General features: G+C 45.3%; 44 protein-coding genes. 27 read left to right on the top strand and 17 right to left on the bottom strand.

Going from position 1 to position 57,671, the window contains the following annotated elements:
• Positions 1-285: 285 nt before the first annotated feature.
• The 5 genes from IQ457_RS08825 to leuS form a co-directional block, all read right to left on the bottom strand.
• Complete coding sequence (locus IQ457_RS08825; protein WP_200662865.1) at positions 286-2,280, bottom strand: MacB family efflux pump subunit; 1,995 nt, start codon at positions 2,278-2,280, stop codon at positions 286-288.
• Between the two features lie 100 nt (positions 2,281-2,380).
• The gene (locus IQ457_RS08820; RefSeq protein ID WP_200662864.1) at positions 2,381-3,796 is read right to left on the bottom strand and encodes an efflux RND transporter periplasmic adaptor subunit; all 1,416 of its coding nucleotides are present in this window, start codon (positions 3,794-3,796) and stop codon (positions 2,381-2,383) included.
• Positions 3,797-4,044: 248 nt separating this feature from the next.
• A complete protein-coding gene (locus tag IQ457_RS08815; protein ID WP_200662863.1) occupies positions 4,045-5,124 on the bottom strand; it encodes a DNA polymerase III subunit delta in 1,080 nt (359 codons plus the stop codon).
• A gap of 151 nt (positions 5,125-5,275) precedes the next feature.
• Positions 5,276-5,995 (bottom strand): LPS-assembly lipoprotein LptE, encoded by a 720-nt coding sequence (locus IQ457_RS08810; protein WP_242465396.1) that lies wholly within the window; start codon positions 5,993-5,995, stop codon positions 5,276-5,278.
• Between the two features lie 97 nt (positions 5,996-6,092).
• Entirely contained in the window at positions 6,093-8,810 is a 2,718-nt protein-coding gene (gene leuS / locus IQ457_RS08805; protein ID WP_446737538.1) for a leucine--tRNA ligase, read from the bottom strand.
• 227 nt (positions 8,811-9,037) lie between these two features.
• On the opposite strand from leuS, the gene IQ457_RS08800 reads away from it, so the two are divergent.
• Both IQ457_RS08800 and IQ457_RS08795 read left to right on the top strand, forming a co-directional pair.
• Entirely contained in the window at positions 9,038-9,415 is a 378-nt protein-coding gene (locus tag IQ457_RS08800; RefSeq protein WP_200662862.1) for a Spx/MgsR family RNA polymerase-binding regulatory protein, read from the top strand.
• Between the two features lie 96 nt (positions 9,416-9,511).
• On the top strand, positions 9,512-9,871 hold the full coding sequence (locus IQ457_RS08795) for a hypothetical protein (RefSeq protein ID WP_200662861.1): 360 nt from the start codon (positions 9,512-9,514) through the stop codon (positions 9,869-9,871).
• 89 nt (positions 9,872-9,960) lie between these two features.
• Here the strand turns inward: IQ457_RS08795 and argB are convergent, their stop codons facing one another.
• The 5 genes from argB to IQ457_RS08770 form a co-directional block, all read right to left on the bottom strand.
• On the bottom strand, positions 9,961-10,872 hold the full coding sequence (gene argB / locus IQ457_RS08790) for an acetylglutamate kinase (RefSeq protein ID WP_102077404.1): 912 nt from the start codon (positions 10,870-10,872) through the stop codon (positions 9,961-9,963).
• A 94-nt stretch (positions 10,873-10,966) separates the two neighbouring features.
• Positions 10,967-12,727 (bottom strand): phosphomannomutase, encoded by a 1,761-nt coding sequence (locus tag IQ457_RS08785; protein ID WP_200662860.1) that lies wholly within the window; start codon positions 12,725-12,727, stop codon positions 10,967-10,969.
• Positions 12,728-12,856: 129 nt separating this feature from the next.
• On the bottom strand, positions 12,857-13,321 hold the full coding sequence (dut, locus tag IQ457_RS08780) for a dUTP diphosphatase (protein WP_068406547.1): 465 nt from the start codon (positions 13,319-13,321) through the stop codon (positions 12,857-12,859).
• A gap of 146 nt (positions 13,322-13,467) precedes the next feature.
• The gene (gene mgtE / locus IQ457_RS08775) at positions 13,468-14,871 is read right to left on the bottom strand and encodes a magnesium transporter (protein WP_200662859.1); all 1,404 of its coding nucleotides are present in this window, start codon (positions 14,869-14,871) and stop codon (positions 13,468-13,470) included.
• A gap of 102 nt (positions 14,872-14,973) precedes the next feature.
• Entirely contained in the window at positions 14,974-17,007 is a 2,034-nt protein-coding gene (locus tag IQ457_RS08770; protein ID WP_068406542.1) for a UvrD-helicase domain-containing protein, read from the bottom strand.
• 942 nt (positions 17,008-17,949) lie between these two features.
• Here IQ457_RS08770 and ndhC point away from each other — a divergent pair.
• From ndhC to IQ457_RS08700, 14 genes are all read left to right on the top strand, one after another.
• Complete coding sequence (ndhC, locus tag IQ457_RS08765) at positions 17,950-18,561, top strand: NADH-quinone oxidoreductase subunit A (protein ID WP_200662858.1); 612 nt, start codon at positions 17,950-17,952, stop codon at positions 18,559-18,561.
• A gap of 124 nt (positions 18,562-18,685) precedes the next feature.
• Positions 18,686-19,354, top strand: coding sequence for a NuoB/complex I 20 kDa subunit family protein (locus tag IQ457_RS08760; protein WP_068406534.1), 669 nt, complete (start codon positions 18,686-18,688; stop codon positions 19,352-19,354).
• A 106-nt stretch (positions 19,355-19,460) separates the two neighbouring features.
• Positions 19,461-21,263, top strand: a complete 1,803-nt coding sequence (gene nuoC / locus IQ457_RS08755) for an NADH-quinone oxidoreductase subunit C/D (protein WP_446737537.1) — start codon at positions 19,461-19,463, stop codon at positions 21,261-21,263.
• Between the two features lie 130 nt (positions 21,264-21,393).
• Positions 21,394-21,903, top strand: a complete 510-nt coding sequence (nuoE, locus tag IQ457_RS08750; protein WP_068406529.1) for an NADH-quinone oxidoreductase subunit NuoE — start codon at positions 21,394-21,396, stop codon at positions 21,901-21,903.
• Entirely contained in the window at positions 21,900-23,324 is a 1,425-nt protein-coding gene (nuoF, locus tag IQ457_RS08745) for an NADH-quinone oxidoreductase subunit NuoF (RefSeq protein WP_200662857.1), read from the top strand. The genes nuoE and nuoF overlap by 4 nt, the downstream gene beginning before the upstream one ends.
• 10 nt (positions 23,325-23,334) lie before the next feature.
• On the top strand, positions 23,335-26,421 hold the full coding sequence (gene nuoG / locus IQ457_RS08740) for an NADH-quinone oxidoreductase subunit NuoG (protein ID WP_200662856.1): 3,087 nt from the start codon (positions 23,335-23,337) through the stop codon (positions 26,419-26,421).
• 49 nt (positions 26,422-26,470) lie between these two features.
• Positions 26,471-27,466, top strand: a complete 996-nt coding sequence (gene nuoH / locus IQ457_RS08735) for an NADH-quinone oxidoreductase subunit NuoH (RefSeq protein ID WP_144297284.1) — start codon at positions 26,471-26,473, stop codon at positions 27,464-27,466.
• 68 nt (positions 27,467-27,534) lie between these two features.
• Positions 27,535-28,083, top strand: a complete 549-nt coding sequence (nuoI, locus tag IQ457_RS08730) for an NADH-quinone oxidoreductase subunit NuoI (RefSeq protein ID WP_068406521.1) — start codon at positions 27,535-27,537, stop codon at positions 28,081-28,083.
• Positions 28,080-28,847 carry an NADH-quinone oxidoreductase subunit J gene (nuoJ, locus tag IQ457_RS08725; protein ID WP_200662855.1) on the top strand — a complete coding sequence of 256 codons (768 nt, stop codon included), beginning with the start codon at positions 28,080-28,082 and terminating at the stop codon, positions 28,845-28,847. Before nuoI ends, nuoJ begins: the two co-directional genes overlap by 4 nt.
• Before the next feature lie 98 nt (positions 28,848-28,945).
• Complete coding sequence (nuoK, locus tag IQ457_RS08720) at positions 28,946-29,254, top strand: NADH-quinone oxidoreductase subunit NuoK (RefSeq protein WP_045445153.1); 309 nt, start codon at positions 28,946-28,948, stop codon at positions 29,252-29,254.
• A gap of 4 nt (positions 29,255-29,258) precedes the next feature.
• Positions 29,259-31,133 carry an NADH-quinone oxidoreductase subunit L gene (nuoL, locus tag IQ457_RS08715; protein ID WP_200662854.1) on the top strand — a complete coding sequence of 625 codons (1,875 nt, stop codon included), beginning with the start codon at positions 29,259-29,261 and terminating at the stop codon, positions 31,131-31,133.
• Between the two features lies 1 nt (position 31,134).
• Complete coding sequence (gene nuoM, locus IQ457_RS08710; RefSeq protein ID WP_200662853.1) at positions 31,135-32,763, top strand: NADH-quinone oxidoreductase subunit M; 1,629 nt, start codon at positions 31,135-31,137, stop codon at positions 32,761-32,763.
• 3 nt (positions 32,764-32,766) lie between these two features.
• Positions 32,767-34,245 (top strand): NADH-quinone oxidoreductase subunit N, encoded by a 1,479-nt coding sequence (locus IQ457_RS08705; protein WP_102077392.1) that lies wholly within the window; start codon positions 32,767-32,769, stop codon positions 34,243-34,245.
• 209 nt (positions 34,246-34,454) lie between these two features.
• The gene (locus tag IQ457_RS08700; RefSeq protein ID WP_200662852.1) at positions 34,455-35,297 is read left to right on the top strand and encodes a ferredoxin--NADP reductase; all 843 of its coding nucleotides are present in this window, start codon (positions 34,455-34,457) and stop codon (positions 35,295-35,297) included.
• Between the two features lie 135 nt (positions 35,298-35,432).
• Here the strand turns inward: IQ457_RS08700 and IQ457_RS08695 are convergent, their stop codons facing one another.
• Positions 35,433-36,212, bottom strand: coding sequence for a hypothetical protein (locus IQ457_RS08695; RefSeq protein WP_200662869.1), 780 nt, complete (start codon positions 36,210-36,212; stop codon positions 35,433-35,435).
• 550 nt (positions 36,213-36,762) lie between these two features.
• Here IQ457_RS08695 and IQ457_RS08690 point away from each other — a divergent pair.
• Positions 36,763-37,650: an energy transducer TonB gene (locus IQ457_RS08690; RefSeq protein WP_223808549.1), complete on the top strand. Its 888-nt coding sequence runs from the start codon at positions 36,763-36,765 to the stop codon at positions 37,648-37,650.
• A 122-nt stretch (positions 37,651-37,772) separates the two neighbouring features.
• Positions 37,773-38,648: a mechanosensitive ion channel family protein gene (locus IQ457_RS08685; RefSeq protein WP_200662851.1), complete on the top strand. Its 876-nt coding sequence runs from the start codon at positions 37,773-37,775 to the stop codon at positions 38,646-38,648.
• A gap of 15 nt (positions 38,649-38,663) precedes the next feature.
• Here the strand turns inward: IQ457_RS08685 and ybeY are convergent, their stop codons facing one another.
• Both ybeY and IQ457_RS08675 read right to left on the bottom strand, forming a co-directional pair.
• Positions 38,664-39,320 carry an rRNA maturation RNase YbeY gene (gene ybeY / locus IQ457_RS08680; RefSeq protein WP_200662850.1) on the bottom strand — a complete coding sequence of 219 codons (657 nt, stop codon included), beginning with the start codon at positions 39,318-39,320 and terminating at the stop codon, positions 38,664-38,666.
• Between the two features lie 114 nt (positions 39,321-39,434).
• Positions 39,435-40,535 carry a PhoH family protein gene (locus tag IQ457_RS08675; protein WP_193031816.1) on the bottom strand — a complete coding sequence of 367 codons (1,101 nt, stop codon included), beginning with the start codon at positions 40,533-40,535 and terminating at the stop codon, positions 39,435-39,437.
• Between the two features lie 629 nt (positions 40,536-41,164).
• Here IQ457_RS08675 and IQ457_RS08670 point away from each other — a divergent pair.
• The 4 genes from IQ457_RS08670 (at position 41,165) to IQ457_RS08655 (ending at position 45,199) form a co-directional block, all read left to right on the top strand.
• Positions 41,165-42,412 (top strand): FAD-dependent monooxygenase, encoded by a 1,248-nt coding sequence (locus IQ457_RS08670; RefSeq protein WP_200662867.1) that lies wholly within the window; start codon positions 41,165-41,167, stop codon positions 42,410-42,412.
• A gap of 106 nt (positions 42,413-42,518) precedes the next feature.
• Entirely contained in the window at positions 42,519-43,811 is a 1,293-nt protein-coding gene (locus IQ457_RS08665) for an FAD-dependent monooxygenase (RefSeq protein ID WP_200662849.1), read from the top strand.
• A 27-nt stretch (positions 43,812-43,838) separates the two neighbouring features.
• Positions 43,839-44,435 carry an OmpA family protein gene (locus tag IQ457_RS08660; protein WP_200662848.1) on the top strand — a complete coding sequence of 199 codons (597 nt, stop codon included), beginning with the start codon at positions 43,839-43,841 and terminating at the stop codon, positions 44,433-44,435.
• 71 nt (positions 44,436-44,506) lie between these two features.
• Positions 44,507-45,199, top strand: coding sequence for an OmpA family protein (locus IQ457_RS08655; RefSeq protein WP_200662847.1), 693 nt, complete (start codon positions 44,507-44,509; stop codon positions 45,197-45,199).
• Between the two features lie 25 nt (positions 45,200-45,224).
• Here IQ457_RS08655 and IQ457_RS08650 read toward each other — a convergent pair whose 3' ends face one another.
• Positions 45,225-46,133 (bottom strand): lysine exporter LysO family protein, encoded by a 909-nt coding sequence (locus IQ457_RS08650; RefSeq protein WP_200662866.1) that lies wholly within the window; start codon positions 46,131-46,133, stop codon positions 45,225-45,227.
• Between the two features lie 223 nt (positions 46,134-46,356).
• Between IQ457_RS08650 and IQ457_RS08645 the strand changes: the two genes are divergently transcribed.
• From IQ457_RS08645 to IQ457_RS08635, 3 genes are read left to right on the top strand one after another with little or no spacing between them, the layout of a single operon-like run.
• A complete protein-coding gene (locus tag IQ457_RS08645; protein WP_200662846.1) occupies positions 46,357-49,098 on the top strand; it encodes an alpha/beta fold hydrolase in 2,742 nt (913 codons plus the stop codon).
• Entirely contained in the window at positions 49,091-50,293 is a 1,203-nt protein-coding gene (locus IQ457_RS08640; RefSeq protein WP_200662845.1) for a patatin-like phospholipase family protein, read from the top strand. Before IQ457_RS08645 ends, IQ457_RS08640 begins: the two co-directional genes overlap by 8 nt.
• An 8-nt stretch (positions 50,294-50,301) precedes the next feature.
• The gene (locus tag IQ457_RS08635) at positions 50,302-51,117 is read left to right on the top strand and encodes an SDR family NAD(P)-dependent oxidoreductase (protein ID WP_200662844.1); all 816 of its coding nucleotides are present in this window, start codon (positions 50,302-50,304) and stop codon (positions 51,115-51,117) included.
• Between the two features lie 7 nt (positions 51,118-51,124).
• On the opposite strand, the gene IQ457_RS08630 is transcribed toward IQ457_RS08635, so the two are convergent.
• The 3 genes from IQ457_RS08630 to nadA form a co-directional block, all read right to left on the bottom strand.
• Complete coding sequence (locus IQ457_RS08630) at positions 51,125-52,018, bottom strand: phosphatidate cytidylyltransferase (protein ID WP_068404146.1); 894 nt, start codon at positions 52,016-52,018, stop codon at positions 51,125-51,127.
• A 79-nt stretch (positions 52,019-52,097) separates the two neighbouring features.
• On the bottom strand, positions 52,098-53,999 hold the full coding sequence (gene nadB / locus IQ457_RS08625) for an L-aspartate oxidase (RefSeq protein WP_200662843.1): 1,902 nt from the start codon (positions 53,997-53,999) through the stop codon (positions 52,098-52,100).
• Between the two features lies 1 nt (position 54,000).
• Positions 54,001-55,140 carry a quinolinate synthase NadA gene (gene nadA, locus IQ457_RS08620; RefSeq protein WP_200662842.1) on the bottom strand — a complete coding sequence of 380 codons (1,140 nt, stop codon included), beginning with the start codon at positions 55,138-55,140 and terminating at the stop codon, positions 54,001-54,003.
• A gap of 320 nt (positions 55,141-55,460) precedes the next feature.
• Between nadA and IQ457_RS08615 the strand changes: the two genes are divergently transcribed.
• Positions 55,461-56,495 (top strand): NUDIX hydrolase, encoded by a 1,035-nt coding sequence (locus IQ457_RS08615; RefSeq protein ID WP_200662841.1) that lies wholly within the window; start codon positions 55,461-55,463, stop codon positions 56,493-56,495.
• A gap of 202 nt (positions 56,496-56,697) precedes the next feature.
• Positions 56,698-57,558 carry a carboxylating nicotinate-nucleotide diphosphorylase gene (gene nadC / locus IQ457_RS08610; protein ID WP_200662840.1) on the top strand — a complete coding sequence of 287 codons (861 nt, stop codon included), beginning with the start codon at positions 56,698-56,700 and terminating at the stop codon, positions 57,556-57,558.
• The last annotated feature ends 113 nt before the right edge of the window (positions 57,559-57,671 follow it).

Below are 57,671 nucleotides of genomic sequence, written 5' to 3'. Positions count from 1 at the left end.
TTTCTTTATTTATGGATTAACCAATAACAAAAGAGGCAATAAGCTTGTTTACCCGTTTAGATTATTTGTATCTCTAAACGTGAGAGCACATTATATATATAATTATGACAATTACAACCCCGAATGTTAAAAAAAGTGCAAATCTGTGTAAATTAATCCTATTTTTTTAAATTTAAGCGTTAATTGACTTTTAGAGACCTTAGGATTTTATAATAATTACGTTTTGAGAGCCATTTTCACCCTCGTTTTTTAACGCTACCCGTTAACTTTAATCATAAAATTATTCTAATCTCTAGATAGTGCTTCTACGGGATCTAATTTGGCAGCGTTACGAGCGGGCAAAAAGCCGAAAACAACCCCAATCAGCGTCGAGCAAATAAAGGCGGCAATAATAGATGTTGGTGAATAAATGACTTGGAAGCTGTCACCACCGACACGATTGATGATTTCACCGATGGCAAACGCCAGCCCAATCCCCAATAGCCCGCCTAAAATACAGACCAAAACGGCTTCAATGAGAAACTGCTGCATGATATCGCTTTGACGCGCTCCAACGGCCATCCGTACGCCAATCTCATTGGTGCGTTCGGTCACTGATACCAGCATGATGTTCATGACGCCAATACCGCCGACGATTAGCGAGATAATAGCGATAGAAGATATCAGCAAGGTCATTGTTGCGGTGGTCGCTTCAATGGTTTGGCGAATCGAGTCTGAGTTACGGATGCGAAAATCATCGGTGCCATGCCGACCTATCATAAGCTCAGAGATAGCAGCTTCAGCGGCGGCAGAGGAGATATTGTTATCAATCAGCGCGACAAAGCTTTCAATATAAGCGCTGCCTATCAGCCGCGACATCATAGTAGTGTAGGGCATATAGAGTGTGGGCGAATCGACACTACGACGAAAGCCGCCATCGTTTGGCTCTAAGACGCCAATAACGCGCCCAGGAACGCTGCCTATGAGTAAAACTTCGCCAATCGGATTGGCATTGTCGGGGAAAAAGGTTTTATTGGCATTATCATCGATAATAATATCTTGGGTACGACGCAGGATACTTTGTTCATCGAAACCTTGACCTAGAGCTAGCTTTTCACCGCTGACATCAAGATAGTCTTTACCAACACCGCTGATACTAGCAGCTTCTTGGATATTACGATAGCGGACGTTCATATTACTATTGAGCTGCGGGCTGACACTGACCACATACGGCTGGTCAGCGACCGCTTGGGCGTCTTGCGGGGTTAGATTGTCATCGTTGTACTGCCGCCTAGGGTCGCCGTAGGGGTAGCCATCGGTGACGGTGATGGTATTGGTACCTAAGGAGCTGATATTGGACAATATCTGCTCTTGTGAGCCCTTACCGAGACCGACGACTGATACCACCGACGCAATACCAATGATAATTCCTAACATCGTCAATAAGGTGCGCATTTTATGGGCGCGCATGGCCAGCAAGGACATTTTAAACGCTTCAAATAAGCGGTCGATAAAGCTGCTAAAGACGCTTTTACGGTGCTTATCTATGACAGCCGCTGGCTGTGGTTCTGCATGTTGATAATCGTCATTTTTATAATCAGCGATGATATAACCGTCTTTGATTTCGATAACACGCTCAGCTTGGGCGGCAAGGCTAGGGTCGTGGGTGACCATGATGATGGTATGACCTTGGGCGTTTAAATCTTTGAGGATTTGGACGACATCTTCGCCCGATTTACTATCAAGCGCACCCGTTGGCTCATCGGCTAAGATGATATCGCCGCCATTCATTAGTGCCCTTGCGATAGAGACACGCTGCTGCTGCCCACCTGAAAGCTGACTTGGACGATTATTTACCTTGTCGCCCAGTCCTAAGTCTGACAATAGCTTTTCGGCACGCTCGCTGCGTGCTTGCCCATCCATCCCCGCATAGACTGCTGGTACAGAAACATTGTCGCGGGCGTTGATATCACCCAACAGATGATAGCGCTGAAAAATAAAACCAAAGTGCTCACGGCGTAGTTTTGCCAGCTCATCGGCATCTAGGCGACTGACCGATTGACCAAATATTTTATAGTCGCCCGCCGTCGCTTGATCTAAGCATCCCAAGATATTCATCAAGGTGGATTTGCCTGAGCCCGATTGACCAATGATAGCGACCATCTCACCTTGATTGATGGTCAAATTGATATCATGTAAGACGCGAATGGTCTGCTCGCCAGCTGGAAATTCTCTAATCAAGCCTTTGACTTCCATCAAAGGCTGATCAGTGGCATTAAGCGTCGGGTGTTGATTACTCATTTGCTATCCTGCTTATCTCAAATCTTAAGTCATTATCAAAGGCAAAGCTAATGTACTGTTGGCATCGATTTATTTAAATATTCTTAGCAAACTTTAAATACTAGAAGGGTCGACCGCCTCTGCCACCTTTACTGCCTTTGCCTTTATCAGCACCTTCTTCGCTTAATATGACTTCATCACCTTCTTTTAGACCGCTTAATATTTCCGCATTAACCCGGTTATTGATACCGACTTTGACTGTTTGCTCAACGACTTCGCCATCGGCTTTAAGGACACGTACCATTGCCGTTGTTGCACCAGAGTCATTGTCCGAAGGTGATTCACTATCTGAACGGGAGTTCTTATCAGCATTTGCGGCAGTATTAGCAGTAGCTGCGCCCTTCTTAGCATTGCCAGACTTGCGAGATTTACCGGCAGGCTGCAGGGCAGCAGAAGGAATAAGTAGCGCGTCTTTTGCTTGGTTGATGACGATATAGACTTGTGCAGTCATATCAATACGAAAGCGGCGCTCGGTATTAGGGACTTCAATATAGCCGACGTAGTAGATGGCGGCATCGGTCGAGCTGGTGTCGCTGATTTTCTCAGGAGCTGGTTCAATCGCTTTGAGGGTCGCGTCGTATTTTTGGTCGGGATTGCCGATGATATTAAAATAAACGGGCAAGCCTGCTTTGACGTTAATAACGTCGGCTTCAGAGATTTGCGCATTGATACGCACGGTGGATAAATCCGCTAAGGTAACGATGGTTGGCGCAGTCTGATTGGCGTTGACCGTCGTCCCTTGCTCAGTGGTCACCGATACCACTGTTCCTGACATCGGCGCACGGATGGTGGTATAGCTTAAATCTTCCTGCGCAGTGCTAACGTTGGTTTGAGATTTACGTAATGCAGCTTGTTGGCTATTGATATTGGCCTCAGTTGTTGCAATCGCTGCTTTTGCGGTATCGATAGCAGCGCGGGCATTGGCGACTGATGCTTGTGCGGTGGCAACTTTGGTCGCTTGCGTATCGTAATCTTGCTGTGATATGGCATCGATAGCCAGTAAACCTTGCAAGCGTGAGAAATCTGCTTGTGCTTGCTTTAATTCAGCTTGACGGCTGGCAAGATCCGCTTGCGCACTTTTTAGACTCGCTTGACGGCTTAGCGACTCGGCACGCGCGCTTTGTAACGCCGCTTCACTTTGCTCGAGGCTCGCTTGCTCATTACTTAAATTATTCTTTTGCGTCACCTGATCAATCTGCGCAATTAAATCGCCTTTTTTGACTTCATCGCCGACGTCGACAAACAGCCGCGTCACTTCACCAGATACCTGCGCACCCACATCGACGGTATTTAACGCCTTTACTTTACCCGATGCCATGACGTTATTTTCGATATCGCCAATCTCAGCGGTCGCCGTTAGATAGTTGGGTGTGGTGTCTTTTGGTTTAAAGGTTTTGTAGGCTAAAGCCCCTAAAGCTACGATGACAAGGGCAATGACGCCCCATTTAATAGCAGACTTTTTGCTCATTTTGCGCATGACAACAATCCAATCACAGTTAAATCAAGTGTAGCTATAGTAGAGGCTTGCTGGACAAAAGGGAATGGCAATTAGTTTGCGAAACGTTAAGAGGAGAAATAGTGGTAGTAATAATGCGACAAATTGCAGACAAAAAATAACCCTACATAGAGGGTTAAATAAGAAAAAGTGATGAGTTGTTTAATATTAGATTTTTTAGATGATGACGCGGGACAGGAATACGTTTTTTTGCTTGCTTGCCTGATAGTTTAATGGGCTTTAAACAGACGTTGCCCTGAAAGCTCAAGCGCTGCTTGCAGTAATAACTCCCACGCTGGCTGGCGCACCAAACCCTTAATCGCTTGGTCACATTTATAAAGCAATGCTGGCCAAGTGGCTGTTTGAGATTTTGAGTGGCGGCGGCACGCTTGCTGATATAGGCCTTGTTTGCTACGCCAAATGCCAAGTGCTTGCGGGTCTTGTCCATCCATTAGTTGTATAATCTGGCGCATGTCTTTACTAATTGCCCATAAAACCAAAGTGGTTGGTTCATCAGTGGCTTTAAGTTGAAAGATAATTTTGGCAACTTGGGCGCTATTGCCAGCAAGCATGGCATCGGATAAATCGAACACACTAAACTGCGCATCACTGACCAATGCCGCTTGTAAATCATTAATATCTAATGCCACGTTTGTCAGAGGCTGGCTAGAAGGGTTTTCATGACTAGTATTTTTACTATCAACCTCTGCCATCAATTGCGGCGCAAATAAATACGATAGCCGCCACAAGGTTTGATAGGCACTAAGCAGATGATGTTCGGTATGTGACATCAAGAGTTGCCAAGCTTCTTGCGATAAGGTTAAGCCAAACTGCTGGGCTTGTATCTGCAATAACTGCTGGCGCTGCTGCTCATTATATAAATTGCAGTCGATAATATGACCATATTGCGCAAACGGTGCAAACCATTTGCTGGTCTGCGCGCGTTTGTCTTGCTTTGGTGTGAGCCATAACAAGCTATGACTATGCGTCCCTGTCTGCGCATCGACGGCAAAACGTTCAAGCTCGGCAATAACGGCTTTATCAGGTTTATGGTTGCCTGTTACGATAAGCGCGCTTGCATCATCGAATAAAGACTGACTACCAAGCTCTGATAATACTTCTTGCCAGCTCTTTACCGACACCAGCTCGATACGCTTAATAGCATAGTTTTGCGCGCGCCAATGCGGACGCAGCGCATCGATAAGCCATTGACTGAGTAACGGCTCATCACCGTGCGCCAGCCACAAGCCCGCTACTGCAACGGATGGTTGTAGTAGTTTTGGATAAGCTTGTATAAAGGTATCTTGCATAGAGAGAATGACACAAGGTTATGAATAGGGAAGTAAAGCTGGTTATATTTAAACGCTTTAAACAAAAAAGCGTTTAAATCAAAGCGTCTAAATATAGGCAGTTTTAATAAGGATATTTTTAAAAATTAATTTTAAAAATAAAAAACTAACATTAAGATTTTGGTGCTATCACGGCAGTAGATACTGAGCCTTTACCATTTTGCATAGCGGGTTTGCTACTGTTAGGAGCAATCTTAGGCAGCGCAATCGCCACATATTGGTCAGTAATTCGGCGTGCTAAACTATCGTAAAGCCAATCACGAATTTGGTCGCCTTGCTGATCATCTGTACTTACCGATGCTTCGTTATACTGGTAGCTACGCTCAACTTGGATAGGGTTGGTCAGTGTCACAGGTTTGCCATTCTCGATGCTTTGATAGCTAACATCAGCTGACATTACCAAGCGAATCTCTGTTAAGACGCCAACTAACTCGTAACGCTTAAAGCGGACATTGTTCACGGTGATTGCCGCGATAGGTTCAGCGCCCGCTTTTTGGTTATTGTTAGCCACATCTGCCAAGGTCATATTATCAATAACTTCGACCCCTAACGCTTTTAAGCGACTAACAAGCGGCAGTTTTAATGGAAATGAGGTGCGATCGTCTTCGATAATTACCGCAGTTTTGTTGACGTCAAACAACATCGGCGCATCATAGCCGCGTAGCTGAAAGCCGCAACCACTAAGACTAGCACCTGCGCCCAAAACTGCAAACATTGGCAAGGCGGTCAGTAGCATCGTTGCCAGTTTTTGCGCGCTTGATTTATAAGTCATGGTGCTTTGTCCGTCTGATTTTGCTTGCTGTGCCTGCAAAGCTCGGTGCTTATACGACATAATCGCTATCCTTATTTTGATAAGAAGACCCAAGAAAGAGAGTTTGAAAACGCCATGATTGAAGTCGCAGCGTTTAAAAACTTAATTCTTAAAAGGTCTAGCCTGCCACCACGATATTAACCAGTTTATTCGGTACGACGATTTCTTTTTTGATCTCACCAGTAAGGAATTTTGCCACGCCTTCAAGCGCTTTTGCTTGCGTTTTTAGCTGCTCAGGATCGCTATTAGGGGCGACATCCATTTTGCCTCGCATTTTACCATTCACCTGCACCACCATGGTGATCATATCTTGCACGAGAGCGCTTGTATCGACTTCTGGATAGCTTAGGGTGACGGTGTCCATACCTAATTGCTCAAGCAAATGCTCACCGATGTGCGGCGCGTATACCGAGAGGATAATCAATAAATCAATCAAAGCTTCATGCTGTACTTGCAAGTCTTGCTCGCCGTTTGCTTTAAAGTTAGCAAGCTCATTGGCAAGCTCCATTAAGCTAGAAACTGGCGTATTAAGTGCCAAGCGTTTACCCAAATCACTATCAATCTTGCCAATGGTTTCATGGGTTTTACGGCGTAGGGCTTTGGCTTCTTTGCTTAAGCTATCGGTATTGAGTGCTGCATTATTAAGCTGCTCAAGGGTTAAATTGGCATCAGAAAGCGCTTGCATGTGCTCGGTCGCAATGCGCCAAACTTTTTTAACAAAGTTATAAGGGCCTTTTAGCGCGTCGTCTGACCATTCAAGGGTCTGGTCGGCAGGCGCAGTAAATAGCGTATATAAACGAACGGTATCCGCGCCATATTTATCAATGGTAAGTTGTGGGTCGACGCCGTTGTTTTTCGACTTCGACATTTTTTCGATTTTACCAATCGTCACTGGCTGACCGTCAGATTTCAAAGTCGCTTTAATCGGCTGACCGCGTTCGTTATAGTCGATATCGATGTCTTCGGTGAAGTAATAAGTGGTACTGCCATCGGCATTGACGCGGTAGAAAGTACCAGCAAGTACCATACCTTGGGTCATCAGATTGGCAAATGGCTCATCGCCTGATACCAAGTTTTCATCGCGCATGAGCTTATGGAAGAATCGCGCATAAAGCAAATGCATAACCGCATGCTCGACACCGCCAATATATTGGTCGACCGGCAACCATTTATTGGCAGCAGATTTGTTGACCATGTTGGTTGTATCGTGCGGACTGGCAAAGCGCGCATAGTACCAGCTTGATTCGACAAAGGTGTCAAAGGTATCGGTTTCGCGCTCAGCAGGATTGCCACATTTAGGACAAGTGGTATTGACAAATTCTGGGATATTTTTTAGTGGATTACCACGACCGTCGGGGACGACGTCCGTTGGTAGCACCACTGGCAAATCTTGCTCTTCAACCGGCACCGTACCGCAATGCTCACAGTTCACCATTGGGATAGGGCAGCCCCAATAGCGCTGGCGAGAGACACCCCAATCACGTAGACGGTATTGGATTTTTTTCTTGGCAAGCTGTTGCGGTTCAAGCTTCGCTAGCATAGCTTCAAACGCCTGCTCAAAATCCATACCATCAAATTCGCCTGAATTGACTAAGGTATTGCGCTCGGTATAAGCACGATTGCTCTCAGTATTATTCGCTTTAGCGTCAGCTTCTACTTGATCTAAAAAGCCAGCAGGGATATCAATCACTTGTTTAATGGGCAAGTTATACTTAGTCGCAAACTCGTAATCGCGCTCGTCATGGGCAGGAACCGCCATCACCGCACCCGAGCCATAGCTCATCAGTACATAGTTGGCAACCCATACAGGTACTTCTTCGCCAGTTAAGGGATGAGTCACCGTCAGCCCGGTATCCATACCGATTTTTTCCGCTTTAGCCAAATCTGCTTCAGCAACCGAGCCTTTTTTACACAGCGCATTAAACTGGGCAATCGCCTCATCTTGTTCAGCGGCATATTGTGCCAATGGATGCTCGGCTGCGACCGCGACATAAGTGACGCCCATCAAGGTATCAGGACGCGTCGTGAACACATCTAAGGTATTGCTTTCGCCAGCAAGCTCATAAGGGAAATGCACTTCCATACCGGCACTACGACCAATCCAGTTACGCTGCATGGTCAATACTTCAGATGGCCAGTGACCTTCTAACTGGTCTAAATCATCAAGCAGCTCATCGGCATAATCAGTGATGTTAAAGTAATACATCGGAATATCGCGCTTTTCGACTGGTGCGCCACTACGCCAGCCTTTACCGTCAATGACTTGCTCATTGGCTAATACGGTATTGTCGACCGGATCCCAGTTGACGGTGGCAAGCTTTTTATAAACCAAGCCTTTTTTGTATAACTGTAAGAACAACCACTGCTCCCACTGATAATATTCAGGGCTACAAGTGGCAAATTCGCGTGACCAATCAATAGACAAGCCAAGCAATTTAAGCTGCGCGCGCATGCTATCGATATTGGCAAATGTCCATTTAGCAGGCGGCGTCTGATTGGCAATCGCCGCGTTTTCTGCTGGCAGACCAAAACCGTCCCAGCCCATTGGCTGCATGACCTCATAGCCTTTTAGGCGATAATAACGGCTCAGTACATCAGAGATAGTATAGTTACGCACGTGACCCATATGCAGCTTACCGCTTGGGTAAGGAAACATCGACAGCATATAGCGACTTGGTTTGTCGCTTGGCTCATTACTGACTTCAAAGCGCTTGTCAGTGGCCCATTTGGCTTGCTGCGCCGCTTCAATCAGTTGCGGCTGATACTGGGCGTTATCGATAGAAGTATTATTGGTATGGGTAGTATTAGCAGTTTCTGCTGTCACGGCGTTGCTCATAGTTGGCTCGGAATAGGTTATTACAGATAAATTGGGTAAAATTTTACAATGCCATAGCATAGCGTAATTTGGCAAAAATTGCGACGATATGATAGAGCGTTTGCTCACCGTAAAGGCGATAAATCTGCAAAGTGAATACGCTTATGACTGTTTTCGTCGTCATAAACCACATGCTCATCGCTGTTAGGTATAATAAACAAAATAATGATTATTGATTTGGAGTTTTTATGACCCTCACTATTTACGGTATCAAATCTTGTAGCACCATGAAAAAAGTCTTTACCAAACTTGATGAGCTGGGCGTTAGCTACGACTTTCACGATTATAAAAAACAAGGGATTGATAAAGAAAGCGTACAGCGTTGGGTAGATGAGCTGGGTATTGATAAAGTGCTAAATAAACGCGGCACCACATGGCGTAAGCTGACTGATGAGCAAAAACAAGCCGCTGATGATAATGTCAATAACGCCATCGATTTGCTGATAGAAAATACCAGTATGATTAAACGTCCGATCGTTGAAGGTCAGCTGGCAGATAAAAATAATGGTCAGCCGATACTGTTATGCGGTTTTGATGCAGCTGAGTTTGAGGCGGCTTTTTTATAAATAAGTGTTCATAAAAAGCTATCAGTTTGGCAAATTATAAATTATTATTAGAATTAAGTTTGCTGGCTCATCATGTTCACGGACGAGGATAGGATTATGAGAAAATTAATATTGATAGCAGCGTTTGCGTTAGCGCCTTTATTAACGGTTACGGCGCAAGCTGCTGATACGTCAACCAAAATTACCTTTGCTAAAGACAGCTATTGCGGTAATTTTAGTGGCAACCTCAAAAACGGCAAAGTATTTCGTTTATGGTTACTGCCTGATCAAAACTTAGTGATTCGTAACGTCGGTGACGACCAAATCAGTGTCGCTTATGTCTCAGGGCCAGATGGGCGTTTGAGCGGCGATCGCTACGAAAATGAAAACTCTTATATCACCCAGCGCAAAGGCAATCACCACATGAAGGTGTATGGCAACAGTAGCCATAGTAACGTGGAGTTTTGCGCTTATTAAACGATTCTAAGTCAACAAGCTTCGCATAAAAAAGCCCGAACTTAAATGTTAAGCTCGGGCTTTTGTATACTAAAAATTACCACAGCTCACTAGCTCATTGATGAATCTAAATCACGGCTAATCAAGGTGCCGACGCCTTCGTTGGTAAAAATCTCCAACAGCGTGGCATGTGGCACACGACCATCGACAATAACCGCGCTTTTTACGCCGCTACGTACCGCGTCAAGCGCACATTGAATCTTAGGAATCATACCACCTGAGATAATACCATCTTCAATAAGACCATCGACTTTCTTTGGGGTCAAGCCAGTGACCACTTCGCCATCACGGCCCAACACGCCTTTAATGTTGGTCAGTAGCATCAGCTTTTCTGCTTGCAAGAATTCTGCGACTTTACCAGCGACCAAATCGGCATTGATATTATAAGTATTGCCCTCAGAATCAACCCCAAGCGGCGCGATAACAGGGATAAAATCAGAGGCAATCAGCATATTAATCACGTCTTTATTAACGCTGACCACATCACCGACGAAGCCCAAATCAACGGGTGCCGCTACACCATCTGCGCCAATTTTTTCCATCATTAGTTTTTTGGCTAGGATTAAATTGGCGTCTTTACCCGTCAGACCAATCGCGCGCCCACCATGCTTGTTGATTAAGCTAACAATCGATTTATTGACGCTACCGCCGAGCACCATCTCAACGATATCCATCGTGCTTTTGTCAGTCACGCGCATGCCGTCGATACGATCAGATTGACGACCAAGCTCTTTTAACAAATTATCGACTTGTGGACCACCGCCGTGTACGACCACAGGATGCATACCAACTGTTTTTAACAGGACGATATCACGGGCAAAGGAGCTTTCAAGCGCAGGGTCGGTCATGGCATTGCCGCCGTATTTGACGACGATGAGCTTATCAACAAAGCGTTGAATATAAGGCAGCGCCGTGGTTAATACTTCAGCGGTAATTTTGGCTTCATCCAAATTAAGCGTCATGACAAGCTCCTAAAAGATAGGGTTAAGCGGTGGATTGATTGAAAGTTTTTGTTTCTCTTTGGCGTTTTCTAATAAAGTTAAGGTTAAATAATACCTATTCAGCAACAATAGCCAAGATTTGCATCGCTAGCGTCTTGTTAAAGGGGCGGCATAAGGCGGCAAATCTCGTTTGAATGTCGATAAGGTCGTCGATGCTATCACCAGCAAAGCGCACGGTCAGATTTTGACTGGTATTTGATTGGCGCAATACGCCAAACCCGCGCGCAAAATCTAAGCGCACGCCATCGATACAGCTAAGCTTGGTGCCCACTGGCAATAGCGTTTGCGCCTGCTCTAAAGTAGTAGATTGGCTTTGCTGCGAGCACGTACAAAGTGACGGCGCACAAGCAACGACAGTTTGCGGGTCTAGTTGCTCAATAATGGCAGTTGATGTCGCATGAACCAATTGTTGTAAATACTGACAAAATCTTGCCAGTTGCTGCACAATAGAGCAGTCGTTAGCTATGGTTTTTGGTAGCGGTAAATAATGGTCCGCTGTACTAACGATAACGGGTAAACCTTTAACAATATTGGCTAGGCTTTTTGTACGAGTTGACTGAGTACCTTGAGATTTTCCCAACCAATGGAGCAATCGTAACGCCGCATACATGGCGTCATCGTAAAGTATAAAGCGGCTATCATTAAAAATAAAATGCCCAGATAGCTCACCAGCAAAAATTATTTGACCCTCAGAATCTTGCATTTGTTGGCGCATGAGGCTGCTGCCAGTTTTGCTCAGCACAGGTGTGGCGCCAATTTCACTGATGAGCTTTGGCAGATGATGACAGCATTTAATATCAAAGAGCACGTGCGCGTTTGGTGACGATGTCTTTAAGATTTGTGGACGCTCAATAACCGCTATTTTTGCTAATAGATAAAGCAGGTGGTCGGGCGTGACGACTTTGCCCCGATTATCGACCACCATTAACCGATCGCCATCACCATCAAAGGCGATACCGATATCTGCTTGATGCAGAAGTACGCTTTGCTGTAATTGCTTAAGGCGCTGCGGCTCAGTCGGGTCCGGATTGCCAGTAGGAAAATCACCGTCTGGCGTATCGTTGAGCATGATGATATTTTGGCAAAAATGGGCAAATAAAGGCTTGGCAATGTGACTGGTGGCGCCGTGCATACAATCAATCACCACCACTAAATCAAGTTTAGAGGAGGGTAGTTGACTATCTTTTGCGTTCTGGCTATTTGACTGATTGCCATTCTGATAGATTTGCTTAAAAACTTGTGTAATAGCGTCGCTATAAGCGCTTGCGACTTGCTTAGCAGGTAACTGCTGCTGTTTATAACGCACAGGCTGGTCATTGGTTCTTACAGACGAATTTTGCGCATTATTAATACCTAGCTGATGATATAGCGCCTGAATGTCTGTGCTACTAGGCGAGATATGATTGACTAACCATTTCACCCCTAAAATATCTTTAGCAGAGTGACTGGCAGTGACGATAATGCCATGCCCCTGATATTGCTCCGCCCAAAAAATCATCATTGGCGTGGTCACTAAGCCCAGTTGGATGACTTTTATGCCTTGCTCGGACAACATATTGGCAAGTGTCTGCGCAATGGTATCGCTATCACAGCGCACATCATAGCCAATGACGACGATGGTTTTTTTGTTAGCAGTTTGGCAATTGTTTTCACTATTTTTTGCGCTATGTTTTTTACTATCAATATTTGGCTGAACTTGATAAAGATACGCAAAAGCGTGCCCCAATGCATGAATAAAATCATCGGTAAAATGCTGGCGCGACCCACGAATATCATAAGCACGAAATAAGGAGTGCTGCGCAGCAAAAGACGGCATCGCTTACTCTCCTTATAGTCGTGATAAATGGGCTAGTGGTGAATGAAAAATCGCTGATTATTGTTATTGCTGCGATTGATGCTAAATGAAAATCCAATGATGCTTAATGTTTAATGCTTATATTCAATGCTACTGACGACCAGAATGGCCAAAACCGCCCGCACCGCGCGCACTGGTATCACTAAATTCTGCCACCACTTCAAACTCCGGACGGGCGACTGGTACAACCACATATTGCGCCATACGTTCGGCAGGATTTAGCACAAAATCTTCATTGCTGCGATTCCAAATACTAACCATCAGCTCACCTTGATAATCAGCATCAATCAAGCCGACCAAATTACCCAAGACGATACCATGCTTATGACCGAGACCTGAGCGCGGTAAAATCATGCCCGCAAAATTGGGGTCTTGGATATACACCGCAAGGCCAGTGCCAATCAAATGCGTGGCTCCCGCTTTAATGGTCAAAGGTTCGTCAATGCAAGCGCGTAAGTCGATACCTGCGCTGCCATCGGTAGCACGCGTCGGTAGCGAGAACGCTTTATCTTCAATAATTTTAGGGTTTAAAACTTTAACTTGTACAGCTTGCATAACGCACTCACTTAACGATGTAATGGTTTTTTAAACAGAATGAATCACATTTTTAACGGTTAGGTTTTAAATGCTTAACAACAACTATCTTTATAAATAGCTGATGATTGTTAACTTTTAGCTTTCAGATTTTCATGGGCGGTTGACTAAAGAATCAACACGCTCGCCAAGCCCAAAAACGACATAAAGCCGACAATATCGGTCACGGTGGTCAAAATAACCGAGGCGGATAGCGCAGGGTCGATATTCATACGTTTGAGCATCAGCGGAATACTAATGCCCGAAACGTTGGCGGCGGTCATGTTAATCGCAATGGCAAGCCCGATGACGGCGCTGATTTTAACATCATGAAACCACAATTGCGCAATAATCGCCATGATTATCGCCCATATGATACCGTTTATCGCCCCAACCCACAGCTCTTTATTTAATAACCATAGGCGATTCGACCCACCGATTTGACCCATTGCCATCCCGCGAATGACCACCGTCAGCGTTTGCGAGCCTGCAATTCCGCCCATACTGGCAACCACCGGCATCAATATCGCCAGTGCCACAACCTTTGCTAATACCGCTTCAAACTGCCCAATCACAGCGGCCGCCAATAGCGCGGTACATAAATTAATACCAAGCCAAATACTACGGCTTTTGGCACTGGTTAAAATAGGCGCAAACAGCTCTTCATCTTGGCTCACGCCTGCTAAGTTTTTCATGGTGCTATCGACATCATCTTGGATAATCTCCATGATATCTTCGCCGTTTAACTGTCCGACCAGCTCGCCGTGGCTGTTAATCACTGGGGCAAAGCGAATATCTTCTGAGCGGAAAATCGACGCCGCATCTTGAATATCTATGCGATCATTGACAGTGATAGCACTATGAATCAAGTCGGCGACTAAGGTGCTTTGCTGGTGTTTAATCAGATCCGCTAGACTTAACAGGCCAAGCAGCTGCTGGCTTTGGTCGACGACTAATAGCTCTTGGCTTTCATCATCGAGCAAATCAGCATTCTCTCGCAGCCAGCTTTGCACTTCTGCAAGGGTGATGTCGTCCCTGACTTGAATGAGGTCAGGATCCATATAACTGCCGACTTCCCAGTCTTCATAAGTATCGAGCTTATTGACCTGCACTCGGATGTCTTCATCCAAGGTTGCCATCACCGAGGTGCGCACACTTTCGGTAACGGTATCTAAAATCTCAGAAATGTCCTGCGCATCAAGGTCTTGGGTAAACAGGGATATCTCTTTTGAAGAAACATTTTCAAGCAGCGGCTGGCGGGTATCAAACTCCAGCTCTGCCAGTACTTCACCTTTGATATTTTCTGGTACTTGCGCCCAAATCAGTAAGCGATTTTGGCTCGGGAAAGACTCTAATAGGCTGGCAATCTCATATTCTGATTGCTTTTCTAAAAACTCAGTAATCGCCGCATACGCTTTTTCTGCTACCAATTCTTGCAAATATAATAACTTATATTCGCCGCTTGCTTCTGCCGGATTATAGTCAGCCTGTCGGGTCAATGGTCGTTCAGGATTCGTCGTCGAGGTCGGCATAAAGGTTCCAAATTTTTAAAAGATATTCGTATAAAAATTGAGTTTACCGCTCATGTAAAGAGCGGTAAGCATAAGTCTAAGCGGCTTTTCTAAGAGCTAGGCTTAACGATTACCTAGTAAAGCACGAATATTGGCCAAGTATTCATCAGCGACTTTTTCAGGGTCTTTGCTGGCTTTTTTCTTTTTCGCCTTCGCTGGCCAGTCGATATGATCTTCTGGCAATTCATCCAAAAAACGTGATTCAGAGGTCACGCGCATTTGCCCGCCTGCACGGCGCTGGGTCGCAAGCGTTAATGTCAGCTCACGGCGAGCGCGGGTAATACCCACGTACATTAAGCGGCGTTCTTCCTCAATGGTTTCACTGAGGATAGAGTTGCGGTGCGGTAGCATTTCTTCCTCAAGTCCCATGATATAGACAAAATCAAACTCCAAGCCTTTTGCCGCATGTAAGGTCATCAGGTTCACTTTATTGGTATTCTCTTCTTCTTGCTGCTGCTCGAGCATGTCAAGGAGCACCAATTTGCGAATAATAGTATCAATGGTACGGTCTTCATCTTCTTCAGCGCGATTAATCAATGACTGAATACTGGTATAGAGCATGTCGATATTATCGATGCGGTTTTTTTCTTGTTGCGGTGTTTTGGCGTCGCTACGGACAAAGTCGATATAGCCGGTTTCGTCAATCATTTGACGGACGATAGGCACGGGGTCGGGGTGCTGATCGAGCTCACGGGTATAATGCTCGATGAAATCGCCAAACTCTTTTAAGGTACCATAGGCTTTTGACGGCAACACATGAGCAAGTCCAGCGTGGGTACAAGAGGCAAGTAGCGAAATGCTATGCTCTTGCGAAAATAGACCAAGCTTTTCGAGAGTTGCCGGTCCCATGCCGCGCTTGGGCGTATTGATAATACGTAAAAACGCGCTGTCGTCTTCGGGGTTTAAAATCAGACGCAGATAGCCCATGATATCTTTGATTTCGCTACGGGCAAAAAACGACTGACCGCCCGATAATTTATACGGCACTTGCAATTGGCGTAATTGCGCCTCGAGCATGCGCGCTTGAAAGTTACTACGGTAAAGAACGGCGTATTGCTCCCATTCATTACCAAAGCGCAGTTTATGGGTGACGATTTCTTTTGCCACCCGCTCTGATTCATCATCGTCATTACGGCAATTAATGATGCGGATTTTTTCGCCCTGACCTTTATCTGACCACAGTTTCTTTTCAAATAAATGCTCGTTATTGGTAATAACAGCGTTAGCAGAGGTCAAAATACGCGTGGTTGAACGATAATTTTGTTCAAGCATGACGATTTTTAATTTGGGGAAATCTTCTTTTAGCAAGGCCATGTTTTCAGGCTTGGCGCCGCGCCACGCATAGATAGATTGGTCGTCGTCGCCCACGACAGTAAAGCGACCTTGCGGTCCGACCAGATATTTAATCATCTCATACTGGGCGGTATTGGTATCTTGATATTCATCGACCAATAAATAACGAATACGGTTTTGCCATTTATCGCGCAGCTCAGCATTTTCACGTAAGATTTTGGTTGGCAATACAATCAAATCATCAAAATCTACGGCGTTATAAGCGCGCAAATTACGCTCGTATAAAGCATAAAGCGTTGCAAAAATCATATCTTCTGGGTCGTCTAAGGTTTCCATCGCCTTATCCGGCTCAATCAGATCGTTTTTCCAATCAGAAATCATTTTTATCGCTTTGCCAACCAGCTCACGGCTTTCGGCGCCGCTTAGATTGTCACGCATCATCAGCTCCATTAAGAGCCGCTTGCTGTCATCGCTGTCCATGATGGAAAAGTTGCCTTTCAATGGCGTATGAATCAGCTCGTAACGCAAAAACTGCAAGCCAAATTGGTGAAAGGTCGATACCGTCAGACCGCGAGTTTTTTCACTTGGCAGCAATTTACTGACCCGCGCTTTCATCTCACGCGCCGCTTTATTGGTAAAGGTCACTGCAGTGATACGCTCGGCTGGCATGTTGCATTCTTCAATGAGGTAGGCGATTTTACGGGTAATCACCGAGGTTTTACCGGAGCCTGCCCCAGCCAATACCAATAAAGGTCCTGAGACATAAAGCATGGCTTCTTGTTGTTTGGGATTAAGTTGACTCATAAAATGACCTGTAAGACAAAAGCAAAAAAGAAGATAAAACGGATAACGGATAGTAGCATCGTTGACGAAAGGCGTTATTAAGCAAAATATGATAAAAGGCTGCGATGCTTGGGCTACAACGATGATTTCAATCAAACGCTGATTTTATTAAGATGATAATAATAAAAATCATAACGTCAATAAGGATGGTATTTTTAATAAAGACGATATTTTCGGTAAAGTACACCCAATAATAAAGGGTAACAAAATGTGTGTTCAAATAACGCCAAAGCGTCAAAATGAGGTGGGCTATTATAAAGCAAAAATCCTGTCTTTGGGCGAGGAGTTGGCAGCGGGTTTTGAGTTAAAAAAGTGTTTGCTTTGCGCAGCTTACACTATATATAGCAGCGCCCACATAAAAATTCAGATTCGCACGTAATATAAGGTAACGTCTATAACATAGTTTATGGTAAAAAAAACATATTTTTTTTGCAGATAAAATGACCATGCAATGCAGTTAAAAACTAGCTTTTGATTGCCGATATGCGTATAGTACGTAAATAATTTATGCCAGTTGTCACGTCATTGTTGACCACGTGTATGAGCTATTAAATCAATTAAGTACGCCAATAAATACGATATTGATTTAATACGTTGATCTTACGTTGTTAAAAGATGCGTTGGGCGACCAGCCTTTTATCCGCGTGCATGCCGGAATATCTATAGTTGGTCATGTCTGACATCGTCGTCAATAAGCTTGATAATTGGTTATTACCAGCACAGTAGCTATAATAGTCATGGGTTTATCACAGTCCTTGATTGTTTAAATATATTTGCTCAAAAATGAATCAATGACAGCTACTTTGTGTTTTCGTCTGCGTTATGCTTATCGCCATTACCACCATTATTCGTGAGTATTCGCGGTGCGCTTGACACTCGATTGGGTGAGGAGCACGTATTATCATGTCTGCTTTTAATTGGTCAGCAATTGCTTTTATTTTAGCCGCCATTGGGCTAGTTGTCTTTATGCTGGTCGTTCCGCGCTTGCTTGGCGGTCGCTCTCAGGGCACACAAAAAGAAGAGATATTTGAAGCGGGTGTTGTCGGAGCTGGCAATGCCCGCATTCGTTTGTCTGCAAAATTCTATTTGGTCGCAATTTTCTTTGTCATTTTCGATTTAGAAGCGCTGTATTTATACGCTTATGCCGTGTCAGTGCGTGAGACAGGCTGGCTTGGTTATGCGACCGCAGCGACCTTTATCGTCGATCTATTGATTGGTTTGGTATATGCCTTGAGCTTGGGCGCACTAAGCTGGGCACCAGCGGACAAACGCCGTAAACAAGCGCGTCTATATGCGGCGCCAGCCGGTTTTAATTTGGCCGACATCACCAAGTTTGATGGCGTTGATGAGCTGATGGTTGACCCAACAGGCAAGATACCGGCGCAGTCTTCAGGGCAAATTAATGTCTCAAACAATATCGAGACCAATCGTCGCCATTTAAAAAATATCGATCATATTAATACCACGGGTAATGTGACGTCAGTGGATTTTGCCACTGCTGCACAACAAGACTAGCTTTAAGTTCATTGCTTATAACAGTCTTGTTTATACCTAAATGGTCATTTATTAATAATAGAAGTTATGGCGCTAGTGATGATAAATACTTGTCACGCAGCGCTTAAAATAAAGGTTGTATGTTATGAAATACACATTAACAAAAGCCAACCCTGATGCAGACATCTATCCTGCACAGACCAGTCAAACGGTCAATGACCCTATCGAAGAAGAAGTCAATAAAAACGTCTTTATGGGTCGTCTCGAAGACCTTGTCCATTCAACAGCAAACTGGGGGCGCAAGCACTCACTGTGGCCATTTAACTTTGGTACCTCTTGCTGTTATGTCGAATATGCCACCACCTTAACCGCGGTTCACGATTTGTCACGTTTTGGTGCCGAAGTCATTCGCGCCTCGCCCCGACAGGCAGACGTAATGATTGTTGCTGGTACTTGCTTTGTGAAAATGGCACCGGTTATTCAGCGCCTTTATGAGCAAATGCTTGAGCCAAAATGGGTCATCTCGATGGGCGCGTGTGCCAACTCGGGCGGTATGTATGATATCTATTCAGTGGTGCAAGGCGTCGATAAAATCATTCCTGTCGATGTCTATGTGCCTGGTTGCCCGCCGCGTCCAGAAGCATTGATTCAAGGTTTGATGCTCCTGCAAGAGTCGATTACTAAAGAGCGTCGTCCGCTGGGTATTCATGTTAATGAGCAGGGCATTTATCAGCCGCAAATGACGCCTGAGCGTGACCGTAAGCAAGCGGACCGTATTGCGGTGAAAAACTTGCGTAGCCCAGACAGTATTTAGTTTATTAGCTCAGTTGTTCATAATTCTTAGAAGTGCGCGTACGCTTATCACAGCTCGGTTATGATTGACATAGCTGGGTTATGATTAATGAAGGAAGACATCATTCATGGTCACGGTAGTTGAAAACACAGATCCTAATAACATGGATCCTAACAACAGAGATAAGATCAAACCTGTCCCAGCAGTTATCAAAGAGCTGGAAGAAAAGTATGCTGGTAAGTTTGTTGTGCAGCACACGGTGGATGAGATTCCAACGGTGTGGGTGGCGCGTGCCGACTTATTAGACGTCTTATTATACCTGCGTAAATTGCCAAAACCTTACGTTATGCTCTTTGACTTATCCGCGATAGATGAGCGCTTGCGTCAGCATCGTCAAGGTTTGCCAGACAGTGATTTTACAGTGTTTTACCACTTAATGTCGCTTGAGCGTAATAGCGATGTGCGTATCAAAGTCGCCCTCAGTGAGGACGATCTCAACGTACCAAGCGCGACTAAAATTTGGCCAAATGCTAACTGGTATGAGCGTGAAGTCTGGGATATGTTCGGCATTGTCTTTAGTGGTCATCCGCATTTAACCCGTATTTTATTGCCAAAATATTGGGAAGGTCATCCGTTGCGTAAAGAATATCATGCGCGGGCGACGGAATTTACCCCGTATTTCTTAAATAACGCCAAGCAACAATATGAGCAAGAAAACCTGCGCTTTGTCCCTGAAGAATGGGGCATGAAGCGCTCGGGCCGTGATGAAGACTTTATGTTTTTGAACATCGGTCCTAACCATCCATCGGCGCATGGTGCATTCCGTTTAGTGCTACAGCTTGACGGTGAAGAAGTTGTCGACTGTATTCCTGATATCGGCTATCACCATCGCGGCGCCGAAAAAATGGCTGAGCGTCAAACGTGGCATTCTTATATTCCTTATACCGATCGTATTGATTACCTCGGCGGTGTGATGAACGAGCTACCGTATATCATGTCGGTTGAAAAGCTTGCTGGTATTACGGTGCCGCCTCGCGCTGAAACCATCCGTGTGATGATGAGTGAGTTTTTCCGTATTACCAATAACTTGCTGTTTGTCGGTACCTTTATTCAGGATGCTGGCGGTATGACGCCGGTATTCTATATGTTTACCGATCGCCAAAAAGCTTATGACGTCATCGAAGCGGTGACCGGCTACCGTATGCATCCTGCTTGGTTCCGTATCGGCGGTACGGCACACGACTTACCGCGCGGTTGGCAGCGTTTGGTTCGTGAGTTCCTAGATTGGATGCCAAAACGTTTAGATGAATACGTAAAAGCAGCATTGCAAAATAGTGTGTTAAAAGGTCGTACCCAAGGCGTTGCCCAGTACAATACCAAGCAAGCATTGGCTTGGGGCGTGACTGGCGCAGGTTTACGTGCCACAGGTTTAGATTTTGATTTGCGTAAAGCGCGTCCGTATATGGGCTACGAGAATTACGACTTTGAGATTCCAGTCGGTTATAACGGCGATGCTTATGATCGCTGTATGGTAAAAATCGAAGAGATGCGCCAGTCGCTACGTATCATCCGCCAATGTATGGATAATATGCCGCAAGGTCCTTATAAAGCGGACCATCCATTGGCTGTACCACCGCCGAAAGACCGTACTTTAAACGATATCGAGACTTTGATTAACCACTTTATCTCCGTTTCTTGGGGTCCTGTGATGCCAGCGGGTGAGTGCACCACGATTGTGGAAGCAACCAAAGGTCTGAACAGCTATTACATTACTTCTGATAAAGCGACGATGAGCTATCGTACTCGTATTCGTACGCCGACATTTGCGCATTTGCAGCAAATGCCATCGGTGATTAATGGCTCGTTGGTCTCTGATGCCATTATGTATTTGGCCTCGATTGATATTGTGATGGCCGATTGTGACCGTTAAGTGCTAGATGTTAAATATTAAAAGTAAGCCAAGTTTTATTAATATGTTATCGCCAGACTGGCACACCAAAACGCTGTTGCTGCGCCAAGCACTATATACACAGTGGGCTGAGTGAGGAAAGAAGAAGATTATGAGAATTGTTTCCGATAAAATGCCAAAAGTAGATGTGGCAAGTATCTTAACCGCAGAAGAGATTGCGGCTATCCATGAGTTTATGCATCATTATCCCCATCCGCGAGCAGCGTCTTTAGATGCCCTAAAAATCGTGCAAAAGCGTAACGGCTGGGTCGATGATGCGCAAGTTAATGCCATCGCCAATATTCTAAATATCCCTGTGACCGACATGGATGGGGTGGCAACTTTCTTTAACCGTATCTATCGTCAGCCGGTCGGTCGCAATGTCATCCTTATTTGTGATTCGGTCGCTTGTTATTTAACGGGCTACGAAGCGCTGGCGGCTGAATTAAAAGCGCAGCTGGGCATCGACTATGGTCAAACCACTGCTGACAACCGCTTTACGCTATTGCCGATTTGCTGTTTGGGCAACTGTGACAAAGGTCCTTCTGTGTTAATCAATGAAGACACCTATGGTCCTGTGCAGCCCACCGAAGTCGCTCAATTGTTGGAGCTATACGCATGAGTTTAACCATTTCAGAGCAGATTGCTCGTCGCGGTCAAGGCAAAGCGCCAAGCCAATTAAATGACCAGCGCATTCCTGTTTATGGCGATAAAGCAACCGCTACCAGTGAAACCAAACCGCTAACATGGCGCCTTGCCCATCACGATGCGGTATTGGACTTAGCCACTTATGAGTCGCTACGCGGTTTTGAAGCCTTAAAAATAGCTTTAAACCAATCACCAGACGATACTTTGAATACCATTAAAGAAGCAGTGGTCAAAGGTCGCGGCGGTGCAGGTTTCCCAGCTGGTATCAAATGGTCGCTGATGGCGCCACCTGATGGCGGTCCACGTTATCTCGTCTGTAATGCCGATGAGATGGAACCGGGTACTTTTAAAGACCGTTTGCTCATGGAGCGTCTACCGCTACAGCTTATCGAAGGTATGCTGATTTCTGCCTACGCGATTGGGGCAACGGCCGGTTATATCTTTATTCGCGGTGAATATATTTTAGCAGCAGAGCGTCTAACGGCAGCGCTCGAAGAATTGCGTGCCAATAACTTGGTTGGCGATAATATCTTAGGCTCAGACTTTAGCTTTGATTTGCACGTCCATACCGGTGCGGGCCGTTATATTTGCGGCGAAGAAACCGCTTTGATTAACTGCCTAGAAGGTCGCCGAGCCAATCCGCGTACCAAACCGCCATTTCCACAAGTGGCAGGTGCATGGGGTCGTCCGACCGTCGTTAATAACGTTGAAACTTTGCATAATGTTTCAGCGATTATTTTGCATGGTAGTAAATGGTATCAAGATTTGCCAAAAGCCAAAGGCGTGGTCGAAACTCCGGGCACCAAGCTATTTGGTTGTTCAGGTCTGGTCAATGACCCAGGTCTATGGGAGCTACCATTCGGTTATACAGCACGTGAGATTATCGAAGATTTTGCTGGCGGTATGCAGGAAGGTAAAAAGCTTAAAGCATGGTTGCCGGGCGGCGCATCAACCGACTTTTTAACCGCTGAGCATTTAGATACCGTTGTCGATTTTGACACCATTCAAAAAGCCGGTAGCCGTATGGGTACGGGGCTAATCATGGTCGTCGATGAAGAACAAGACATGGTGCCATTACTGCGCAACCTTGAGATTTTCTTCCAGCGTGAGTCGTGCGGTTGGTGTACACCATGCCGTGATGGTCTACCGTGGGGCGTTAAATTGCTCACCGCTATTAACGATGGTCAAGGTCAAATCGGTGACGTTGAGAAGTTAGAAGGCTTAACCCGTGACTTGTGGATCGGTAAAACCTTCTGCGCCCATGCGCCGGGTGCGATGGAGCCACTGATGAGTGCAATTAAATATTTCCGTCCTGAGTTTGATCAAAAAATTGCGCAGGCGGTTGGCGAAGATGTCATTGAGGCTGCAGCTCATCAACAGCCAGAAGTGAAATAAGGAGAGCGGCATGGCAGTCATACATATTGATGGAACCACTGTCGAAGTAGATAGCAGCGACAACTTGCTTCAAGCGTGTTTGTCACTCGGCATCGATGTGCCGTATTTTTGTTATCACCCAGCCCTTGGCTCAGCAGGTGCTTGTCGTCAATGCGCGGTTAAGCAATATCAAAATAAAGAAGATATGGAAGCGGGTCGCGGGCGCTTGGTGATGTCCTGTATGGTCGCCCCAAGCGATGACATGTACATCTCAGTGACCGACGATGAAGCCAAAGCCTTTCGTAAGTCGATGGTTGAGCTATTGATGGTCAACCACCCACATGATTGTCCAACTTGTGAAGAAGGCGGACATTGTCATCTGCAAGACATGACCTATATGTCAGGTCATAGCCGTCGTCGCTATCGTTTTACCAAGCGCACCCATCACAATCAAGAGCTTGGACCATTTATCGCTCATGAAATGAACCGCTGTATCGCTTGTTATCGCTGCGTACGTTTTTATAAAGACTACGCGGGCGGCGAAGATTTGGGCGTCTATGGCTCAAGCGAACGCGTGTATTTTGGTCGTGATAAAGATGGTCAGTTCGAAAGCGAGTTTTCAGGTAACCTAACCGAAGTCTGCCCAACGGGTGTATTTACCGATAAAACTCACTCTGAGCGCTATAACCGTAAATGGGACATGCAATACGCGCCAAGTATTTGTCATGGCTGCTCAGCGGGCTGTAACATCTCAGCGGGCGAGCGTTATGGCGAATTGCGCCGTATTGAAAACCGTTATAACGGTGAAGTAAACCGTTACTTCTTATGTGACCGCGGTCGCTTTGGTTACGGTTATGTCAATCGCGCAGACCGCCCAACGCAGGCGCTTGAGCGTATCAATGATAAGCACGTTAAAATTAATATCGATTATGCGCTTGATGAAACCATCAAACGTATCAAAGACAAAAAAGTTATCGGTATTGGCTCACCACGTGCCAGTCTTGAGACCAACTTTGCGCTAAAAAATATGGTTGGCTTTGATAGCTTTTCAACCGGTCTAAACCATCAGCAGCAAGCACTGGTCAATAAATGTATTGAAGTATTAAGCACTGAAGGCATTTATAACCCCGGTATGGCTGATATTGAAAGTCATGATGTGGTATTGGTATTGGGTGAAGATATTACCCAAACCTCATCACGTGTGGCACTATCGATTCGTCAAGCGGCAAAAAACGAAGCCATTAAAATGGCTGCTGCGACCAAAACCCAATCTTGGCTGGCTGAGCCCGTCAAACGTATTGGTCAAGGCGTGCAAAGTCCGGTCTATATCATCGACGTTATCCAAACCAAACTAGAAGATATCAGTAAAGTTAGCGTCGTTGCGACACCAGAAGATATTACCAAGCTTGGTTTTAAAGTGGCCGATGCGATTGCTAATCTTGCGGATGATTTAGCGCAGATAGCAGACGCGCAACGTGCCCAACAAGATGCTGATGAAGCGTCTGACCCAATGCAAGCGCTAGCCCAGCAAATCGCTTATGACTTAATTCAAGCTGATAAGCCGTTGGTGGTCTCGGGAACTAGTTTAGCATCGATTGCTTTGATAGAAGCAGCGGCGCAAATCACTCAGGCACTGACCCAGAAACGTGCGGCTATTAAAGCCACTGAACAGCAGCAGGTCGAAGCGCATAACGCTAAGGTCGAAGCTGCTGAAGCACAAGCAGCAACGGCGCAGCAAAGCGAAGACAAAGACTTGTCTGCTAAACCAAATAAACCAGAAACTGGCGTTGATACCGAGGCGCAAGACGATGTCGAGCGCGAGCCTGCAACCAAGCTTGAGCTCAAAGAGGTCAATAAAAATTATCACGCGCAAGCCGGTATTTATTTAGCGGTTCCTGATGCCAATAGTATTGGCGTTTGTATGCTTGGTGGTCAATCGGTTGAAGAATTATTGGCGACCGATTTTGATGTGGTTATCGTGGCTGAAAACCAGTTAACTGATGCCATTGATGCGCATAAGTTAACTCAGTTGTTGGCGGATAAAACCGTCATCGCCCTTGACCATCAATTGCTTGATTGGCATAAAGATGTCGATATCGTGCTGCCAGCTGCAAGCTTCGCAGAAGCAGATGGTACGCTTATCTCTGCTGAAGGTCGTGCGCAGCGCTTCTTCCAAGTTTATGATAACGAATATTATCATCCAATGAGCAGTATCAAAGAAGGCTGGCGTTGGTTGCATGCCGTGCATAGCAGCTTAGAAGGTCGCGATGTCGACTGGACGCTGCTTGATGACGTCATCAACGCTCTAATCGCTACCCATCCTAAGCTTGCAGGTATTAAAGACGCCGCTCCTGACGCCGATTACCGCATGACTGGTTTAAAAATTGCTCGTCAGCCGCGTCGTTATTCAGGTCGTACCTCAATGCGTGCGCCCGTATCTGTGCATGAACCGATGCAGCCAAAAGATTTGGATACCGGCTTAACCTTCTCAATGGAAGGTTATAGCGGTAAGCAGACGCCAAGCTCGATGATTCCTTTTGCCAGTGCGGCCGGTTGGAACTCACCGCAAGCGTGGAATAAATACCAAGATAAAGTTGGTGGTAGCCTGAGAAATGGCGATCCGGGCGTCCGTTTATTTGATCGCTTAGAGCGCCTTGCCACGCGTCAATATGTCGCGCCAGAAGCTACTTCAGCAACAACGACAGATATGCAGCAAGGACAAGCCAAACTGGTACCGGTTTATAACCTGTATGCCAGCTCGATGATGGCCTCGCGTAGCGCAGTGGTTGCTGAGCAATTGCCGCTCGCTACATGGCGCGTCGGTATCGATGATGCCAAAGCATGGGGTCTTGCAGCGGGTGATTACCTAGCGATTGAGATTGATAAAAAGCAAATCACCTTACCTGTTGAGCTCGTTGATTACTTAGCAGAAGGCTGTATCGGCTATCCGGTTGGGCAAGTGAGTATTATCCATCCGTCCATGCCAGCGTCAGTACGCAAAGTCGATGCGCCAGTGACGATGATGGGTAGTATGGCCACTGATAATGCTACAACAGCCAATAACAATAATCGCGCTACGCCAGTAAACAGCGCGCCGACCACCACACAGGAGGTGTAATTTGCAAGTTACCCGTATTATCCCTGATGTGCCAAGCTTTTTGGCTGGTATGATGACTTTTGATACCTGGTCGATACTTTTTATGGTCGTGCAGGCGCTGGTTATCTTTTTAGTGGTGGTGATTGTTGCGGCATTGATGATTGTTTATGAGCGCCGCATGCTAGCGCTTTGGCAAGACCGTTATGGTCCGAACCGTGTCGGTCCGTTTGGCTCATTGCAACTGGTTGCCGATATGCTCAAAATCTTCTTTAAAGAAGATTGGACGCCAAACTTTACTGATAAGTTTATGTTTACTTTGGCGCCAGCGGTTGCCATGTTTACTGCGCTGGCATCCTTTGCCATTATTCCTATTTCGCCAACCCTTGGGGTTGCTGATTGGGATATCGGCATTTTGTTTTTCTTTGCCATGGCAGGTATCGCTGTCTATGCGGTGATGTTCGGTGGTTGGGCGTCTGCCAATAAATTCTCACTACTTGGCGGCTTACGTTCAGCAGCACAAACCATCAGTTATGAAGTTTTCTTAGGCTTATCATTGATGGGTGTTGTTGCCTTAACAGGCTCATTTAACCTACGTGAAATCGTTGAATCGCAAATTGACGGTTGGTATATCATCCCGCAGTTTTTTGGCTTTTTAACCTTTGTCGTGGCTGGTGTTGCCGTCACCCATAGACATCCGTTTGATCAGCCAGAAGCCGAGCAAGAGCTTGCCGAAGGGTATCATGTCGAATATTCTGGCATGAAGTTTGGTATGTTTTTCATCGGCGAGTATGTCAACGTCGTGCTGATTTCTGCGCTGATGACCTGTTTGTTTTTTGGCGGTTGGCTTGCGCCGTTTAATTTAGATATTCCTTTTATTCCACCAGCTTTTTGGTTCATGATTAAAACGCTATTCTTTATGACCATGTTTATTTTGGCTCGAGGCTCACTCATGCGTCCGCGCTATGATCAGGTGATGAACTTTGGCTGGAAAATCTGCCTGCCGGTAACTTTGATTAATCTCTTGGTAACTGCCGCAGTGATTTTGATTTTTTCCCCAACGTTATAGTCATTACTAGTAGCCATTACTAGCCATTAATGATGAACTAGGGTAAAGCTGATAAGGATAATAACCCCATGTTTACTACGATAAAAAAGACCGTCATTGGTATGTTTACCATTGTCCGCAGTATGTGGATGGTCAATAGTCATGCAATCAGGCCGCGTGACACTATTCTTTATCCAGAAGAGCCGGTTCCAGTACCGCCGCGCTTTCGTGGCCGTATTGTGCTGACGCGTGACCCTGATGGTGATGAGCGCTGCGTGGCTTGTAACTTATGCGCCGTGGCTTGTCCAGTTGCCTGTATCTCTTTGCAAAAAGCCGAGCGTGAAGATGGTCGCTGGTATCCAGAATTTTTCCGCATTAACTTTTCACGTTGTATCTTTTGCGGTTTGTGTGAAGAAGCCTGTCCGACGACGGCGATTCAGATGACGCCTGATTTTGAGATGGGCGAATATGTCCGTCAAGACTTGGTTTATGAAAAAGAGCATTTGCTGATTTCTGGACCGGGTAAATATCCAGATTATAACTATTATCGCGTGACGGGTATGGCGGTAGCAGATAAACCAAAAGGCGCGGCGCAAAATGAAGCGGCACCGATTGATCTAAGGAGCTTGCTACCATGATGAATATCTTAAACAGTCCTGAATTGGCAGGGTTTTATGCGCTGGCAGCGGTGGCAATATTTGCCAGCTTGCGCGTGGTGACCCTCGCCAATCCAGTGCATGCTATTTTATCGATGATTGTGTCGTTATTGGCCATCTCAGGTATTTTCTTTGTCTTAGGTGCGCCGTTTGCTGGTGCGCTTGAAATTGTTGTTTATGCCGGTGCCATTATGGTGCTGTTTGTTTTCGTTATTATGATGCTAAACCTTGGCATGAGTAATGATGAGCGTGAAGAGCGCTGGCTTGATGCGGGCACTTGGGCGGTACCGACGGGGCTTACGATTATCATCGCGGTTGTGCTGTATGCGTTGATAGGTCTTAACCATACCGATACGGCAATGATTGGCGGTACGACCATTTCAGCTAAAGCCGTCGGTACGGTGCTATTTACCAAATACGTTATGTTGGTCGAAGTGGCAGCATTGCTATTATTAGCTGCGTTGGTGGCTGCTTATCATTTGGGTAAAGAGTCTAGTGATGATGAGATTATCGGTCACGACGCTCAAGGCTATGATCAAAGCCATAAAAACAAAGCAAGCCAATCCTCTAATCCAAATGTCGCTAGTATCAAACATTACGATGATAATGGCATGCCGATCGATACTGATGCGCTAAACAAGGCTGAACCATACGAATATAAAGAGGTTGACCCGCTTGACTATGTCGGTATGAATGTCGGTAAGCAAGCGGATATACAACAAGTCACGCGCAAGGAGTCAGACTGATGGTACTAGCAGCGAGCGTGGCACAGGAGGTTGCAAATGTGCCGTTTGCCCACGAGGTCGCAGGCTTTGTGCAACCTGTTACTGAGGCGCAAAATGTACTGGGTATGATACCCATGAGCCATGGATTGATTTTGGCCGGTATTTTATTTGCAATCGGTCTGTGCGGTGTCATGGTACGGCGTAATTTCTTATTTATGCTGATGAGCCTTGAGATCATGATGAATGCGACGGCTTTGGCATTTGTGGTCGCCGGTAGCCGCTGGGTCGATCCAGATGGACAGATTATGTTTATCTTTATTTTGACACTAGCAGCAGCAGAGGCGGCCATTGGTTTGGCAATATTATTGCGGTTTTACCATCAGCGTGGGCATCTCGATGTCGATAGCGCCAATGAGATGAAAGGATGATGTCATGAGTTTATTACCATTAACCTTTATATTCCCGCTCGTTGGCTTTTTGATTTTAGCCTTTATGCGCGACAAATTAAGCGAGCAGGTAGCAGCGATTGTTGGTGTCGGTAGCATGCTGCTATCAGCGCTATGCACGCTCATGGTCAGCTACACCTTTTTGACCAGTAATCCTGCCGGTACAGTCATCGAGATTCCGCTATGGACGTGGTTCCAAGTTGGAGATTTCGCGCCAAGTTTTGGCTTAAGCTTTGATGGCTTGGCATTGACGATGACGGGTGTCATTACCGGTATCGGCTTTTTGATTCATCTGTTTGCCGCCTGGTATATGAAAGGTGAAACAGGCTTTGCGCGCTTTTTTAGCTATATGAACTTATTCGTCGCCAGTATGTTATTGCTGGTATTGGCCGATAACTTGTTCTTACTTTATCTTGGCTGGGAAGGCGTCGGTATCTGTTCGTACCTTTTGATTGGTTTTTATTATCAAGACCGCGCCAATGGTCGGGCGGCGATGAAAGCCTTTACCGTCACCCGCGTTGGTGATGTGTTTTTGGCCTTTGGTTTGTTTTTATTATTCCGCGAATTTGGCACTTTGCATATTCAAGAGATTATCACCCGCGCGCCAGAAATCTTTGATATCAATAATCCAACGATGATTTTGACCACTATTATGCTCGTTGGTGGGGCGATGGGTAAATCAGCGCAGCTGCCACTACATACCTGGCTTGCTGATGCGATGGCAGGTCCAACGCCTGTATCGGCATTGATTCACGCTGCGACCATGGTGACCGCGGGTGTTTATCTGATCGCACGTCTACATCCATTATTTCTTCTCACCCCGGGCGTACTCTTATACTGGGTTGGGGCAGTGGGTGCATTGACGCTCGTCGTTGCTGGATTTTGTGCGCTGGCACAAACGGATATTAAACGTATCCTTGCTTATTCGACCATGAGCCAAATTGGCTATATGTTTTTAGCACTCGGCGTAGGTGCATGGCAAGGAGCTATTTTCCATTTAATGACGCATGCTTTCTTTAAAGCCTTGCTATTTTTATCATCGGGTGCGGTCATACTTGCGGTACATCATGAGCAAAATATCTTTAAGATGGGCGGCTTACGTAAAAAGATACCGCTAGTATTTTGGTGCTATATCGTCGGTGGCGGTGCGCTTGCAGCGATACCTTGGGTTACCGTTGGTTTCTATTCTAAAGAAGCAATTCTGTGGGAGAGCTATGCAACTGGTCACCAAGTCCTATTCTATATGGGCGTATTTGGTGCCTTCTTAACCGCGTTTTATACCTTCCGTATGATTTGGATTATCTTCTTTGGTGAAGAAAAAACCCACGCGCATAAACTATCTGGTGTGTCATATTGGCTGCCATTGACGGTGCTACTGGTATTATCAACTGCCGTTGGTGCATGGATCACGCCGCCATTACAAGGCGTCTTGCCAGAAAGCGTTGGGCATTTATTAGAAGTAGCTGGTCAAGCGCATGACAAACATACAGCGGAATATATCGCTATGGGTGCGATGCTTGCAGGCTTAATTCTCGCAGCACTGTTATATGTCGCCGATAAAGGTCGCATGCTGACCCGCTTTAAGCAGACCTCTATAGGCGCAGCGTTATATCATTGGTGCTATCACGGTATGGGCTTTGATGCGCTATACGATATAGTTTTTGTAAAACCCTTTTTGTTCATCGGCCGCTTATTTAAAGCCGACCCTATCGATAAAACGTGGCTTATTTTGCCTAAACTGGCTTCCGCTGGTAACAAGGTATTGTCTGCGACGCAAACAGGGTCACTTCGAGGTTACGCTGCAAGCTTTGGCTTAGGCGTGGCTGTGCTGTTGGTGCTGGTAATGATGACGGTGGTATAAGATGATAGAGTTACAACAAACGTGGATGCTACCAGCATTAATCGCAATTCCTTTTATTGCAGGGTTGCTCTGTTGGTTGGTCGAACGCTTTAATAAACGTCTGCCGCGCTGGATTGCTCTAATCGGTATGACGTTGACCTTTGCTTTGTCACTGGTATTGTGGCAATACGGCGATTATAGCGGCATGAGTAAGCAGGTGATTGCGCCTCAGGCAAACGTGCCATGGGTCGCAGAATTTATGGTGCCATGGATACCAAGCTTTGGTATCAGCTTTCATTTAGCGCTAGATGGTTTATCGCTGCTGATGGTTGGTTTAACAGGCCTGCTCGGTATTGCGGCGGTTGCCTGTTCGTGGAATGAGATTCAACGCCGCGTTGGTTTCTTCCATCTTAACCTTTTATGGAGCTTGGGCGGCGTCATTGGCGTTTTCTTGGCCATTGACCTGTTCTTATTCTTCTTCTTTTGGGAGATGATGCTGGTTCCTATCTACTTCTTGATCGCTATTTGGGGTCATGATGTGGTTGGCGGCAAGACCAAAGAATACGCGGCAACCAAATTCTTTATCTATACCCAAGCCTCTGGTCTTATCATGCTGGTCGGTATTTTGATATTGGTCATTATCAGCTATGCGCAAAAAGGCGTGGTCAGCTTTAATTATAATGACTTACTCGGCACTTCACTTGGCGGCTGGGAATATCCGATCATGCTGTGCTTCTTTATTGGCTTTGCCGTTAAATTGCCGATTTTCCCTTTTCACGGCTGGCTACCTGACGCCCATGCGCAGGCGCCAACCGCAGGTTCGGTGGATCTGGCAGGGGTTTTGATTAAGACTGCTGCTTATGGTTTGATTCGTTTTGTCATACCTTTATTCCCAGCAGCGTCACAAGATTTTGCGCCGATAGCGATGACATTAGGTACCATAGGTATCTTTTACGGGGCATGGCTGGCCTTTATGCAAACTGATATGAAGCGCTTACTGGCTTATACCAGTATCTCGCATATGGGTTTTGTGGTCTTGGCCATTTACGCGGGTACCTTAATTAGCTTACAAGGTTTGATGATTCAAATGTTGGCGCACGGTTTAAGTTCGGCAGCACTGTTTATTATGGCAGGGCAGTTATACGAGCGCTTGCATACGCGTGATTTGACCTTGATGGGCGGTATGTGGGGTCAGTTCCGTTATTATGCACCGATTCTAATGTTCTTTTGTGCCGCTTTACTTGGTATTCCGGGTACCGGTAACTTCATCGGCGAGTTTATGATTTTATTTGGCGCCTTTGCTGATTATCCCATGTTTGTGGTGTTTGCGACCTTTAGCTTGGTATTGGCAGGTTTATACTCGCTTATCTTAATTCACCGTGCCATGTTCGGTAGCAATAATATTAAAGAAGTGGCGTTACGAGAAACCGAAACTCATGGTTTGCCGTCGCGTCCATTAAAAGATTTGGGTAAACGCGAGCTGTCGTTATTACTGATGTTAGCAGCAGGCTTGGTCTGGCTCGGACTGTATCCACAGCCATTCCTTGACACCTCAAGTCACGCCATGCAGTGGATTAATAACGCATATATGTACAGTCAAGTGACACAAGTAGACGCATCGCAGCTACTTGATGCAATGGAGGCACGTTAAGTCATGAATGAATTTACGATGAATGATTTGATGGGGCTGATGCCTTATGCGCCAATCATTGCGGTAGTGTTGACTGTATTGGTAGTGATGATTGCCATCACCATTAAACGCTCACATATGGTGATCGGTACCATTTCGGTGGTTGGTTTAAACATAGGGCTGTTTGCCTTGCTTGGGCAAATGGCTGGCATCATCGATAGCGGTACGCTTGTGCCAACAGCTGAGCAGTTATTTGTGATTGATAACTTTGCCCAGTTTAATATGGTGGTTATCTTAATCTGTGCTTTGGCCTGTTTTACGCTGTCTTATGCCTATCTAGCCGATTTAGACGATCATAAAGAAGAGCTGTATTTGCTCATGTTGCTATCGACTGTCGGTGCGCTCCTGATGGTCAGCGCCCAGCATTTAGCCTCATTCTTTATGAGCCTTGAGATGCTATCGATTCCGTTATACGGCATGCTGGCTTATACCTATATGCGTAAGCGCTCGCTTGAGTCGGGGCTAAAGTATTTGGTGCTCTCAGCCACAGCATCAGCAACGCTGCTGATGGGTATGGCGTTTATTTATGCAGAAGTGGGTTCGCTTGCTTTCAAGCCTATCAGCATGACGTTGGTCGATCTCTTTGAGTCACCACTATTAATCGTCGGTACGGCGATGATGATGTTTGGTATTGCTTTTAAACTGTCTGCCGCGCCATTTCACATATGGACACCAGATGTGTACGAAGGCGCACCAGCACCTGTCGCTACTTATTTGGCATCGGTCACCAAAGTGGCGATGATGGCGCTTGCTGTTCGCTTCTTAATTGATACGTCGCTATTGGCGCTGCCATCGGTACAAATGCTGCTCATGGTTATGGCCACCTTGTCGATACTAGTGGGTAACTTATTAGCGGTACGTCAGACCAGCCTTAAGCGCCTGCTTGGTTATTCGTCGATTGCTCATATGGGTTATGTGCTTATCGTGATTGTCAGCATTGGCTCAGCCGCTGATAGTATCTCAAGCATGTATATGGCGATTTACGCCTTTACCTCTATCGGTGCCTTTGGTGTTGTTACTTTAATGTCGAGCCCGTATCGCTTGGCTGGTGAAGCAGATGAATTGACCCATTATCAAGGGCTGTTCTGGCGTCGTCCGGTACTGACCGCGGTTATGACCATTATGATGTTGTCATTGGCAGGTATTCCATTGACCGCAGGCTTTATCACTAAGCTATTTGCGATTCTAGCCGCCGTCCAAGGTACCAACTGGTTCTTGGCTGGCATGATTATCTTGGGTAGTGCCATTGGTCTGTTTTATTACTTGCGCGTCATGCTCACGCTATTTAAACGTCCGAAACAATTTATTGAATTTGACGTTTCAAAGCAGTGGGGTTTGCGTACGGGCGGTATCATGGTTATCGCCGTCACCGCTATCATTCTCTTCTTTGGTATATTGCCGAATAGTATGATTGAATGGGCAAGTTTGGCTCGTATTTGGTAATTATAAAATATGAGCAGGGGTTTTCGATATTGATAACCGCTGCTTATTGATAATGACAGTTAGAAAACCAAGATGCGCCAGCTTTATGATGAGCTTGGCGCATCTTTTGTTTTAAAGCCTTTAAAAAGTCAAAAACATAGCCATCTATAACCATAAGCAATCATAAATCATAAATCATAAATCATAAAAAACGAGGGTGAATCATTATTATGAGTGACAATATTCAAAAAGTAACGGTGCTCAGCAAAACCACGTGGACGCCTAACCTCTTTAGCTTTACCGTTAGCCGTCCTGATAGTTTTAAATTTACCGCAGGACAGTTTGTACGCTTGGGCGTTAATCCCAGTCAATTAAACTACTATAAGCAGTTGAGTGCAGTAGCTAATGCTGATGATGACGAAGACTTGAACGTAATACTGAATGAAGATATCTTCCGCGCGTATTCAATTGTCTCTTCACCTTTTGATGAAATCCTAGAGTTTTTCTCTATTGTCATCCCTGATGGCGCCTTTACCTCGCAGCTGCAACACCTAGAAGTCGGCGATGAGCTACTACTCAATACCATGCCGTTTGGCTTTTTAACCTTAGCCCGTTATCAAAAACCGCTGCCAAAAGACTTATGGTTATTGGCGACAGGTACAGGTTTAGCGCCATTTTTATCGATGCTACAAGACTTAAAAACCTGGGAAGACTACGAGCATATCGTCTTGGCTTATAGCGCGCGTTCGACAGAAGAATTGGCATATATTGAGAAGATTGAAGGCTTACAAGAAGATTTTGGCTCGTTGGTCGATAATCCAGCCAAGCTTATCTTTATTCCTATCGTTACCCGCGAGCCTGTCGAGGGTGCATTAACTGAGCGCTTGCCAAAGCTATTATTAGATGGAACGCTACAAGCGGGCGCGGGCATTGATTTGGACGTTGATAGCACGCACGTGATGCTATGCGGCAACCCAGACATGGTCGAAGATACCAAAGAGACGTTAAAGAGCTTGGGCTTGGTGATGAATCGCCGCGGTGAGGGCAATATCGCAGTAGAAAACTATTGGTAAGCCTATGATTGCTACAAGTTGATAGAGGCAGTATTTATTAAAAAAACGCCAATGCTTAAAGATAATCGTCTTTAAGTATTGGCGTTTTTTGTAGGCAGCGTTTGGAAGGCTTTTAATACGTTTATAAAACTAGGCTTATAAAGAAGGTTCTAAACTTGGCTCAGTAGCATCAGCAATCGGATTGATAGGCCCTTGCATCAATTCAGGCTCATCCTTATCACTAATGATATCTTCATTGGCATTGCTGGCCAGCAAATCACGATAATTGATTTGCGTTTTAAGCACCAATTGTTCTTCTTCAAGCTCACCATAATTGACTTGCACTTTATATAAGGTGCTCATTATTTTTTTGTTCTTTTTTAGCCAGCGATTGATATCAAGGTAGATAATCTCTTCTTTGGCACGGGCGATATTGATGTAAGACAAAATGAAACCTAAGGGGTCTTTTTTCAGTACGCTATGATAAAACCAAATAAACAGTTTGAGCCCTTGGCGTTTGATAAATGATTCGCAGCGTAGATTAAGGACATCGGTATAAGTCAGCTGTCCAAAAACAAAGCGCTGGACGTTGCGATCCAGCTGCACATGAACCAAGCTAAAATTACTTGCTACTTCTGCATAAATCCCGCCAACATCAATAGTACAATATAAACGGAACCAGTCGTCATGTATCTCAACGCGCAGCTCTAAAATGGCTTTGACGTTATCGGTGACAAATTTTTGCAGCGCATCGTTGACGTAAATTTGGGCAACCGGCAAGGACAGCTCTTCCTCGAATTTATCCGTGGTTCTGTCATAGATAGTTTTGACGGCTTGGCTAAGACGCTCCCAGCCATCGCTAAAGGACTCGTCAAAACGGTCAGCGATACTGTCAAATAACTCTTCAAAACTGTCTGAATTATCCATATTGTCCATATGCTCAAAGTTACTCAAACTTATTATCCTTATAATTATTCATTATTTAATAGCAGGCGCAAAAGTGTTTATAAAACAGTATATATCAAAATGACAGTAGGCAAAATGGACGTCTACGTTTTGTATCATTGGGCAGTTTGGCTATTTATTATCAAATCTACAAAACCTGTGCGAGGTTACTTTTTAAAAACGCGGATTATTAGGTTAGCAGGGGATAAACCGGCACGTAAACCTGCCTGTAGGTAAGTGTTTGATTAAGTAGCAACGGTATACGCTTGTGCTAGCGACGCAATTCTAACTCATGTTATGATAGCGCCGGCATTGGTCGACGAGTGCTTAGTTTATCTAAGAGCTTTTATGACGCCTTGTATCGACCGCCCTTATATAGCCAATTCAATATAAAAGTGGTTGGTTTAAAATAGCGCTCTGCTAGAATAAATTTTCCTCGCTTGCTGTGCGCTTCGCACTCCAGAGGCTTCGCAAAATTTATTCCAGCAGTCCTATAATATTTCTAAATGGAATCTACTATATTCATCAGCTGAGACCCACTGTGACTTCGATTAAAGACTCGCAAAGCTATCATTTTTCAGCGCAAGCGCCCAAGCGCGATATCAGTTTGCCGATGGCGGCGGTGATAGCCGTCAGTGTTCATGCGCTGATTATTTTTGGCATTAGTTTTTCGCTGGGGCAAGATCCTGCTGGCATGATGCAGGACGTTGCAAAAGCTTTGACCGAGAATATGCAGCCAAATGAAGACGCGCAGTTTATTGCCAATGCGTCCCAACAAGGCGGCGGCACGGTGCAAGAGCAAATACGCCAAGAAACCGACCAGAGTAGTCCGGTGGCAGCCGAGCAAATGAGCGAGACGCAAGATGTGATTGACCTGCAGCGTCAAGTTCGGCAGCAGCGCTATCAAGAAAGCTATCTGCGTACCACACTCAGCTGGCGTCAAGCGAGCGTCGAGTCTGATAATGACAGTAAGCAAGAGCAAGATGATATGAAGGCGCAAGAAGAGCGTCTGCGTAAGCAAATCGCGACTTTAGAGGCGCAGCTGTCACAGCGGCAACAGTTGTATGCGACCAAATCAAAAGTTGTGACCGTCGATAGCAACTCGACCACCCGCGGCGCCGCTGCTGATTATATCAATACCTTTCGCGAGCACGTCGAGCGCGTTGGTAACTTGCAATATCCTGCGCAAGCACGCGCCCAAGGTATCACCGGTGAGGTACGTTTGATGGTAATTATCAGCAATGATGGCAATATTAAAGCCATTCGTTTGCTTGAGAGCTCAAACTCGACGATACTAGATGAGGCGGCCAAGCAGTCGGTCAGACAAGCGGCGCCCTTTGGTAAATTTACCGAAGATATGAATGATATCGTCGAGCTGCGTCTGATACGTACCTATCGTTACAGTGATAGAGTAGACGTCACCTATTAACTTTGCTTAAATTCAGTGCCCGTCTTTTGCAATTTTTATGCATTTCTTAAAAAAGGTTAAATGATAATAAACATTGAAAAGACAAAATTAATGATAAAACAGTTTGGAAATAAAGAGTCAGTATGGAATTTTTAGGTTTTACCGTCGATCTTGCTACCTTAACAGAAAATGCGATTAGCATCGCGCTTAAAGTCGCTTTTGCCTTATTAATATTTATGATAGGGCGTTGGTTAGCAAAGAAAATCGTTGCTATCAGCAATCGCATTATGCTACGCAGCCATTTAGAGGCGACGGCGGCCAATTTTTTAAGCTGCGTATTATATGGCATATTATTGGTCATCGTGATTTTGGCTGCGCTTAGCAAAGTCGGCGTGCAGACTACTTCGGTCGTTGCTATCTTGGGCGGCGCGGCAGTGGCGATTGGTTTGTCACTGAAAGATCAGCTATCCAACTTTGCCGCTGGTATTATGATTGTGACCTTTCGCCCGTTTGTTCGCGGCGATTATGTACAAATTAGCAGCTATACTGGTACAGTCACCGAGATCACCTTGGTCAATACCCATTTAACGACCATCAATAATCACGATATTATCATTCCAAATGGCGATATCACCACCTCGGCGGTGATTAACTATACGGCGTTACCCAACCGCCGCGTCGATATCACCGTAGGTATTGGCTATGACGCCGATATCAAAACCGCCAAAGATATTATGCTAAATTTGGCAAAAAACAATCCAATGGCCTTTACGGATCCAGCGCCTGTGATACGCGTGACCAATTTGGGCGATAATTCCGTTGATTTAACCTTGAATGTCTGGACCACCAATGATGATTGGTGGGCGATGCAGTGTGATTTATTAGAACAATTCAAAAACGCGCTTGATGATAACAAGATTGACATCCCATTCCCGCAGCGCAGTGTGCATGTCAAAGGCTTAGATCAGATGATTAATCAGATGGATCAAGCGCAAAAAACCATGTTAAAGAAAGGTTAAACAAGGCTAAAAATCTTAGAGATAAGGGTTTGGTAGGCCTAGCCCTGCCAAAATAGCAATCTCAAAGCTTTCCATCTCATCTTGCTCAGCTTGTCCGAGCTCATGGTCAAAGCCCAGTAGGTGCAGTATACCGTGTATCAATAAATGGCTGATATGCTGCGCCACGGTCTTGTTTTGCTCAGTAGCTTCGCGTACCACCACAGCATGACAAATCACCAGCTCGCCAAGTGGTAGCGTTGGCATCAAGCCAATGATTGCCGCTGGCAAGTCGCTTGGGTAGGATAAGATATTGGTGGCATAATCTTTGCCGCGCGCCTCTAAATTTAGCTCCTGACCTTCGAGGGCATCGGTAATGTAGATATCGAGTGCTTTGGTTTTCTCTTGCCATATCTCACTATCGATATCAGCAAAGTAAGGTATCGTCAGACCATGGTTAATACGCTCATCGATATAATCCAATGTCGCCATCATGACTTTTAACAGTTTTTCGCGAGGATAACAGCTCTCAAGTATCTCGTCATCGATACTATCGGCGGCGCTAATATCAAGCACGGCTAAGCTGTCATTATTATTAAGTGCGTCTAAATTCTTATCGTTCTCCTCATGATTGAAATGGCTATTAATATTCTCGTCTAAGTGATTATCAGCGTTATTATGTTCGGCTGGGCTCATGCCATTATCCTTTTTTATATCAATATTAAAAATATTCAACAATAAATATCTAACACTAAAAAACCGGATATTAAATCCGGTTTTTGTCATATATATACGTCGCTTAAAAATAGATTATAACTTAGCGGCGGCATCAGAAATGGCTTGTTTACGCTCTTGCTCTTTCATGCGCTCAAACTTGCGCTTTTCTTGTAAGGCAAGTTGCTCTTCATCAAAAACATCATAAGCTTCAACGATTTTTTGCACCAATTGATGGCGCACGACGTCTTTTGAGTCAAATTTAGTGATATGAATCTCTTCAATACCGCTTAAGATATCCATCGCTTGCGCCAGACCTGATTTATGTCCACGCGGCAAATCGACCTGGGTGATATCACCAGTAATAACCGCCCGCGAGCCAAAACCTAAGCGCGTCAAGAACATCTTCATTTGCTCAGGCGTGGTATTTTGCGCTTCATCTAAGATAACAAACGAATTATTTAGCGTACGACCGCGCATATAAGCAAGGGGGGCTACTTCAATAATTTGCTTTTCAAGCATTTTACCGACTTTATCAAAGCCAAGCATCTCATACAGCGCGTCATATAAAGGACGTAAATACGGGTCAATTTTTTGGGTCAAATCACCGGGTAAAAAGCCCAATTTTTCACCAGCTTCTACCGCTGGGCGCACCAATAAAATACGCTCAATCTCGTTGCGCTCAAGCATATCAACCGCACAAGCAACGGCAAGGTAGGTCTTACCCGTACCAGCAGGCCCAATACCAAACGACACATCAGAGGCTAAAATATCTCTGACATAGCGCTGCTGATTGCCACCGCGCGGAATGATTTTACCTTTACGGGTGCGTAGACTAATCGGCGTAAAGTCAGTGGCGGCTTCCAAATTATCAGCATCTTCCTCGGCAGCCGATTGCTTATCGGCTTCTATATCTTCGTCTCGGGCGATGCTTGATTGAATAATAAGATGCAGCTCTTCGGCGCTGATATCTTTGGTGTTTTGTGCTTCATCAACCATTTTATAAATGATGCGTTCGCCGCGCTCAACGCCCAAAATATCTCCACTTAAACAGAAGTCGCCTTGGCGTTGGCTGATTTTAATATCGAGGCGTTCTTGGATATATTTCATGTGGTTATTGTATTCACCAAGCACGGTTTTCAGCTGTGCTGGGGTCAACGATTCAAAATGTATACGGCGGCTTATGGAATCAGTCAAGCGATTATCCTTGTATTTGGTTGCCCGCTGCATGTTCGTTACTTCAGTGCATTAGTGCTTCTGTGCTTTTATGCATGATAGTCAGGCGGGCTTTAAAAATAAAATAATACATCGTGTTTCAATGCTTTTTCATTGCGTTTATAACGGTTATGTAAATACTAAAAGTAGTGCTAATAAATATGACGGCAAAATTTTGCTAAAAATAGTTGTTGATAAGATGACAGTAATAAGTAAATACCCTGTCTTCATTATGGTAGATAGAATTTAAAATTCAAGCCATTTACAGGCGGGCAGGGCTTTGTTTTTGTATGGTGATTGCAACTGTAGATGATACACCTTAGAGCGAAAACGGCAACAAAACTAAATAGCCACTATGGTTATGGTCAGGAGCACAGAATGATGAATGATTTGTGGTAATCTAGAGCTTAGATAATGGCGGTGTAAAAGCTAAGTTTGTAAAGGTAGAAGAACAAGATATTTTTTAGAAAAATAATATTTTTTGAATGTAAAGTCTTCGCGTCTAAACGCGTGCTAAATGGGAAATAATAGGAATAATAACCATGCAACATACTGAAGTAACTTTATCAATAACCAATCCTGCTAAAGCCAGTCTTGCTAATAAAGCGGCTATGACTGAGCAGCAAGTCCTTATCGCCGGCGGCGGTCATGTCGGCTTGTCGTTTGCGTTGTTGCTTGCTCATCATGGTATCGCTAGCACTCTGCTAGAGAAAAACAGCTATCCAACCATCAGTCCAAATGACGACGCTAAACGCACGCATTATTTAGACAGCCGCAATACTGCGCTGTCACGGCGTACGGTACAGATTTATCAAGAGATTGGGCTATGGTCTGAGCTGCAAAGCCATGCTTGCCGAATTGATGCGGTAAAGATCAGTGAGCAAGGTAGCTTTGGACGTGCACAATTAAATAAATCTGAAGAGCAAGTCGAGTCATTTGGGCAAGTGATGGAAAACGCGTGGCTTGGGCGTAAGTTGTTATTGGCTGCCCAGCAAGAGCCGCTGATTACGCTGATTGATAATGCCAATGTGATAGCCGTTAGCCAACAAAACGACGGCGTGACGTTAAGCTTTAGCTATTACGGTGAAGAAGAGCATGAGCAGCAGTTGCAGGCCAGTGTTTTGGTTGCCTGTGATGGTCGCGACTCTACCGTGCGTCAATTGTTAAATATCGGCACTACGACTTATGACTATAAGCAAACCGCTATCGTTGGGGTGGTAGAAACCGATCAGCCGCATGAGCATATCGCTATTGAGCGTTTTAGTCCGGCAGGGCCACTTGCGGTGTTGCCATTGACTGATCCAGAAGGCGACGGTAATGATGAATATCAAAAAGGCTATAGACGCTCAGTGGTTTGGGTTTGTCCAACGGGCGAAGAGACGCAATATTTAGAAGATGATGCGCATTTCTTGGCAACCTTGCAGCAAGCCTTTGGCACGCGCGCTGGCACGTTTAAAAAAGCCGGTCGCCGCGGCGCTTATCCACTGACGCGGGTACTGGCAGACAAGCAAGTCGATGGTCGCTGCGTCATCATGGGTAACGCGGCTCACACCTTACATCCGGTCGCTGGACAAGGTTTTAACCTCTGTATGCGTGATGCGCATGTACTGGCGCAAATGATGAATCGGCAGGTGCTAAAAGGCGAAGATATCGGCGATCCAACTTTGCTCAAACGCTATGAAAAAGCCCGTCAAACCGATCAAAAACGCGTCATTCGCTTTTGTGATGCCGTCGTGCATGGCTTTACCCATCCAAATCCAGCCGTGAAGCTGGCACGTAACGTGGCTTTGGTAGCCTTTGATAAACTGCCAAATATTAAGCCATTGATTGCCAACTATGCGATGGGCTTAAAATCTTAGTTCAACATACTGGTAAGTTATTAAGCAAATAAAATTTATCATTTCAGCTGCTGCTAAATCCCATCAATATGGCAGATAGCATGAATAACGCGACAAAGGATGTTTTATGAAAAATAACCATACGCTCATTATCGGCGGCGGTATCGTCGGTGCAACCCTTGCGCTAAAACTGGCGCAAGCTGAGGTGCCAGTGACGCTTATTGACGCGCGCCCTAAACGTAGCGAGACAGATTGGCAAAAGGTGCTTGGCAAGCGGGATGCGCGCGTTTATGCACTAAGTCTTGCCAGTATCAACTTACTCAAAGACGTGGGCGCTTGGCAAAAGATAGCGGCATCAGAGCGCAAAGCCGATTATACCCAAATGCAGGTTTGGCAGTTGAATGGTCGCGGCGAGTTACTGTTCGGTGATAGTGATGATGCTAATAATGGTAATGACAGCAGTAACAGCAATCAAAACTCTGAGACAAAAATGCTCGGTAGTATGGTTGAGCCGGCCGTTATCGAATATGCATTATGGCAGCGTTTAACTGCCGCTGATGTCAGTCAATATTTAACCGTTATCGATGGGCACAAGGTTGTCGACATGGACTGGCTTGGTAGCGCGCAAGGTTACCGTTTGACCTTAAATAATGGCAGTGTGATTGACGCGCGTTTATTAGTTGGTGCTGACGGTCGCGGCTCGTTTGTACGCAGGCAGGCGGCCATTGAGCTAGATGTGCTTGATTATAAGCAAACGGCGATTTGCTGCGCCATTCAAACCGACAAGCCGCACCTAGCGACTGCCCGTCAAGCCATGCTACCGACTGGTACATTGGCATTGTTGCCGCTTGCTGATATCACGGATGAAGATAAAACCAATCCACAACACTGGCAGTCGATCGTATGGACACTGCCACGCAATCAAGCATTGGCATTGTTGGAAGAAACGCCGCGCTACATTGCTGATAAATTGGCTGCTGCCAGTAATTATGAGCTGGGTGCTATCCGCGAGATTGAATCCATCGCCAGCTTTCCATTAGCCGCGCAGCAAGCAAAAAGCTATGTCGCCGATAATTTAGTATTAATTGGGGACGCCGCACATGGTGTGCATCCGCTGGCAGGTCAGGGGCTAAATTTGGGAATGCTTGATGTAAAAGTGTTAAGCGAACAACTCAGCCATGATTATGCGCGCAGTGGCAATAAGCTGTGGGGTACGAACCAAACCTTACGAAGCTATGAGCGTCTGCGTCGTCCACATAATAGTTTGATGATGCACAGCTTTTCGGCGCTTAATTGGCTGTTTGCTGGCTCGCTTGCGCAGATGCGTCCGATTCAACAACTTCGTAATGAAGGTATGTATCGCGTCAGCAAAATCAAACCATTGATGCGTCTGTTTGCTAAGCAAGCGAGTGGGGTCTAGCATTTTAAACTTAAGGAAGAGTAAAGTATGAACGTGAAATTATGGACAATAACGCCGATGATGATAGGCGCTTTAGCACTGACAGGTTGTCAAACCGCTGACTTGCCTAAGCAAACAAGCCAAACTATTAAGATGCCAACGGTTGTGATTAATTCGGATAGCGACGGCGATGGCGTTCCTGATAAGTTAGATCAGTGTCCAGCTACACCTTTTAATGTGATAGTAGATGACAGAGGCTGCCCTTTTACGATGCCTGGGGTAGGTCTAAAAATGGAATATCGCGCTTTTTTTGATAAAGATAGCAGTGAGCTGTTGCCAAAGTATCAAGCCGAGCTTGATAAGGTAGGTATGAGGTTACAAGAGTATAAAACCGCCACCATATTGATTGAAGGTCATAATTCAAGAACTGAAGTCGATAGCGCCTCTATAAACGAAGCGAATGCCTTGGCGCAAGACAGAGCGAATAAGGTTAAAAATTATTTAATATCGAAATATAACATTGCCTCTGAGCGCATCACGGCGACTGAGTATGGCGCAAGAAGACCAATTGCGCCTTCTGATAGTGAAGAGGGTAATATGTTGAACCGGCGCGTATATGCGATTGCGTCTGAACCTCAGGAATAAAAAACAACTTTATTACTGAAACGATTTGAGGTAACTCATAAAGTCTAATTGAATAAGGACTCCAATTCGATATGAACAAAAAATTCTATCTAGCCAGCACCGTTTTTTGTAGTTCTTTGGCGTTATCAGCGTGTCAAACCACTGTAACTGCGCCGTCTAAAGAGTTACCTCAAAATGAAAACATCAGGACGATGCAAGCAGAGATTGATTCAGACGGCGATGGAGTGCTTGATGCTATAGACGAATGCCCTGAAACGCCACCTAACGTAGTGGTCGATGCGAAAGGCTGTCCAGTAGAGGTTTATACAGGTTCGCTAGAAATGCAGTTGCAAGGATTTTTTGAACCGATGAGCAGTCAATTATCTGACGAATATGATCAAGCATTTGCAATAATTGAAGAAAACCTTCATGAGCAACCAGATGCCAAGGTTTTTATTTTTGGTCATGTAGCATCAAACGAGCTTGCGATAACGCCTAATAAAAATAATTTATCGCGTAACCGTGCCATTAATATCAGGAATAGGTTAGTAGAAAAGCATCACATTACCTCTGATCGTATCTCCACTTATGATTGCTCAGATAGATATCCGTTTATAGCTACAGACTTTAGCGAAAGTGATCTTGCAGGTATAGAGTCGAAAGATAGAAGGGTAACTGTCAAAGTAAGTACGCAAGTCAACGACCTAGCCAATATAGAAAACCCAAGTGATTGGAAAAACTATGAACCATATCTAAAGCGCTGCGAGATATTTAAATCTGAATAATAACGTCAAAAAAAACGGTTGATTTTTAAAAAGCCGAAAACAGCACCATCAACACTGGCGAGACAATATTAATAATAAAGCCAAAACTAATCGCCAGTGGCACAACTTTTAGCCCGCCTGATTGTTGAATAATCGGTAAGGTAAAGTCTAAACTGGTCGCGCCGCCAAGACCGACCGCTGCTGATGGATATTTGCGCATAAAGACGGGAATAAATAATAGCGCAAAGAACTCACGTACCAAGTCATTAAATAGCGCCACACTGCCCCAAACCGCGCCATAGGCATCGGTCATGATGATTGCTGATAGTGAATACCAACCAAACCCAGATGCCAGTGCCAAGCCTTTCGTCCATGACACATCGCTAAACATCAGCGCAAAGATAAGCCCGCCAACCAATACCGATAGCGTAAAGATAACGCTCATCTCAACGCCGCGTTTGTTGAGTAATACTTCTTTTAAGGTAATGCCCGAGCCCTTTAAGCCAATACCAACCAGTAAGATTAATATCATCAACATGGCGGTCATGGTGTTTTCGGGTGGCATATAGTCGGCTGGCAAAAAATAGCCAATCACCATACCAATCGCCACGCAAAATACTTGTGCCAAGCTGCCGCGAATACTGACACGGTGCTCTTTAGATTTGACGCTAGGTTTTTTGGCATGCCATGGACGCAGACGGTCAAACAGCATCAAGGCAAATAAGCCGGTGCCAATCGTTAGTATCGACAAGATAGTGACATAAAGCGCAATTTCGCCTATTTGGCTACCAAGCCCTTCCACTTGCGCCAGCTCAATACCAATCAACCCTAAAATGATAAAGACCAAATAAGACAAGCCTTTATCGGCAAGCTTAGTCATGGTTGGGTTTGAGGGAATGGCAAAGCCAATAAACATTGGCATTAATACCAAAACAAGGGTAATTAGGCTTTGCATGTCGGCAGACTCGTCATTTTTAAACAAGGCGTTTTTGGGAGGGCATTTCTCAGAAGCTGGGGATTGTATCATATTAGCTCGTAAATACGGCTATCAGCACATCATATTCATCGCAAAATATGACGGTTGTTTGAGTAGTAAATGACCTCTAAGTGGCTGGTTATTCTTTACCTGACAAACTTTTGTTGCTACATTGAAGGCATCAAACGTTTTGGCACGTATTATGTCGCTATATCAACTCAAGTCTCAATTCCAAGATCAATTGCGTCCTATAAGCGATACTCTAGCTGGGCAAGGTGTTACCGCCAACCAAGTGACGGTTTCAGCAGTATTGTTGAGTGTGGGAACGGCCTATGTGATAGCTAAGCCCGCAGCCAGAAATCAAGCGCTATGGCTGTTAATGCCGTCATCATTGTTTGTGCGTATGGCGCTCAATGCTATTGATGGTATGATGGCGCGTGAGCACGGGCAGGCATCCAAACTTGGTGCAGTGCTTAATGAATTGGGCGATATTGTTGCCGATACAGCATTATTGGCCAGTCTGTTGCCGCATATTGATAATCAAGAAACGCCCGTTGGACTGATAAATATCGCAGAAAACCTATCTCACAGTCAGCGCCATATTGTCGGTTTGATTGGTTTTAGTATTGGTACCGAGCTACTGGGCATAGCCAGTAATACAGCGCTAGGTACTCGAGCCAACCATGGGCCATTAGGCAAAAGTGACCGTGCTTTTTTGCTGGGTGTGCTTGGCACCTTGGTTGGTGTCAAAGTACCGTTATCGCTATCATCTATAAGAATAGGGCAACTATGCATACTGACAGAAGCAATGCTCTTAAAGACTTGCCTCAATCGCTTGCGTTATATGGCGAATTTATACGTAATGCGTAAACCACCAGTGCCGAAATCAACACTGAATGCCTTAAGTGATTGCAATCATTCAAACATTTCCAACCATGTTGAATTTTCTCCTAGCGTCATTGATAGTTTCATCGCTCATAATGCTTTACCTCATTCTTCTACTAATGCTTCTCTTTTGGAATCCAATATTATGTCAGCGACCTCTAATAATGCAGAAAATAAAATAAATCTGCTTAACGATAGTAACCATAAAGACCCAACCCAAAAGACGTCATCAAAGCAGTTCTCACCCAAAACTATTCATGGTGAAAGCAGTTATAACGCTTATGATGGCACGGCAATATATTATCGTTACTGGCTGACGATGCCTTTAGAGGCTATAAAACAAGCCAGTCAGCAACACACACAACAGCGCCAAGTCATTCTGCTACATCGTGGTCATGAGCATTCAGGACGATTGGAAGAGTTAGGACAGCAGTTTGCTGCGGCTGGCTATCAGGTATTTGCTTGGGATGCACGCGGTAATGGGCGCTCAGGCGGTATCAAAGATCATGCCGAGAGCGTCACTGAGCTAGAGCGCGATTTAAACGACTTTGTGCAATTGGTCGTTGAACAAACTGGCATTGCCATTGACGATACTTTACTCATCGCCAGTAGTATCGGTGCGGTACTCGCGGCAGCATGGGTACATGATTACGCGCCCAATATCCGCGGGATGATTTTAGGTACACCTGCATTGAAGATTCGTTTGTATCTACCCTTCGCCATACCGTCGTTAAAGGTGGCACGCGCACTTGGTTTGATGTCACGCGTGAGTAGCTACGTCAAAGCGCAAGTGCTGACCCATGATAAAGACGCGCAGCAAGCTTACAATGCCGACCCGCTTATCTCAAATAGTATCTCGACTGACTTGCTCATTGATACTCATGCGACGGGTCAACGCTTGCTCGATGATGCTGGTGCTATCACCGTACCGACATTTGTATTGTGCGCAGGCAAGGATTATGTGGTCGATAAGCAGGCCGAACGTGATTTTTATGACGCGATTAATACGACTAGTAAGCGTTGGCAATTATATCCAGACAGCTATCATGCGATCTTTCATGAAACCAATAAAGCAGACGTCTTCGCTGATTGTATCGAGTTCGCTGAGCAGGTATTCAGTACGGACGTTAAAGCATCGGATTTGAGCGCCGCTCATCTAAACAGTGCCAGTAAGGATAAGGTTGATCGCTTAGCGATTAAACCTTTTAACCCAAGCTTTGCCATTACCCGATTTGCCATGCAAAAATTTGGTCATGTCAGCGATGCCATTGCCACAGGGCTTGCGCATGGCTTTGATTCGGGTCATTCGCTCGATCATGTCTATTACAATCAGCCGAGTGGTCAGAATAAATTTGGTCAGGCAGTCGATAAATTTTACTTAAGCAATATTGGTTGGCAAGGTATTCGTATCCGCCGTGAGCATATATTAGAGCTAGCACGTCAAGCTTTAGCAGATATTAAAGATAAGAACCAAAGTAGCGCTAAGTCATACCAACCAAGATTGCTAGATATTGCTAGTGGGCATGGTTTTTATGCGTTTGATTTGTTGACAGAGTTTACAGACTTGCATGCTGAGCTACGTGATTATGAGCAGCATAATATTCAAGCGTTACAGTCGAAAGCGCAGCAGCTAGAAATTGCTGATCGCGTGATTGCCTGTCAAAAAGATGCTTTTAACCCTGCCAGTTATGTTAATGAGCAGAAAGAGACTGGCAGTGCCGATGAAACAAAATTCGATATCGCCATTGCCTCTGGTGTTTTTGAATTGTTTTCTGACAATACGCTACCAACGACGGCTTTGGCAGGCATTTACGATAGTTTAAACTCTGGTGGTTATTTACTTTATACCAATCAGCCTTGGCATCCTGAACAAGAATTTATCAGTAAAACCTTAAACAATCATCGTGGCAGCAGTTGGGTGATGCGTTGTCGTTCACAAGCAGAGATGGATCAGTTGGTTGAGAATGCTGGCTTTCAAAAAATAGCGATGCGTATCGATCGCTTTGGTATTTTTACCGTGTCACTAGCGATTAAAGTCGCCTCAACCAATCATGAATAATACGCATGCCAAACCCTATGAGCGTGTACAGCTTTTTTCAGGGGGCGGTTCCCGTTTTGGCTATTATTTAGGTAGCTATGCAGCATTGGTGGCTCATGATTTGACGCCGGATATGATTGTTGGCACCTGCGGTGGTAGTCTATCGGCTTATTTGGTTAATTTAGCGCCCGATCCCAAGGATTTGCAGGAGCTCATGTGCAGCCGTGAGTTGTATCGTGTCATTACTGCCATCAGACATGTCGCGCCAGACGAAGCAAGTAAGCGATTAAAAATACGTTACATGACTGAGGCTTTCAAGCGCTGGCGACTCACAAAGCAAAAAGCTAACGGACAAAGACAGCCGCAAGCAGATAACTATGAGCGGATTTTGGATGAATTGCAGCAGCTAGCGATGTTTCGAGTCGATAATGAGGAACGATGGCTTGACGAGTTGTCTGGTTTTTCTCTCAAGCACAATAATAATTTGTGTAATCCTACCGCGCCAGAGATAGCCATTATCGCTAGCCGCCTGTATCCAACAGCTAATCAAGGGACTACTGCTAGTAATTCTGTTCACAATGATTTTAGGCTACAAGAATTATTATTTGCCCCGCCGCGATTGGCAGTATTAGATCTCATTGCAGAAAAACTGAATTCACCGGCTCATACATTTGCTAATGGACGTATAACTCAGTCTGTCAGAACGCTGACCAAATGGGATTTTGCCCCTGCGATTCGTGCTTCTATGGCAGATATGTATTACCTACCACCGACGCATATCGCAGCCCTTGGTTGGTGTTTAGGCGGAGTGATTAATCTCACACCCATTGAGCTGGCGTGTCAATTGGGTCATAGCGTATTTGCAGAAACCAAGGCGGGTTATGATTCATGGCTTGCCGCACCAGCCATTCAACGTGTTTTTGGTTTTGACCCCAACGAGCGTTTAGCACAGGTGCAGGGTTTTGATTCAACAGAAACGCTGCCACGCGCTGATTCTGTTGAAATCAGTCCTCGAGTGAATCAACTACATTGGTTACCTTTTGCAGATAATGCTCAGCAGTTGGCAAGGCAGCATGTACAAAAGCGTTTTAACATCAGACAAATGACCGTTGAGCTGATTCACAGTGACTATGATGGCTTTGTGCAGCAAATGCAGGCGCAATGGCAGTATGGCTATCAGCGTACCACTGACTATATACAACAGCACGGGCTATGAGTTCGCAAATGAAAGACCTTACACAATCTACTTCAGCTCATAAGTCATCGCATATCATCGTTTTCGGCGGTACGAGTGGACTTGGTTTGGCACTGGCGCTGCATCATCAGGCGCTTGGCTGGCAAGTGAGCGTGGTTGGTCATAGTATGGAGAAGATAGATAATACCAATAGTCAGCATCCTAACATTATTACTTATTGCTGTGATTTGACTGATAACGTGCAAACACAAAGTTTGTTAGAGAGCTTGTCAAATATCAGTTTTCAAAGAGTGATTTATAGTGCGGGTAGTTATACCAATGAGCGTGTTCACCATCTGAGTCAAGCGGACAGCGATCAAATGCTAGCAATTAATCTGCAAGCGTTTGAGCAGGTTTTTAGATGGGCAAGTGAGCAATTAAGGCGGCAAAGCTGTGCGTTGGATTTCAACGAAAACAGCAGCCTAAGCCTAATTTGTATTGCTTCTATCGCCGGTACAATGGATTATCCTTACGCCAGTCTTTATGCCAAAAGCAAACGCGCGATGATTGCCAATGCTAGCGCCTATCGTGCAGCACTTGCGCCTTATGATATCCAAGTAAACTGCATCGCCTCAGGCTATATCGATACCCAAGCATTACGTGATTTAAATAATAGTGATGCTAGCCATAAGCCATTCATAATAAAAACACAAACGGCGGTTGAGAAGATTATGCAGGCAATTGATAAAGATATTGAGCTGGCCATATTTCCACGCTCTATGGGCTATATCATTCGGGCGCTAAACCATTTACCTAAGCCTTTGCTTAACTGGATATTGCGTAGTAAATTGGATAAAACCACTTGATAACAGCTTAGCCAAGCAGCCAATAAAACAAGGTAAATAATGGCACACCAATCAGCAGACTATCTATTCTATCCAATACGCCGCCATGTCCAGCGAGCATAGTACCCGTGTCTTTTACTCCGTGCTGACGTTTAAAGGCGGATTCTAATAAATCTCCAGCGATACCACTTACCGCTAAACCATAGGCGGCCAATAAGCAAATCCACCAGCTAAAAGAAGTGAGCCAGATGCCTAATAGTGTGGCCAATATCGCTGCTAATACACTGCCAAAGAGAGCACCTTCGATACTTTTATTCGGGCTGATGGTTGGAGCAAGACCGCGCTTAAAGATTTTGTGACCAAGCAATCGTCCGCATAAATACTGGGCAATATCATTAAATTGGCTGGCGAATAATACAAAAAACAAAATGCCATATTGTTCGCGCTGCCACGTTAATTGCTGTAAGGCAATCAAGCTGATAATCAATGCGATAAAGACAGAACTAAACAGCAAGTCTAGGAATTTTAAACGTGTATAGGCTCGCTTAGAATCACAAGGGGTTTTGATAAAAGGCTGAGTATTTGGTTGCAAGCCACGCGCTTGAAGTTTACTAATAAGCCTAGCTTTACTAGGTAGGTGCCATAATCGTTTAATCTCGTAGCCGCCACGCACACCAATTAACAAGAAAAAAGCGATCAGCAACCACTGATAGGGGTATGTGCGAGAGTGTAGGTGTTGACTATTATCAGTTATCTTAGCGATAACATAACAAGCGCAAAGCGCTGCTAACATGAGCCACCATGAGCGTGCTATCAAGTAGATTTTCGGTAAGCGCTGACGCAAGCTAGGTAGGGCAAGCATAGCCCAAACCGAACTCACGACTATCATTAGAACCATCACAAACCGTAAGTCAGAAGCCATGTTTTTAGCACTTTGAGGTCGATAGAGAACGGTAACCCACCGTTTTTTTTATGGCTGAAGTGGCAACGCTTAATTGCTGTTAGGCGTTAGCAACTGTATATACCGATTCAGCCTCTGTATCATCGATTATAGGCTGAACCAACCAATCGATACCACCCTCTTTCAACTTTGATAATGGTTCAATCACACTGGTCCGAGGTGTGCTCGTTAAGTTGGGATAGTCTTTTCGGTAATGGCCACCGCGGCTCTCAAGTCGTTGATAAGCGGACTCGATAACTAAGGTCGCTAATTGCAACTGTCTGGCTAACTGAAAGTAGGGCAGCTCATTTAGAATAGTAGGGTTATCTTTATTATCGATATCTAACTGATTAGAGTCATAGCCGTTAAGCTGCTGTTGCCATTGCTGTATTTGCAAAAGTGCTTGTTCTAATTGTTTAGCATCCCGGGTAATGCCCATATGAGACGTCATCAAAGCTTTTAATCCTGCGGTTATTCCAGTGATATCAGCATTTATATTGACGTGGATGTTGTGATTGTCATTTTTATTACAGTTACTTTCATATTCAACAGACGATGGCAAAGTAATGCGCTGACTATTTTTAAGCGTTGGCGCTGTCCACGTATCATAGATTGATTCATTTAAATCAGAATCAGGTAAAGTTGTTTCTAGCGTTCCTATTGCTGCTAAATAACGCGGTAAATCAGCAGCGATATTGCGCCCAACCACCACACATTCCAACAATGAGTTACTTGCTAAGCGGTTTGCTCCATGCAGACCTGTATAAGCGACTTCACCCGCCGCATAAAGTCCTACCACATCGGTTACGCCATTGGCATCTGTGACCACACCACCACAACTATAATGAGCGGTCGGCGCAACGGGGATAGTGTGTTTTGTAATATCAATACCGAGTTCGAATAGGGTTTTATAAATCTGCGGAAAATGCTCGCGCAAAAACTCCGCTGGCAAGTGACTGACATCAAGATTGACGTAGCCTAGACCGTTATCGTTGATTTGCTCAGCGATGGAACGCGCAACAATATCTCTTGGAGCTAGTTCTGCGCGCGCATCAATATCAAGCATAAAACGCTTACCAGTTTGCGGGCAATATAATCGTCCACCTTCGCCGCGTAGTGCTTCAGATATCAAAAAGCTACTATCGCCAAATGCCAAACCAGTTGGATGAAATTGGATAAACTCTAGATTTGCCAAACGGCAACCCGCTTGCCATGCCATCATAACACCATCGCCGACACAGACGTTCGGCGCGCTGGCACGCTTAAATAATTGCCCCAAGCCACCACTGGCTAAGACAACCGCGCGACTATAAAAGGTAAGTTTACGTTGATGTATATGATCAAAAACAAGCGCACCTTGGCACTGATTATTTGGATTGGCGCTATTTTTTAACAGGCTTAGTGCTTCATGATAGGGCAAGATAGTAATATTGGACGCAGCTTGCGCTTTTACAATCAAGGCTTCCATAATATGCCGACCAGTTGCATCATCGGCGTGGGCGACCCGCCGACAGCCATGACCGCCTTCTTTGGTTAAATGCAAATTACTGGTCTGTAATGTCGCTATAGAGTTTGCATTATCATGCTGCTGTCTTTCCTGCTTAGGAATCAAGGTAAAGGGCACGCCCTGCTCACATAGCCATTGTACGGCTTGCTGTCCCGCGCTTAAAATGCTGCTGGTATTGTCAGCTTCGCATAAGCCTGCGCCTGCAATGAGCGTATCAGCGATATGGTCAGCGACACGGTCATTCTTATCTAGACTGGCTGCAATTCCGCCTTGCGCATAATGGCTTGAGCAAACCTCCATTGCTGCTTTGCTTAATATAGTGATATTCAGCAATTTTGGCAAGGCAAGAGCAGTACTTAAACCGGCAAGTCCAGCGCCAATGATAAGTACATCTGTCTGGATAGTATCCGTAGAATTATGAGTATTCACCTTATCCGCTAACCATGCCTCGCTCATATTAGGCCGCTCCTACATTGGCAAACAATTCGCGGTCTTTGACGATATCACCGCTCGCAGTCACACGTTGTTTTTGCGCTTCGGCAAAATCAAGCATGCGTTGTAAAGGTTTTCTAGCTGCTGCTGCCAGCTCAGGCGTCATCAGGACTTCACCGCTACGATTGCTCAAGCACTGTTCAATACCTTGTAGACCATTCATTGCCATCCATGGACAAAAAGCACAACTCTTACAACTGGCGCTTTCACCAGCTGTTGGCGCAGCTAAAAAGCGCTTATGTGGCGAGCGCTTTTGCATCTCATGCAAGATGCCTAAGTCGGTGGCGACGATAAAGGTCTCAGCATCCATCTCATACGTTGATTGCAACAGCTTACTCGTCGAGCCGACCACATCAGCCAGTGCCACGACGCTATCAGGCGATTCAGGATGCACCAATACTTTGGCGTTTGGGTGCTCTTCTTTTAATTGCAGCAGCTCAGTGGCTTTAAACTCGTTATGTACGAGGCACGAACCTTGCCAGAGCAGCATATCCGCGCCAGTCTCTTGTGCGATATATTTACCCAAATGGCGGTCAGGACCCCAAATGATTTTTTCACCATTATTATGCAAATGGCGGATGATATCGATGCCAACCGATGACGTAACTACCCAATCGGCGCGCGCTTTCACAGCAGCGCTGGTATTGGCATAAACTACCACCGTACGCTCAGGATGGGCATCACAAAAGGCAGAGAACTCATCAGTAGGGCAGCCCAAATCTAGCGAACACTCCGCTTCCAAGTCTGGCATCAATACTGTCTTCTCCATACTTAATATCTTTGCCGACTCACCCATAAAGCGGACGCCAGCGACGACCAATGTCTGCGCACTATGCGCTTGCCCAAAGCGCGCCATCTCAAGCGAATCACCCACACAGCCCCCGGTTGCCAAGGCCAAATCTTGGATAAAAGGATCAACGTAGTAATGGGCAACCAATACTGCATTATGCTCTTTTAATAGCTGCTTAATGTTCTCTTCAACCACAAGTCGTTCTGCACGTGGCAAATCCGCTGGGATTTTAGCTTTGGCGTATTCGATATTCATCTGAGTCGCAATGCGATTATCAGTGCTCATGATGGGCGCGTCGTATGGATAAGTTTTCATAAGTGCAAACCTTTGCTGCGATAACGGCAAACCTAATAGCCGCTAAAAGTGAGTCAATTAAATGTGGCCAAATAACAAGTTTTAATAATTATGCTCATTTTGAGCATAATTACAAGTATTTTTTATAATCTGCTTCTAAAATGATACGTAATTCGTCAAAACTTACTTTCCTGGCTGTCTTTTTTATTGCTTCCGATATCGTCTATTTACAACGGCAGGCTATGATAGTTTTCGATTCACGCTATACTAAGCGTGGTTAGAAACACTTCATTTTTAAAACGCTCATTTTACGTTTAAACATAAAGGAAACCTTTAAAGCCATGACGTTGTCTTATTCGCATTCGCATCAACAAGGTAGCGGCACCACAGAAGTGGTCGCCGTGCTGGTAGCGATTACTGAGCACACCGCGCGCGTTTTAACGGTTGATCAAGGCAAGCTCTTGCCTAATGGGCCATTAATGCCATTACATCGCTCCTTGCAAGCGGGCGTACGTCAATGGGTGGAGGAGCAAACGCAGCAGCCGCTTGGTTATTTAGAGCAGCTTTATACTTTCGTAGATACCAATCGCCGCAACGTCGATGGTCATGCGTTGGTGTATGTCAGCTACCTAGGATTGGTGCAAGAAGCGCAAATGCAAGAGCTGCCAAGCCAAGCATTATGGCGCGATTGGTACGATTATTTCCCGTGGGAAAATCACTTGGACGGTATGCCAAGTATGATTATGAATCATATTGTGCCGGCGTTATTAAGCTGGGCAGACAGCGCAGCGGAAACAGTCGTGCGGCAGCGCCGCCGTCAGCGTATTGGTTTATGCTGGGGAATCAGTGAGAAAATCTTAGTCGTTGATAATCTCAAAGATACGGACAAGGCATTAAATGTTGATAAGGCTTATGAGAATAGAGAATGGGTGGCTGAGCATGTGTTGCTGCGTTATGAGATGCTTTATGAAGCAGGGTTAATCCCTGAAGCGCCGACTTATCCGCCAAGTTACCAAGTGAAGTTGCCTACAAATTGGTCGCAGTTAATAGGCGTACCGATGTATTACGACCATCGCCGCGTGATTGCCACCGCTATCTCAAGACTGCGTGCCAAGATTGAATATCGACCGCTTATCTTTGGTTTGATGCCGGACGTGTTTACCTTGTCGCAGCTGCAACAAAGCGTTGAAGCGTTATCAGGCGTGCCTTTACATAAGCAAAACTTCCGTCGTTTGCTAGATTCACAAAAACTTGTCATGGAGACAGGGCAGAGTAGTAGCGCTCAGCGCGGTCGACCTGCCAAGCTTTATCGCTTCCGCCATGATATTGAGTTACAAAGTTTACTCATGGATAGTAAATTGCCTAAACGTAAATAGCATCAACTGCATAAGCCTTCCTATACTGACATTAAATACTCATATCAAAGCGAAATCATATTGGTTCATTTTATTAATTTGCACCCTTTTCTTGCGAGGCTTTGCACTTTGCGCTATATTTATGCTCATTTTGAGTTTAATTAAAGATGTTTTATTAAGTGTATCTAACGCATATAAATATCAGGCAAAATAAGGGTCAAATATGACAGTTAAACAAGAGCCAGCATTGGCTGAAGTATTGCTTAAACCTTTGGTGGAAGCGGCGTTAACGGAAGATTTAGGTAGGCGCGGTGATGTGACATCACAAGCGACTATTCCAGCAGATATGCAAGCGCAACTACAGATTAAGGCGCGGCAAGCGGGCGTGATATGTGGGATGGATTTGGCGCGTTTGTCTTTTGCTTTGATTGACGAGCAAATCGAGTTTATTGCCAAGGTCAATGACGGTGCGACGGTCGAAGCGGGTACGGTACTGGCAACAGTCCGAGGTAACGCGCGAAATTTACTAACCGCAGAGCGTACCGCGCTTAACTTTATGACCCATCTAAGTGGCATTGCGACAGATACCAAAAAAATTGTCGATAGCGTCGCAGAATACCCAACGCAAATTACCTGTACGCGTAAAACCATTCCTGGTTTGCGTATTGTGCAAAAATACGCGGTGCGCTGCGGCGGCGGGCGCAATCATCGCTTGGGATTGGATGATGCAATTTTAATCAAAGACAACCATATTGCTATCGCCGGTGACATCAAAACCGCTATTCAGCAAGCGCAAGATTTTGCTGGGCATCTCATTCCGATAGAAGTCGAAGTCGATACCTTGGATCAATTAGAGCAAGCGCTAGATGCTGGCGTGAGTTTGGTGCTTTTAGATAATATGGCACCTGAAACGTTATCGAAAGCCGTCACCATGTGTAAAGGTCGCGCCAAAACTGAGGCATCAGGCGGTATTACCCCTGAAACCGTGCAAGCGGTAGCAGAGACAGGCGTTGATTTTATCGCGATGGGTTATTTAACCCACAGTACGACAGCATTAGATATTGGCCTCGATTTTAGCGCTTAAGATTAACGGTCGGTCTACATCGATGCTAAAGCTTTTGATTAATTTTATGGCATAAATCTCGGTTAGATAAGTTATTAAAAGGGTTGCAAACAGTTAAATAAAACATATACAAA

Source organism: Psychrobacter sp. M9-54-1 (assembly GCF_016613355.1).
Taxonomy (GTDB): domain Bacteria; phylum Pseudomonadota; class Gammaproteobacteria; order Pseudomonadales; family Moraxellaceae; genus Psychrobacter; species Psychrobacter faecalis.
Note: the sequence above shows the minus strand (reverse complement) of the source record. Positions and strands in the feature narration are given on the sequence as shown.

What these genes read in the sequence shown, in the direction of transcription:
- IQ457_RS08695 (WP_200662869.1), bottom strand. Translation starts at nt 36,212, where the DNA reads ATGGACAATATGGATAATTCAGACAGTTTTGAAGAGTTATTTGACAGT.
- IQ457_RS08615 (WP_200662841.1), top strand. Translation starts at nt 55,461, where the DNA reads ATGACGTTGTCTTATTCGCATTCGCATCAACAAGGTAGCGGCACCACA.
- nuoG (WP_200662856.1), top strand. Translation starts at nt 23,335, where the DNA reads ATGGCAGTCATACATATTGATGGAACCACTGTCGAAGTAGATAGCAGC.
- nuoE (WP_068406529.1), top strand. Translation starts at nt 21,394, where the DNA reads ATGAGAATTGTTTCCGATAAAATGCCAAAAGTAGATGTGGCAAGTATC.
- mgtE (WP_200662859.1), bottom strand. Translation starts at nt 14,871, where the DNA reads ATGCCGACCTCGACGACGAATCCTGAACGACCATTGACCCGACAGGCT.
- IQ457_RS08660 (WP_200662848.1), top strand. Translation starts at nt 43,839, where the DNA reads ATGAACGTGAAATTATGGACAATAACGCCGATGATGATAGGCGCTTTA.
- IQ457_RS08825 (WP_200662865.1), bottom strand. Translation starts at nt 2,280, where the DNA reads ATGAGTAATCAACACCCGACGCTTAATGCCACTGATCAGCCTTTGATG.
- leuS (WP_446737538.1), bottom strand. Translation starts at nt 8,810, where the DNA reads ATGAGCAACGCCGTGACAGCAGAAACTGCTAATACTACCCATACCAAT.
- IQ457_RS08655 (WP_200662847.1), top strand. Translation starts at nt 44,507, where the DNA reads ATGAACAAAAAATTCTATCTAGCCAGCACCGTTTTTTGTAGTTCTTTG.
- IQ457_RS08635 (WP_200662844.1), top strand. Translation starts at nt 50,302, where the DNA reads ATGAAAGACCTTACACAATCTACTTCAGCTCATAAGTCATCGCATATC.
- IQ457_RS08665 (WP_200662849.1), top strand. Translation starts at nt 42,519, where the DNA reads ATGAAAAATAACCATACGCTCATTATCGGCGGCGGTATCGTCGGTGCA.
- IQ457_RS08705 (WP_102077392.1), top strand. Translation starts at nt 32,767, where the DNA reads ATGAATGAATTTACGATGAATGATTTGATGGGGCTGATGCCTTATGCG.
- IQ457_RS08700 (WP_200662852.1), top strand. Translation starts at nt 34,455, where the DNA reads ATGAGTGACAATATTCAAAAAGTAACGGTGCTCAGCAAAACCACGTGG.
- nadC (WP_200662840.1), top strand. Translation starts at nt 56,698, where the DNA reads ATGACAGTTAAACAAGAGCCAGCATTGGCTGAAGTATTGCTTAAACCT.
- IQ457_RS08760 (WP_068406534.1), top strand. Translation starts at nt 18,686, where the DNA reads ATGAAATACACATTAACAAAAGCCAACCCTGATGCAGACATCTATCCT.
- IQ457_RS08670 (WP_200662867.1), top strand. Translation starts at nt 41,165, where the DNA reads ATGACTGAGCAGCAAGTCCTTATCGCCGGCGGCGGTCATGTCGGCTTG.
- IQ457_RS08820 (WP_200662864.1), bottom strand. Translation starts at nt 3,796, where the DNA reads ATGCGCAAAATGAGCAAAAAGTCTGCTATTAAATGGGGCGTCATTGCC.
- nadB (WP_200662843.1), bottom strand. Translation starts at nt 53,999, where the DNA reads ATGAGCGAGGCATGGTTAGCGGATAAGGTGAATACTCATAATTCTACG.
- nuoJ (WP_200662855.1), top strand. Translation starts at nt 28,080, where the DNA reads ATGATGAATATCTTAAACAGTCCTGAATTGGCAGGGTTTTATGCGCTG.
- IQ457_RS08785 (WP_200662860.1), bottom strand. Translation starts at nt 12,727, where the DNA reads ATGCCGTCTTTTGCTGCGCAGCACTCCTTATTTCGTGCTTATGATATT.
- ybeY (WP_200662850.1), bottom strand. Translation starts at nt 39,320, where the DNA reads ATGAGCCCAGCCGAACATAATAACGCTGATAATCACTTAGACGAGAAT.
- argB (WP_102077404.1), bottom strand. Translation starts at nt 10,872, where the DNA reads ATGACGCTTAATTTGGATGAAGCCAAAATTACCGCTGAAGTATTAACC.
- IQ457_RS08685 (WP_200662851.1), top strand. Translation starts at nt 37,773, where the DNA reads ATGGAATTTTTAGGTTTTACCGTCGATCTTGCTACCTTAACAGAAAAT.
- nuoH (WP_144297284.1), top strand. Translation starts at nt 26,471, where the DNA reads ATGATGACTTTTGATACCTGGTCGATACTTTTTATGGTCGTGCAGGCG.
- IQ457_RS08650 (WP_200662866.1), bottom strand. Translation starts at nt 46,133, where the DNA reads ATGCAAAGCCTAATTACCCTTGTTTTGGTATTAATGCCAATGTTTATT.
- nadA (WP_200662842.1), bottom strand. Translation starts at nt 55,140, where the DNA reads ATGAAAACTTATCCATACGACGCGCCCATCATGAGCACTGATAATCGC.
- dut (WP_068406547.1), bottom strand. Translation starts at nt 13,321, where the DNA reads ATGCAAGCTGTACAAGTTAAAGTTTTAAACCCTAAAATTATTGAAGAT.
- IQ457_RS08645 (WP_200662846.1), top strand. Translation starts at nt 46,357, where the DNA reads ATGTCGCTATATCAACTCAAGTCTCAATTCCAAGATCAATTGCGTCCT.
- ndhC (WP_200662858.1), top strand. Translation starts at nt 17,950, where the DNA reads ATGTCTGCTTTTAATTGGTCAGCAATTGCTTTTATTTTAGCCGCCATT.
- IQ457_RS08640 (WP_200662845.1), top strand. Translation starts at nt 49,091, where the DNA reads ATGAATAATACGCATGCCAAACCCTATGAGCGTGTACAGCTTTTTTCA.
- nuoL (WP_200662854.1), top strand. Translation starts at nt 29,259, where the DNA reads ATGAGTTTATTACCATTAACCTTTATATTCCCGCTCGTTGGCTTTTTG.
- nuoM (WP_200662853.1), top strand. Translation starts at nt 31,135, where the DNA reads ATGATAGAGTTACAACAAACGTGGATGCTACCAGCATTAATCGCAATT.
- IQ457_RS08630 (WP_068404146.1), bottom strand. Translation starts at nt 52,018, where the DNA reads ATGGCTTCTGACTTACGGTTTGTGATGGTTCTAATGATAGTCGTGAGT.
- nuoC (WP_446737537.1), top strand. Translation starts at nt 19,461, where the DNA reads ATGGTCACGGTAGTTGAAAACACAGATCCTAATAACATGGATCCTAAC.
- nuoF (WP_200662857.1), top strand. Translation starts at nt 21,900, where the DNA reads ATGAGTTTAACCATTTCAGAGCAGATTGCTCGTCGCGGTCAAGGCAAA.
- IQ457_RS08800 (WP_200662862.1), top strand. Translation starts at nt 9,038, where the DNA reads ATGACCCTCACTATTTACGGTATCAAATCTTGTAGCACCATGAAAAAA.
- IQ457_RS08795 (WP_200662861.1), top strand. Translation starts at nt 9,512, where the DNA reads ATGAGAAAATTAATATTGATAGCAGCGTTTGCGTTAGCGCCTTTATTA.
- IQ457_RS08815 (WP_200662863.1), bottom strand. Translation starts at nt 5,124, where the DNA reads ATGCAAGATACCTTTATACAAGCTTATCCAAAACTACTACAACCATCC.
- IQ457_RS08770 (WP_068406542.1), bottom strand. Translation starts at nt 17,007, where the DNA reads ATGAGTCAACTTAATCCCAAACAACAAGAAGCCATGCTTTATGTCTCA.
- IQ457_RS08810 (WP_242465396.1), bottom strand. Translation starts at nt 5,995, where the DNA reads ATGTCGTATAAGCACCGAGCTTTGCAGGCACAGCAAGCAAAATCAGAC.
- nuoI (WP_068406521.1), top strand. Translation starts at nt 27,535, where the DNA reads ATGTTTACTACGATAAAAAAGACCGTCATTGGTATGTTTACCATTGTC.